This window comes from Yersinia sp. 2540 StPb PI (assembly GCF_052217165.1).
Taxonomy (GTDB): domain Bacteria; phylum Pseudomonadota; class Gammaproteobacteria; order Enterobacterales; family Enterobacteriaceae; genus Yersinia; species Yersinia enterocolitica_E.
Map to the genome: position 1 here is coordinate 3,632,670 of NZ_JAZGQC010000001.1, position 57,235 is coordinate 3,689,904.

Sequence of the window (57,235 nt, forward strand, 5' to 3'; positions counted from 1 at the left end):
GGCCACTTGAACAAAAACACTCAGACTGCTTAGGCTATCCATCACGGCTCCGATTGCGGACATTTATATCCTCTAATACTGGAAATCTACCCCACTTTTTCCTGATTGCGTAGTTATCTATTGTTAGATTGCCATCTATGGTTAAGTCTTCATTCATTCAGATTAAGGAATTACTATGTCTGCGAGTTCGTTAGTGCCAATACAGCCAGTGCATCTGGCAGCCAGAATTAATGCAGTGATTGATAAGGCGCTCACCGAACAGCGCTTGGTGGGTACCGTGGTCATGGTGGCGCTTAACGGCGAGACACATTTCAGCCGGGCAGCAGGATGGGCGGATCGCGAAACCAAACAACCGATGACCTCCAATACCCTGTTTCGTTTGGCATCCATCAGTAAGCCGATTGTTTCTACAGCAGCAATGGTATTAGTCGCACAGGGTAAGCTCGACCTTGATGGCGATATCCGGCGCTGGTTACCTGACTTTCAACCCCGGCTGGCAAATGAGGAATTACCAACCATTACGATACGCCAATTACTCAGCCATACCGCCGGTTTGAGCTATCGCTTTTGTGAAGCTGATGAGGATGGGCCCTATGCTCGCGCGGGGATCTCCGATGGCATGGATCGTTCAGCAATCACACTCAACGAGAACTTACGTCGATTAGCCGATGTGCCGCTATATTATGCCCCAGGAACTGCATGGGCTTATTCATTGGCAATTGATGTCTTAGGTGCAGTTGTCGAGCAAGTTTGTGGTCAGCCATTAGATCAGGCAGTAAGGGCATTGGTCACCGAGCCACTACATATGCAGGACACGGATTTTTTCACCCATGATGTCAGTCGGCTAGCTACGCCTTATGTCAGTGATACACCTGCACCACACCCCTTGCAGGAAGATGAACTTGTCGCCGCGTTCCCCGGTACCATCGGTATTCGATTTTCTCCTGCCCGTGCACTCAATCGCCATGCTTTCCCTTCTGGCGGTGCGGGGATGATAGGCAGTGCCAACGACCTGTTGCGCTTGCTGGAAACGCTACGTCGGGGTGGCTCACCACTGCTTCCAGCGGCTTTAGTCGATGAGATGGGACGAGACCAAACTCAGGGTCTTATCTTACCTGACTCTCCCGGTTTGGGCTTCGGGTTAGGCTTTTCGGTCTTGCGTGATCCACACCTGGCTGATTCACCTGAGTCCGTTGGTACATGGCGTTGGGGAGGTGCATATGGCCACTCATGGTTTGTTGATAGGATTCAAGGGATATCCGCAGTCGCATTAACTAATACCCTATACGAAGGTATGTCCGGGCAATTTGTCAACGATCTGCGGGACGCCATCTATGGCGTCGGGAAACAATAATGAAAACAGCACCCTTTCCTCTCTCGGCATTATTGGCTCTCGCGATGACGGGCTTTATTGCCATCATGACCGAGACATTACCTGCTGGATTATTGCCGCAGATCGGCCAAGGGTTGGGGGTTTCACAAGCATTGGCCGGCCAATTGGTGACACTCTATGCTCTGGGTTCGTTACTGGCTGCGATCCCCTTAATTACTTTGACCCGTAGTTGGGGGCGGCGTAAAGCCTTACTCAGCGCCATTGTCGGTTTTTTCATATTCAATACTTTAACCACTATTTCGCCTTGGTTCACTTTAACCTTACTGGCCCGTTTTATGGCCGGTGCTGCCGCTGGACTGGCATGGGGGCTTATCGCCGGTTACGCACGACGTATGGTACAACCTCATCAACAAGGGCGCGCGATGGCGATCGCCATGACCGGCACCCCTATCGCCCTGGCACTAGGGGTACCATTGGGGGCATGGCTGGGCATGGTGCTCAGTTGGCGCAATGCATTTGCCATTATGTCGGGATTAACTTTGCTGCTGATTGTCTGGGTTATCGTGAAAATACCTGATTATCCAGGACAATCGGCCAAACAGCAGCAACCGGTACGCAAAGTGTTCACCACCCCTGGCGTACGCCCCATTTTGTCGGTTATTGTCCTTTGGATGCTGGCACATAATATTCTTTATACCTATATTGCCCCTTTTATCACCCCTGCCGGGTTGGAAAATCAGCTCGATAAAGTGCTGTTGGTATTTGGTGTCAGTGCACTAGCGGGAACTTGGTTCACCGGATTAGTCGTGGATCGATGGTTACGTGGCGCGGTATTACTGAGTCTTGGTACCTTTATTCTGGCTGCATTAATATTGGTAATCGCCGGGGGATCCCCCACCGCGATTTATGGCAGCATGTTGCTCTGGGGCCTCAGTTTTGGTGGCGCATCCACACTATTGCAAACCGCGTCGGCGGATGCCGCAGGACAAAATGCCGATGTGGCGCAGTCAATGATTGTGGTGGCTTGGAATTTAGCCATTGCCGGGGGCGGGGTCATCGGTGGCCTGTTGTTACAAAGCGCCGGAGCAGTAAGTTTCCCGTGGACAGTGTTGGGGTTATTACTCCTTGGGTTGATTATTGTCTGGCAGGCTCAACAATACGGGTTCAAACCGGGTATTCGTACTGCAATGCACGCTGAAAAATGCTGAGGTAATACACATAAAGACACCCGCTATTGGGTGGGTGTTGTAAAATAATATTAATTGGCGTAGATGATTTTATCTGAATAGATAGCTTCAATTGCTTGTTTATGAATATTCTTCTTTTTATCGGTGACAATAATATCAATATCATTGATGTCACTTATTTTCATTAACCCACTTTGGCCAAATTTACTGGTGTCACATAAAATAACTTTCTGTCTGCCCATCGCCAACATTTTCTTGGCAATACGCCCTTCATCTAAATTTTTTACCATCACGCCAAAATCACTGTCTATTCCGCCAACTCCGACGAAAGTGAAATCAGTATGAATATCGTTCATTTGCTCAATGGTCTGAATGCCTAAGTTAGCTTTGTAGGTATGATTATATTCACCACCTAATACATGCACGACAGCCATATTATTTTTACTTTTAATTTGATCAGCAATTAATGATGAATTCGTAAAAACAGTAAACTTCACTAATGGTAAGAATGAAGCAAAAATAAGTGTGGTGGTACAAGAATCAATAAATAAAGTATCGTTTTCAGTCACCAATGATGCAGCATATTGACCAATTAGCATTTTTTCCTGGCGATTTAAATCCATTCGTTGGGCAAAACTGCCCTCTTGTATATTCTGAACTTTTATCGCACCGCCATGGACTTTGGTGACCTCACCGCTCTTTTCCAAATAGGAAAGATCCCGGCGGATGGTTTCAGACGTCACACCCAACTCTTCGGAAAGACCAATAACCGAAACCTCACCAAGACTATCCAGCTTTTCTAAAATAAACTGTTTACGTTTGATCTGATTCATAAGAATAGCGGCCCGAAGCTGTGCGATACATAGTGTCATTCTACTGAATAATTTTATGAAACAAAAGGCGATTCAATCACACCGGCCAGAGTTGATTAACGGTAAAAGCGACCCGGTGTTGGTTATTATCCTGACTTACCCTACCCACACAAGATTTGACAAAATCACTGATATTACCCATTGCCACACCCACAGCAGAAAACTGAAACATACTGATATCATGCTGCTGATCACCAATACTGACCACGGCTTGAGCACTAATATTTAAGTGCTGAGATAAATAATGCAATCCTTACCCCTTACTGATGCCATGTTTCATTATTTCATAATAATGATTGCTGGTTTTACTGAGTGAGTAACGTGCCATCAAGAGCAAGCGCTAATAACTTATACATACGTTGACTCCAATAAAAAAGGGAGAATAGATTATTGCTAATATACTCTCCCTCCTTGCTCACATTATACTATCAGTGGGTAATAAAGCGCGATACCACATCCTTTGCCGCGTTGCAGACAACATTATCAATGGCGGTGCCCACCACCAAAATATTTACACCGGTATCTTTAAATGCTTTGGCATTTTCCAGATTGATCCCCCCTTCTGCTAATGTTGGTACCGAAACCGCACCGACCAAAGCCAGAAGCCGCTGTTTGATAGCATCAGGAATATCACCCGCACTGACACCTTCGTAGCTCATGCCAGTCATTAAACCAATCATATCAACACCCAGTGCCTCCATCGTTTTAGCCACTTGCGCAACGTCAGCGGGGGTTTCAGCGGCAATACCGAAGGTATGCAAGTCACTCGGGTGACCAATATAAGCATCCACCGTCAGACCATATTTATGGGCTAAATCCACCAGTTCCTTTAAATCTTCAAAACTTGACTTATGGGTATGTAAACCATCAGCCCCTGATTGAGCTATCAATAAAATATCTTGTTCTGTCACGGGGGTAGGTACAGTTTCAGTAAAGCCCCCGGCGATGCCGACGGTAATAAAAATATCGTCAGCCACCACATTACGCACCCCCCGCACGGCTTGTGCCATTTGGCCGATGGTTATCTCATGACGAATACGCTCCGCAGCATGCATATTCGTCACGCCATTATGGCCGCGAGCCAGTGCCAACGCCGGGTGATTAGGTTCCAATAATTTAACACCTGAATCGCATACTGCTTTCGCTAAGCGAGCATCATCTCCGGTTATTCCAGTACTGAGAATAGTTTGACCGCCATGTAATGAAATTGCATTTCGTACTTTATCCATAGCGACGGAACGTTTCTTACTCATATCAGCGTTGAACATATTTACCTCTACTTGATTTATATAAAACGGCTTTTTTAATTGTTAACTCTTAGCCCGAGATCCCTGGTGTTGGTGATTCGGGTACTGCTTTTTTAATTGCGACAAACTTGTTGGCTAATAGGGTGATTACACAGGTCAACACCAGTGTTACCGCCATGACTATCGCCATATAAAAAGCGTTATTCGACAAGAATGGGGAGGCGAATGCAGGTACATATGCCACGCCTTTAATATTTAATAATCCCAGCAACATGCCGCCAACGCCGGCGGAGAATATTGCTCCAGCAAAGACGACTTTATTAGAGAACATGAACGGGTAAGCAGATTCGACGAACGTCCCAAAACCGAGGTTAATTAACAACCCAGGGGCAGCTACTGCGGCTTCACTTTTCTCGCGCGGAGCAATCACGTTTGCCAGATTAATACCGGCTGCCACCATCACCAGCCCGACCATATCGACCGCGCCGAGGAAGCTGACACCGGATTTTTCCATTTCCAGTAATACCAGTGGCAATATAACTGCGTGATAAACCCCACCCAGAATAGCTGGCCAAATAACCAGACCGGCCAGTAATCCGGCTAAAATCGGGCTAAAGGCCAGAGTGGCTTCGATAGCCAATTTGATATAGTCACCAGCGGCTAATGCCAATGGGCTAAGCAGGTAATACATCACTAAACCGGAGAATAAACCGGACAAACCACCCGCTACGATATTGATGGTGGTCATTGGGAATTGCCATCTTAGACAGAGCCCGAACAGGTAACGCACCATAATACCGGCGCCGATCCCTCCCAAAATACCGCCAATTAAGCCACCTTCTACCGACAGCACCCCGGCGACAACCCCCGCCACAATCGACACTTCATCTAGCTCAGAAACCTGTTTAGCCGCAATAACCGCGACAATAACCGGCAACCCCTTCAACAGCAGTTCAAAAATGGCATTGAGTGATTGCAACCCTGGGATATGGCTTAGCGCCAATACAATGGCCATGGCAATAAAACCAGGCAGAGCTGGGATCATGATGCTACGGATATTGATTCTTTTTAGCAGGCTCTTGTCACTGCCCGGCATGTTGGCCTCGCTACTGCCCAGCACTGGGGTATATTTTATCTGCCAATGTTTGCATAGCGAGGCGGTAAAAGAGATAGCCCGTGTGCGGCTATTGGTCCCGGTGGTGCCAGAGGTGGCAATCACATTGGCACCTTTGGAGGTGATAATTGCCATCGAGGTGCCGCCAGTGCCCACAATAGGGATTTTCTTTTCTATCGCCGCCAAAATAGCGTCTTTATTACTGCGATCAGGGTCGGCACTCATGATAATGATGCCATCAATATCACCGGCTCGGATTTGTGCCGCAATGGCCGCGTCCGATGATTTTACCGCGTCATTCACCTCGGAGAGTTTCCCCTGGAAGCTAATCCGTGGTTTATCCCCTTCCTCCGCGATTATTGAATAAACGGCGGCGGCGGTGGTCGGCTTTGCCACATCCATCGATTCTTCCGCTGCAATAAATTGCACCGCACTAACACCTAACCCAGCAGAGTGGAGTTGGGTATAGATTTCTTGTAGAAGTCTTTCGGGGTAGGCACCACCGAGATTGAACAGATTTCCCCCGCTGCTTCCGAGTATTGCTACATTTTTCATGTCGGGCCTCAAAAGATAAGAAATATTAGAAAGTGTTATTATGTTTTTAACTGCAATTCACCATCACAGAAATAATCATTCAAAGCAACATTAAACAACATAAATCCATCTATTAATCCCACTAACATGACAGTGATTAATACCAATAATTTAATTAAAAAATCACATAATCAAACTAATATTCTATTAAATTAAGATAATGAAAAACTAAAAATCACAAACTGGCATTTTGTTGTTTTATTTTGTTTTGTTGTTTTCGTGATGAAGGTCAAATTGTTGCCGTTGGCTATTTCTGGCGAAGAAAGAAATGTGGGAAAAATGATTGGCATCGGACCCTCTCCGCACCGGATTATGCCAAGGGGAGCGGTGAGTGATGAAGAATTAGAGCAACCCGCTTAGGAAACTAAGCAAGTTTTTGGTGATTTGAATGCTATCAGGGCTGTTCAATCACTCGCGCCAATTCAGCCAAAGCACTTGTGCTGATTGCCAGCCCGACACTGGGATTAACCCAGCTTGATGATTTAACCACGGTGACACTCTTTCACGTCGAGAACCGACATATTCCGCAGCCCTCACCAAACTGGGAACATTGGCGTGATCAATATGGTCCGAAAACGCTGGATATTGAGGCCAGCCTGCGTTTTACCGATGAAACCCACGCGATTCAAACCGCCATCGCCGGGCAAGGTGTGGCCATTGTCAGCAGTTTGCTGGCGAAGGATTTTATCGATAAACAGATCTTCACCGTCCCATTTGATATGGCGCTACCGGGCGGGAAATACTTCTTTGTCACCACCCAGGAAAAAGCACCGCGGGAAGATGTGCGAGAGTTAAAATTGTGGGTAGAGGGAAGTATCGCGGGTCGTTAAATAGCACAGTGCCATAACGGTTTTAGGCAAGAGTGATCAGTCGGCCCGTTCCTGCTCATGTGAGCATGCAGGAAAAGGCCGCAGGTATCATGGTGGTTACGCGTTTATCGCTTTCTTTGAATCCAGAGCGCTATGGATGGCGGCTTCCAATTCGTTGACTTCGAATTTTGCCACATAAGCATCTGCCCCAACTTTGCGGACATGGTCTTCATTGGCACTACCCGATAATGACGAATGGATTATCACCGGAATATTTTTCAAGAACTCATCGCGTTTTATATTCAGCGTCAAGGTAAAACCATCCATCTCCGGCATTTCTAAATCGGTTAACACAAAGGCGATTTTATCCGAGATAGGTACCCCTTCGGCCCGCGCTTCATCGGCCATCTTCTTGATCTTATTCCACGCTTCCAGACCAGTGATATGCATCACGGCAGGGATATTCATCATCTTCAGACCCTGTTCAAGCATCGAACGCGCCACCTTAGAATCTTCAGCCACAATCGCGACTGAGCCTGGCTTAAGTTCAAATGCCTTGGTCTTCTCACTGTCGATTTGAACATTGCGATTAGCAGGAATAATGTCATATAGAATCTGTTCAACATCCAGCACCAGTGCCAATCGGTTGCTGGTAGGATCGTTATCCAAGCGCGCGATACTGGTAATATTGCGGCTCTTAACACCCGCGTCGGCAGCCAGTACCTGGCTCCATTCAAGGCGCACGATATCGTCAACGGATTCCACGGCAAAAGCCTGTGTGCTCCGGGCGTACTCAGTCACCAGCAGAATATTTAGTCCAGTTTTTGGCACGCAACCGACGATAGACGGGAGGTCAATCACCGGAATGATTTCTCCGCGAATATTCGCAATACCCATCATCGGAGATGCCATACCCGCGGCTTTGGTCAGCGTAGGCATGGGTACAATTTCACGCAGTTTGAACACGTTGATACCGAATAACTCGGATTTCTCTTCTTCTTGAGATACCCCCAGTCGGAACAACAAAAGTTCAAATCGGTTTGATGAGGTGAGATTTGTTCTCTCTTCAATCTCTTTTTGAAAATTATCCATACTTTCCCCAATGCAAATAATTGTTGATGTGCAATAACAAGGCGATATCAGCCATTCGGAAAATAAGGAATAACATTCTGCTCAGCGGCAACTAATGCTTCACCCTTTCATTCGGGAACAGGAAAATACAGCACGCACGGTGCTCTCTCGTCCCACGTCTGTCCATTGCCTTTTCTCATTCTCACCATGGTGGAACTTATAGTGTTATCGGCACGTGGGAGAAAATGCTTAATAATTCGACTTAAGAGAAAAACGCGACACCGAGCACTGCCTGACGTCGCCGCTGCACATACTTAACGACCATCTGCGTCGATTGGAAAATGCGATAAAAGTCGCCAGGCGCTGGCCCGCAAACGGGCGCAAATGAACTTTAGTGGTCAGGCTATGGGCCGATAGCGCCATAGCCAACGGCCAGAGGACATTCGCCGATAAAACAGCACACCACGCACTATCCAATCGAGGAACATGCCCATCCACACGCCAATGACGCCAAATCCTAGCGTCACCCCCAGAATGTAACCGGCGATAATCCGGCAACCCCACATCCCGGCCAGTGCCACCCACATAGTGTAACTGGCATCCTTCGCCCCTTTTAGGCCGGATGGTAACACCCAAGAGGCGGCCCAAATCGGCATAAACAGTGCATTTATCCAGATCAGGTGTTTAACGACAGTAATAACGCCCGGCTCGTTGGTATACAACGAAGCCAAAAAACCGGCGCTGGGGATCGATAATAGCGCGATAAAACACACACCAACCGTCGATAACCAGAAGATATGCTTGAGTTGGCGGATCGGTTGCAAGATCTGCCCTTTCCCTAACCGCGTGCCGATAATAATCGTCGAGGTATAGCCCAGCGCATTGCCCGGCAAGTTAATCAGCCCGACAATTGAAAATGCGATGAAATTACCGGCGATCACTTCGGTCCCCATCCCCGCCACAAAACGCTGAGTAATCAGCTTACCAATGCTAAACATCACTGATTCAACACTCGCGGGAATACCAATACTCAACACCTCAAACATAATCGCCGAGGTAAACGGCATAAAATACGCTTTGAACGGGATGCGCAGAGTGTGATTGGCACCAAAAATCAGCATTAGCACCACCACCAGCGCGCCGATATAACGAGAAAGCGTGATACCGATACCGGCACCAATAAAGCCTAAGCCCTGCCAGCTAAATAAGCCGTAAATCAATATGCTACTGATAGCAATATTGAGAATGTTCATCATAATATTGATGAACATGGGTAATCGGGTATTACCGGCTCCGCGCAGTGCACCACAACCCACCAAGGTGATGGCCATTGCGGGATAATTCCAGACGGTCAGGTGCAGATAGGTCAGCGCCATCGCCTTAACGGAGGGATCGGCTTGACTGGCCATCAGATTAATAATCGTCTCACCGGTAAAATGCACCAGTAGCACCAAAAATAATGAGATGAGCACCAGTAGAGAGATCGATTGACGCGCTGCCGTTTGTGCTTGTTTGCGTTTACGCTGACCAAGGCTAAATGACACCACAACCGATGTTCCCAGCGCAACAGAGGCAAAAAAGGCCACAATCAACATATTGAAGCTATCCGCCAGCCCCACCGCCGCCATGGCCTCTTTACCCAACCAACTCACCAGCAGTGTGCTAAACACCCCCATCAGCAGCACACAAAGCCCTTCAATAAACAGTGGGATAGCCAGTGGCGTTATCTCACGCCAAAACAGTACCCGATAGGATTTTCGCTTTTTATACCACGCGCTTGCGTGAAAGATTTTCAACTTAACAGTCCCTGGAATCACGTCCATTTGCATACATCAACGCTTTCCACCACTATGGTGAAACATCCCGATGCGCTGATTTACCATGGTGATTGCCCGCGTTAAATTTTAACGTTTTGTCCGCGGTAAAAAACCCTTGCAGATCTCATAATAGAACATGCGATAAATTTTAGTGAAACATCATTTCACCATGGTGGTGATGAAATACTTATGCAATGAAACATACATAAATATGCAAAATGTCTTTGACTAGAATAGGGGTTTTGCGATATCAATGTAGGCATTGAAACCTTTGCCAGACAGACCTAATTCATACAGGATTTAATTGATGACAACTATTCTCAAACACCTTCCTATTAATCAGCGTGTTGGTATTGCTTTTTCTGGTGGCCTGGACACCAGTGCAGCACTGTTATGGATGCAGAAAAAGGGTGCAATTCCTTATGCATATACCGCCAATTTGGGTCAGCCTGACGAAGAAGATTACGATGCAATTCCGCGTAAGGCAATGGAGTATGGCGCAGAGAAAGCCCGTCTGGTTGATTGCCGCAAACAACTGGTTGCTGAGGGTATCGCAGCCATTCAATGTGGTGCATTCCATAACACCACCGCCGGTGTGACCTACTTTAACACCACCCCGCTGGGCCGTGCTGTCACCGGTACCATGCTGGTTGCCGCCATGAAAGAAGATGGTGTCAATATCTGGGGTGATGGCAGTACCTATAAAGGTAACGATATCGAGCGTTTCTATCGTTATGGTCTGTTGACCAATGCTGAGTTGAAAATTTACAAACCGTGGCTGGATACTGATTTCATTGATGAATTGGGCGGCCGTCATGAAATGTCCGAGTTTATGATTCAGTCCGGTTTCGACTATAAAATGTCGACCGAGAAAGCCTATTCCACTGACTCTAATATGCTTGGAGCCACTCACGAAGCCAAAGACTTGGAATTCCTTAATTCCAGTGTCAAAATCGTTAACCCGATTATGGGCGTGAAGTTCTGGGATGAAAACGTAGTAGTGAAAGCGGAAGAAGTCTCTATCCGTTTTGAACGTGGGTATCCGGTTGCTCTAAATGGCGTAGTGTTTGACGACAGTGTTGAGCTGATGATGGAAGCTAACCGTATTGGTGGCCGTCATGGTTTGGGGATGAGCGACCAAATTGAGAACCGTATTATCGAAGCCAAGAGCCGTGGCATTTATGAAGCCCCAGGGATGGCGTTGTTGCATATCGCTTATGAGCGTCTGCTAACCGGTATTCATAACGAAGATACTATCGAGCAATATCATGCCAATGGCCGGGTGTTGGGTCGTCTGCTGTATCAAGGCCGTTGGTTTGATCCACAAGCATTGATGCTGCGCGATTCTGCGCAACGTTGGGTTGCGAGCGAGATTACCGGTGAAGTGACACTGGAACTGCGTCGTGGCAATGACTATTCGATTCTCAATACGGTATCTGACAATCTGACCTACAAACCAGAGCGCCTGACCATGGAGAAAGGGGATTCCGTATTCTCACCTGACGATCGTATTGGTCAGTTGACTATGCGTAATCTGGATATCACCGACACCCGTGAGAAGCTGTTTAACTATGTTGAAACCGGTTTATTATCCTCTTCAGCAACCACTGGGCTGCCACAAGTTGATAATAACAACTTAGGCGCACGCGGGATTCAGGATAAGAGTAAGTAATTATTCTCTTGAACTAAAATTTTTAGGCCGTAAAGGAAAGCCGTCCGAGTTTGTACACCAATACGTGCCCGCTAAATACTTGACAGTGAGTAGCAATAAGACCGAAATATCAACACTAGATCGCCCTTGCGTTACGTTGGTAACAAAGCCCTGCTGGAAAGGCCGCTTACCTGACCAGCACAAAAAAACCGCCTACCTGGCGGTTTTTTTGTTTCTATTTGATTATTCAACGACTAAAAACTCCCTTAGCAATTCAAAGCCATTCGAGTTGCAGGTAGGCAGCAAGAGAATGAACTCCGATGAGCTTACTCATGTAAGTGATTCGGGTGAATGAACGTAGCTAACACCCCTGTAATTTCAAGGACGAAGGGGAGTAGGTAACTCAATATTACTTTCAGCCAACAACCCCATATTGTTATACATGGCACAGGCGGCATCCACTAAATGCATGGCAATTGCGGCGCCACTGCCCTCACCTAGCCGCATGCCCATTTGCAAGTATGGCTCGAGTTGCAGATGGCTTAACGCAATGACCGCACCTTTTTCTGCTGATAGATGAGAGGGGATCAAATAGTCACGGACCCCCGGTGCGATACGGCAAGCCGCTAACGCAGAAGCATATGAGAGGAAACCATCCAACACCACCGGTAACCCCGCCGCCGCCGCACCAAGCATCACGCCGGTCATGCCTACCAAATCAAAACCACCCACTTTCGCCAACACATCAATACCATCACTGGCATCTGGATGATTGGTTTCGATAGCACGGCGCACTACCGCCACTTTATGATGCAACTGCGCGCTAGGAAAATTAGCCCCAATCCCCACCACCAATTCAGGATCGCTGTCAGTAAACACGCTGACCATCGCCGCTGCTGGCGTAGTATTCGCCATACCCAACTCACCAACACCAAACACTTTCACGCCTTCAGCCGCCTGCCGTAATGTCAGCAGTGCACTGGCACAAAGTAAATCCTCTGCCTGCTGGCGAGTCATTGCCGCTTCACGGGCGATATTGCCACTGCCACGCGCCACTTTCATATCCACCACACCGGGTAGCGTCTCGCTATCAATACCCACATCGACAATTTTTACTTCAACACCGGCATTAGCCGCTAGCACGCAAACACCCGTTACCCCTTTCACCATGTTCAACGCCTGAACCAGCGTGACCACTCGAGGTGAAATAGCCACGCCTTCATCGTAGACGCCATGATCTGCTGCCATCACAATAATTTGTTTGCGCTCAACCTGATGCCCGTATAACCCCCGCATTCCAGCCAGTTGAACCGCCAGTTGTTCCAGGCGACCTAAGCTACCTGGTGGTTTCAGTAAACCATCCAACCGCACCTGTGCTCGGGCCATCGCCTTGCTATCCAGCGGCGCAATCGTGCGCAGAATCGATGAAAGTGTTTGCATGTACTTAACCTCGTATTGCAGGCTGCCAAACAGCCCGACTGTTAAACGCACGCAGCGTGACAAATCCATCATGGATCTCTAATACGCTGTATGCCCCCTGATCAAAATGAAAATGCCACATAGCCGCCGCTGGCATGGCCAGCAAACGAGCCAACATCAGGCTTAATACCCCCTGATGAGCAACCAGTAGCCGATTGTTATCATTACTTTGTGGTGAAGTGCCCGATGCTAACAACAGTGGCTGGATAACCTCTTCAACCCGGGCAGAAAACTGAGGGAATGACTCTCCTCCGGTGGGACTTGCCTGTTGCCAATCGGCCACCCATTGTGCCCATGCATCCGGGTCTTCCCGCTGTAAATCATGATGATGGCGCATTTCCCAGTCGCCAAAATTCATTTCATTTAATTGCCCGTCGCTATCGGCGCTCACCCGGTGCCCAGCAAGTATGATGTCGGCGGTATGGCGGGCGCGCAGCAACTGGCTGCTGACGCCCTGACAAAAATTCACATCCGCTAACCAATCGGCCACCCATCCGGCCTGCTCCACACCCTGTGGTGTCAGTGCCAAATCGGTCAGGCCGCAAAAAACGCCACGCAAATTGGCCTCGGTTTGCCCGTGGCGTACCAGAAAAAGTCGCATAGAATGGCTCAATCTTGAGATTATTCAGGAAATAACGCTGTTATTGCAGGGCAGCTACAACAGCGCCAGCAAAAACACCAACTCACCTATTTCAGCAGCCGCGCCCAATGTATCACCGGTTTGCCCGCCTAAACGGCGACGCAGATAGGTTGCCAACAGCAGCACTACCGCCATGGTAATCACCAGTGCCAACAGCGCAGTCCCTTTCCCCAGTAACAGGGTAAGTATTGCGCCACCCACTAATGTAACGGCAGTTTGCCGGCCGGTAACTTTACCGATGTAAATATTGCCCAAGCCATTGCCTGCGCGGGCATAACGCTGGCGGTACATCAACAACACAATCACCGTGCGCCCCGCCACTGAAGCTGCCATTAGCATCAATAGCATCGGCACATCGCGCAGTGCCAGTTCACTCACCACCAGCACTTTCGCCACCACGATAAAGATCAAGGCTAAACCGCCGTTAGTACCAAGGCGGCTATCACGCATGATCTCCAACATCTGCTCGCGTTTACGAGCGGAAAACACGCCATCGCAGGTATCTGCCAAACCATCAAGGTGGAAAGCACCAGTGACCAGCGCCAGTGCCAGCACATAACCCAGTGCCGCTAACGGAATGCCACACCAGGGGGCCAGCAGGGTAAAGACCAGCGCGCCGATGATACCGACAATCAGCCCAATCAGCGGGAAACCGATAATACCGCGTTCGTACTGATCCATCGCCAACCCTTGCGTCCAGCGCTCTGGCACCGGAATCCGGGTCATAAACTGCAAGGTGGCGAGAAATAGACGCAGGCTCATTTAATTTTTACCTCAATGCCGGAAACCACCAGAAACACCTGGTCAGCGGCAGCAGCCAGGCGCTGATTGACCCGACCGGCGATATCGCGAAAATGTCGCGCTAAACGATTTTCCGGCACAATGCCCATCCCCAGTTCATTCGTCACCAAATAAATCGGTGCTGAACTTCGGGCACAGGCGGCCAGCAGATCGGTAATTTGTTGCTGAATCCCCGCTTCAAGTAACATGAAATCCATCTGCTCCGGCGGCGTATCACCGGCCTGTTCAAACAGCAGATTAGTGATAAGGGTGGTAATACACTCCAACATCACCGCTTCGCCGGGTTCCACTTGCTGATCCAACACTGCCCCCAGATCCCGATAACCTTCCCAGGTACGCCAGTGTGCCGGGCGACTGGCGCGATGTAACTCAACCCGCGCGGCCATTTCCACATCTGTTACCACTGAGGTGGCAATGTAAAACACCCGCTCAGCCGCCTGTGCCGCCAACCGTTCAGCCAGCGAACTTTTGCCGCTGCGCGCACCTCCGGTAATCAAAATCACTGCGCGCTCTCCTGTCGATGTGTTTTCATTATTTTATAAATACTTTCAATATCAATATTTTGTCGCATATGTGCTGCCAGAATATCAAACTGTTGCTGCTTATGTTCGGCGTAATTCACCGTCACACCGTCAAACGCCGCCAGCCCTTTACGTTGGCGCAAATTGTCCAGCAGTGGGCGAGTGAAGTTGTGGCTGTCAAACAGGCCATGAATATAGCTGCCCAGCACACTGCCGTCGGCGTTCACCGCCCCTTCCAGCCATTGCTCCAATTGCCCGTTACGCAATGTCAATTGCGCGAAAGGCTTGGCTGCCGCTCCAAGCAGGGATGCACCCATATGAATTTCATAACCTTCCAGTTGCTGCTCGCCGCAGCTTTCCAGCATCCCCGGCAGGCCCGTCAGACAATAGCCACTGACCCGCGTGGTCACTTTGTCCTGTGCAAACTGCGTTTCCACATCCAGCAAACCAAGGCCTGCCATCTGTTCCAGCCCAGACTCCACACCATCAATAATACGTTTTCCCAACATCTGATAACCGCCACAGATACCCAGCACCGGTACCTGATGTTGATGTTGTGCCAATAACGCGGCGGCCAGCCCACTGTGATGCAACCACTGTAAATCGCCCAAGGTATTTTTGCTGCCAGGCAGAATAATCAGATCCGGTTGCCCCAAGGCTGAGGGCTGCGAAACATAGCGCAGGCGCACATCTGGCTGGGCCGCCAACGCATTAAAATCAGTAAAGTTGGCAATGTGTGGCAAGTGAATGACAGCGATATCCAGCGCTTTTTCCGCCGCATCCTGATATTTGCCATTTTGTAATGCCACACCATCTTCATCTTCCAAATCAATATCCAGCCACGGCATTACCCCTAATACCGGCACATCCGTCAGCGCTTCAATCTGTTCCAACCCGGGTTTAAGCAGCGCAATGTCACCCCGAAACTTATTGATTATCACCCCTTTGACCCGGGCTTTTTCATGAGGATGCAACAGGGCTAAGGTGCCATAAATAGCCGCAAACACCCCACCGCGATCGATATCAGCCACCAGTATCACCGGTGCATCGGCCATTGCCGCCATCCCCATATTGACGATATCGCGGTCACGCAGGTTAATTTCTGCCGGGCTACCCGCCCCTTCCAGCACCATGACGTCATATTCACGGGCTAAACTTTGGTAAACCTCGCTGATTTGTTGCTGCAATTGCGGCTTATATTGATGATATTCCACCGCATCCATATTGCAGGCAACTTTGCCCATCAGTACCACCTGCGCCTTACGGTCACTGGTGGGTTTGAGTAGTACCGGATTCATGCGCACATCAGGGGTGATGCCTGCGGCTTCCGCCTGAAAAATCTGTGCCCGCCCCATCTCCTCACCCTGCGGCGTAATACCTGAGTTGAGCGCCATATTCTGCGATTTAAACGGTGCACAACGATAGCCATCCTGCATAAAAATACGGCATAGCCCAGCCACCAATACACTCTTACCTACATCAGATGCGGTACCTTGCACCATCACCGATAAACTCATTGCGCCTCCTCGGTTTCACGCTGACGCATCAACGCAAAAAGTTGTTCTTCCGTTTTGCATAACGGTAACCCTAGCTCGCAGTGCATTTTGACCAACCATGGCTGGATAAGCCCGGCAGCGCGCAGTTTATCCTGTTGCAGAAACACCTCAGTCGTTTCACCGGCCATCATTAAGCGACCATGAGATAAGACATACAGATAGTCACAAACCTTGTAGACCAAATCGATATCATGGCTGGAGAGAATAACCCGTTTCCCTTCTGCCACAATGCGTTCAATGATGGTAATCATGTGCTGACGCCCGGCCGGATCCAGCCCAGCGGTCGGCTCATCGAGTAACAGATACTCTGCTTCCATCACCAGTGCTCCGGCAATTGCCACCCGTTTTTTCTGACCGTGACTGAGGTGCTGAATAGATTTATGGCGAAAACCCTGCGCATCAACCAGTGTCAGCGCCCGATCCACTCGCGCGGCGATCACCGTTTCCTCCACGCCGAGATTACGCAGGCTGAACGCGATATCACTGTCGATATCGGTATAAAAAATCTGCTGTTCCGGGTCTTGGAATACCGTTGTCACCCGTTGGCGTAGCTCACGCAGGCTGGCCTTTTTATAACTCAGCGGCTCTCCTTGCCACAGCACAGTCCCGTGTTGGGGTTGCAAAATACCGGTCAGATTCATAAATAAGGTGGATTTGCCACAGCCATTGGCGCCCAAGACACCAGTGACCGCGTGCTGACTGAAATCCAGCGTCAGATCGTGCAATACCTGCTCATCCTGATAGCTGAAACCTAACTGCCTGGTGGCTAACATCAAATCCTGCCTTACAGGTGGAAATCACCCTGATAAAGTTTCATATCCAGCGAGATAACCATCTGTTGATAGCGAATCATCACGCGGGTAAATAGCATACTCACCAACATAGCCAGCGAATGGTAGCCAGTACGCAATGAGATATAACCAAACCGCAGGGACTGCGCATGATGGATAGCAGCAGCCTCTTCAGCCAAAATAAAAATAAAGCGCCAGGTCAGCAAAATTTGCTCAGTCAGCAAACGGGGGGCATGGCAGCGTTTAAGTATCTGAATAAGCTGTGGGAATGGCGTATTCAGCACAAACCAGAAAGTCGCGGCCAATGCAGCCAGGCTACGCCACAAGGTCTGATTGGCAGTGGTTAGACCGACTTTATCGATACCGAACCACCAATTGCCGATTTGTATACTCCACCACATGCTCTCCGGTTGACGGGCGAGGGATAACACAATAGTCACCAACCCCACCAACAGGAATGACAGCGGGATAGCCAGCCAGCGCAGATAACGGCGCGGGCCAATGCGTAACAAGTAGCAGGTCAGCGCGGCGATAAATATCAGCAGTAGCGCCTGATAGAGCGGCGGGCTGAGCATCGCCAACAACAGGAAAACCCCATACAGCACCAGTTTTCCTATTGGGTCAACCTGCCGCCAGCGGCTTTGATAACTTAGTTTATCAATCCCCAGCATGCTCACCGCGTTTCCCCCGGTAGTAACCCAAGATATAGAAAATCACCGCTGCGCCAATGGAGCCTTGCAGGGTGAACAACAGACTCTCAATTTCACCACTGGCAGGTTCATATAATGGCTGGAACCAAGGCTCATAGTGCGGTGCTGTTTGCTGGATCAGCGCTTCAGCCTCACCATCCGAGCCACCGTATTCGCCACCGTGATTAATAAAGAACGGCATAATAACCAGTGCAATCACCATTGCCAGCAGGATCAGGGTCTTTTTCATGTTAATGGCTCTCCGCGTGAATTAAGCGCCGTTTGGTTAATTGGTCGTAAATCATGACCGTCAGCAACCCTTCGGCAATCGCAATTGGGATCTGGGTAATACAGAACACCCCCATAAACTTGATAACTGAACCACTGATACCAAATTGTGGATCGGGGAATGCCAAGCCAAGTTGCACAGAGGTGACAAAGTAAGTGGTTAAATCCGCTAACATGGCACAGAGGAAGACCCCAACATCACGGCGTAATCCCGCTTTACAGGCCAATTTCCACACCAAATAACCCACTACCGGCCCGATCACCGCCATCGACATACCGTTAGCACCGAGCGTTGTCAGCCCGCCGTGTGCCAGCAATAGCGCCTGGAACAGCAGTACAATCGCCCCCAGCACTGCCACCACCACCGGCCCAAACAAGATGACAGCCAGCCCTACCCCTGTAGGGTGCGAGCAACTGCCGGTCACCGACGGAATTTTCAGTGCTGAGAGCACGAAAATAAACGCACCACACAGCGCCAGTAACACTTTCTGATTGCTGTCTTCAGCCACAATCTGCTTTAAGCGCACCAACCCCATAAACAGACATGGCAGAAACAATACCCACCAAGCCAGCGCCCACATCGGCGGCAGAAAACCTTCCATAATGTGCATGGCAAAAACGTCATTCGGTGCCAGCGTGAGCAAGATTGCCATTGCCACTCCGCTATAAGACAGTTTCTTTAACTCTTTTTCCATTTCCATTAGTTGCTCCAATCACTTTGGGGAGTAATTTAAAATTAATTAACCCTCTATTTAACTAACCTGTTATCCATTAACTCGTTGCTGTTTATTCACTAAAATGGTCGAGAAATAGGGCAATGGCTGGTCAGCGGCGATGCTATCAAGCTGACGCCAGCACACTTCGCCGGGCAATGAGGCTTCCGACATCAACAGCGCATGTGGGAACAGCTCCAACCGTGCCAGCAGCGCCTGGATCCGAGCAAAACGGCCGTAGACTTTCATTAGCACCACACAGTCGTGATCCCGCAGTGCGCGCTCCAATTCGGCCTCCGGCGCGGTACAGGACATGATGGCCAGTGACTGCTGCTCCATCGCCAGTGGTAGCGCCGCACGCGAGGCAATGGCGGCAAATGAGGTTACGCCCGGTACGATTTCCAACCAATCAGGCCGCCCGATACGTTCCAATAAAAACACCCATGTGCTGAATAACATGGCATCGCCGAGGGTGATAAATCCCACCTGGCGGCCATTGGCCACTTCCGATTGCAACTGCTGCGCCACCTCATCCCATACCGCTTGCTTCTCACTATCATCAGCGCTCATAGGGAAATGACAGGTGCGGATTTCGGTATGTGGTGAAAGGTATTCGCGCACGATAGAGAGCGCCAGACTGTCGCCACCTTTGCGCCCGGCAGGCGCATACAGCACATCGAGTTTGGCTATCAGCCGTGCTGCGCGCACCGTAATTAAATCACTGGCACCTGGGCCAACACCCAATGCATAAAGTCTGCCGCTCATTACGCTGCCTCCTGCTGTTTTTGTTGTAAGGCTTGGTCCAGATGTTCGACAAACATTTGACGTATCAATGGGTTCTCACCCAATCCTTGTAACCAGGAGTGAGCACAGATACCGGCGGCCTCCAATTGCGATTGCCATGAGTCCGGCTCATCAGAGGCCATATCGTTGATGGCATGGCAGCCTGCCACCAACATCAGCGGCATTAAGTGCACTTTACGTACCCCCTGCTGTTGCAGCCGGGTAATGATATGGCTGATTTCTGGATAACTTTCTACCGCGCCCACCAATGCCGGGAAATGCAGCGAGGTCATCAGATGATCAAGGCAGGCATAGGCTGAAAAGGCATAATGGCTGGCGCCGTGGCCCATAAAAACCACCCGCTCATCGGCGGCCAGCACCGGCATTTGAGCCTGTAACGCCACCAGCAATTGTTGGTAATCGGCAAAACTGCTTAACAACGGCGTACCCAATACCAGACGATGGAAACAGTCGCTAAAGGTGCGCACTTCATTAGCAATTTTTTCGTATTCATCGCCGTTTATCACATGCAGCGATTGGATGGCGACATCCTGATAGCCCTGTTCAGCCAGGTGTTTTAGCGCCTCCCGTGGGTTGTTGATCAGCAAACCATCGCGTTTGCGCAATTTGCGGATGATCATCTCCGAGGTAAACGCGCGAAAGACATCACGATCGCTGTAAGCTGCCGCCAGTTGCTGCTCGCAAGCATCAATATTCTTTTGGCGGGTTTGTTCATAACTGGTGCCAAAACTGATCACCAACAGTGCCTTTTTCATTTTATTGTCCTCGTTGTTCTTGCCTGTGGGCCAAATTGTTGCCAGTGGTTCAGATGTTGACTAAATTCATCTAATGACGTCACTTGCTGACCAATACCGCCCAATACCACGCTGGCGGGGCGACACACCACAATGCAGGGGATATTCAGTGCCAGACAGGGGGCGACTTTTTCCTGATATCCCCCCTGGGCACCGGACTCTTTAGTGATAACCACATCCGGCTGGCAAAACTCATACAGTGCCTGATTGAACGACGCGCTGAATGGCCCGCGCAGCGCAATAATGTGGTCTACCCCCAGCCCCAGCGCCTCACATTGGTTCAGCACTTGCGCCGTGGGCAGCACCCGAACCAGTAAGGTTTTACCCACCAGCCCACGTTGATATTCAGCCAACTGCTTGCTGCCAGTCGTGAGTAACACCCGCGGCCCCAGCCGTTTGGCCACCTCACAGGCCGCAGCGACACTATCGACCTTGTGCAGTAGAGGGTGGCTCAGAACATCAATTTCACTTGGTCGTTGGTAACGGGTCAGCGTGACATTTGACTGTTCGCAGGCCGCCACCACATTGTCACTGAGCATGCAGGCATAAGGATGCGAGGCATCAATCACCCACTGGACCTGTCTGGTCGCCAAAAAATCAGCCATCTGCCCTGCATCCATCCGCCCAACCATGACCTCACCGCCAATATCCCCCGCCAGTTGTTTACCGGCGTCCGTGGCGACCGACAGGCTATAGCGTTGCTCTGCGACATCCAGCAATTGGCAAATCAGCCGCGCATCACTGGTACCGCCAAACACATGAATCGGTGGATAAGGGTGATGGCCCATCACAATGAATAACCCCGTGGCGTGATCATCAGCCCATCACGGCAATAGGTCGCCTGATTACCGACGATAACCAGACTGGTCATATCCACCGGTTCGAAATCCATCTCACCCAGCGTGGTTAGCCATTTCTCCTGTTTTTTACGCCCGGCGGCTTTCACTACCCCGACCGGCGTTTCAGGCCGCTTCCACGGCTGCATTAGCTCAAACGCGCGGGCCAGATGCCCTTCACGGCCACGGCTGCGTGGGTTATAGAAACAGATAACAAAATCAGCCTGCGCTGCCGCGATAATGCGCTTTTCGATCACCGCCCACGGCGTCATCAAATCACTCAGGCTGATATGACAAAAATCATGCATTAGCGGCGCACCGAGTAACGAGGCGGCAGCAATACTGGCGGTGATCCCCGCCACCAACCGCACCTCCAACTCCAATTTTTGTTGCGTTACCAGCTCCAGCACCAAGCCCGCCATACCATAGATCCCGGCATCACCACTGCTGATAAGCGCCACGTTATGGCCCGCCAGCGCCAGATCAATGGCGGTTTGGCAGCGCTCTATCTCTTTACACATGCCGGTTTTGATCACCTGCTTATCCCCAGTCAAGGGTTTCACCAGATGGGTATAGGTTTTATAACCAACGATAATTTCCGCCTCGCGGATTGCGGCGATGGCTTCCTGCGTCATCATCGATTCACTGCCCGGCCCAATGCCAATTACGGTTAACATTAATGCGATACTCCCAGAGTGATGGTGACACCCTGCTGACGCAGAGTATTGCCAACCAATTTACCGTCGCTCATCAGCCAGGCGACCGGTTGTGAAACGCTGCCGACACCCACCGTTTGGCGGACAAAATCAGAAGCAGGGAAACGTTGCTCATGGCGGCTCAGTTCGCCGACACTGAACAGTTCGAACGGTACTCGCCAGCACTGAGCCAATTGATGTAACGCGGGTTCATCTTTTTTGATAGTGACACTGCCAATAGCCCGCAGCGCCATGAGGTCAAAGTGATTCTCGGCCATTTGCTGTTGTAACAATTCAACCAAGGTTTGCAGCGAGGTGGCCCGGCGGCAACCGATACCCGCGACTACCCGGCGTGGCACCAGTTTGTAAACCGGTAATGGTAATGGGGGCAGGCTGTCGCGTAACGTGACGCAAACTAGTGCATCCAGTTTTGGCAATTGATCCAACGAATCGACCGCTACAAAACCACGGGTGTCACAGCGTTCACGCTCAGCTAACAGGGGTGCATCCCACCACAACCCCACTTTTTGTTCGCTGACCAACATTTGATTGACCACTTTGACGGCGTGACGAAAATCCTGCATTTCACCGTCCAGTTGGGTCGCCAGCGTATCCAATGCCGCCATCTGGTTAACGTCGGTTGCAGTAGTTATCACCGGATCGGCCCCGAGAATGCCCGCCAGATAACGGGTTAACGTATTGGCACCACCCACGTGACCAGACAACAGACTAATAACATGTTGCCCACGCTCATCAATCACCACCACCGCCGGATCACTCATTTTGTCATTCACCAACGGGGCGATAACCCGCACTGTCAGGCCGATAGCCCCGACCACCACCAGTGCCGAGTACTGTTTAAATGCCTCGCGGATGGTGTCGCCAAAACTGCCATTGAACGGCAGAAAACCCGGTTCCAACAGTTTTTCACTGGTAAAGCAGGTCAGCGGCAAGTGGGTCTGCAAACGCCGCGCCAACCGCACCCCGCCCGGAGTCAGGCAAAATACCGCTATGGATTCAGGCTTGACGATATTCATGGCTAAACCCCGCATCATAGAGTTTGGAATAGTGGTATTCATCGCCGAGGAACGCCCCCACCAAAATCAGTGCAGTTTTATGAATAGCGGCGGCGCGGACCAATTCGGCGATATCAGCCAGCGTACCGCGCACAGTAAGGCTTTCAGCCCATGTCGCTTTGTACACCACCGCAACAGGAGTCGTCGCCGGGTATCCGCCAGCAATCAAACGTTCAGCTACGCGGTCCATCTCTTGCACTGACAAGAAAATCGCCATCGACGTTTGGTGCGCGGCAAACGCCTCCAGTTGCTCCAACGGCGGCATCGGGGTTCGCCCTTCGATTCGGGTAATAATCAAGCTCTGCGCCACTTCTGGCACGGTGTATTCCACCCCCAGTTGCGCTGCTGCGCCAAGAAAAGCACTGACACCCGGTACCGACACAAAACCAATACCGTGCTCACTCAACACCTCCCCCTGCTCACGGATCGAACCATATAAAGAGAGGTCACCGGTTTGTAATCGCACCACCAACTTGCCAGCCCGCACACCATCAACCATCAGTGTGATGATCTGTTCCAAATTCAAACCCGCGCTATCGTGGCATTGCGCCTCTGGCGAACAATATTCCAGCAGTTCGGTATTGATCAGCGAGCCGGCGTAGATAACCACCTCTGCTTGCTGTAACAACCGGTAGCCTTTCAGGGTGATCAACTCTTTGTCGCCCGGCCCTGCACCGACAAACCAGATTTTTTGTGTATCCCAGGGTTGTATTACCGCTGTTGATACAGCATCAGGATGCTCAGACATTGCGCGCCTCCTTGTGGCAGGAAATAAGATAAGTAGGATTATTAGGTTTAAAATAGTGTCCGCTGCCCAAAGGGGTCAGGGTGGAGAGTTGCAACTGCACGCAATCTAACTGGCTGACAGCGCAGTGCTGTAAGTGAGCCAACGCGTCATTAAGGTTATTGAGCAAAATAAAGGTCAGTACCAAACGGCCATCGGGCTTTAGTGTCATCAGCGCCCAATCAATCAGATCGGTTAAATGCCCGCCGCTGCCACCAATAAAAATGGCATCGGCTGCGGCCGTATTAGGCAAGGGGGCAACGCCTGCAATAATCGCCACATTGTGGCAACCCAGCCGCTGGCGGTTTTCGCTAATCAGTTCCAGTGCTGCTGGATTGCGCTCAATCGCGGTGACCTGCAAATCGGGGAAGCGCAGTGCCGCTTCCAACGCCACACTGCCCGTCCCGGCGCCCACATCAATCAGATGGCCATAACAAGGTAACTCCAACCGTTCCAGTGCTAATGCGCGCACCGCTTCTTTGGTCATCGGGACTTTTTGCCCACGTAAGAACAGATCATCTCTCATTGAGGATCACCACCACATTCATGTCATAACGCGCCGCCACCTGTTGTTGCGACAGACGGTGAATACGTTCATTGGGTTGTGACAGGTTTTCACCGATAATCAAGGTGCGGGACAGACCACGCTGATGTAATGCATCGGCGATGGCACGCGGGCCGATAATACTGTCAGTCACCATCGCCACCTTGTCATGCTGGAAAATCCAGTCAAAATCGGGTACCCGCCCGTGGCTGCTGGTAAGAAAAAGGTCATTCATATCCAGCGCCACTTTGGCACACAGATATTGAATAGCGCTGATGCCGGGCACGATATGTAACTCGTCAGTGCCGAAGTTCGCCGCCAGCAGTTTGCCAATGCCATACAGCAGAGGATCACCGGAAGCCAGTACCACAATGGCGCGAGTTTTGTTGCTATCCAGCCACTCCAGTAACCCCAGCAGATCCGCATCTAACCAGCGGGACTCACGGACATTGCTGCTAAATGTTGCCAGATGGCGCTTCCCGCCCACCAATACCTCAGCCTGGCTGATAGCCCGCCGGGCTTCAGGGGTCAGATAGTCGATATCACCTGGGCCGATGCCAACAACCGTAATCATCGCAATGCCTCCACAATCTCATCCAGAGGCCGGCTGCTGCCTAACACCTGATTATCGAAAGAGAATAAAATCGCATCGCACTGCGGCGGATTAACGGAGAAACGCATCATTTCAGCAATTCGCTCACAGATACGTTCGGCAATACGGCTGTAGACCGCCTGCCACCCCTGCTCAGCAATCAATTCCATCGCCGCTTCAGTGGTATCGCACTGGTTCACTTCAAGCAGTAGCGCATGCGGCGCCCCCATCAGCGCCAGATGGGCAACCAATGTTTCCATACGCCCATCCGCGATATGGCTGTGGGTATGGAAGATACCGGCGGCCACTTTCACTAATTTGCCGGGATGCCCTACCAGCAGCACCTGACGAAAGCCCAGTCGCACGGTTTCCTGCAACATATAGCCGACGAAATTACTCATGGTCACCACCCGCTGGCTGTCGAGGCCCAGATGGTCGCGAACAAAGCGCTCGCCATGATTGCCCGGTACCAGAATGACGCGATCTTCACCCGCCGCGCACTTCATCTCCAATTCCAGTGCCAGCGAGCGTTTCCAGCTCTCTTCCGACATCGGTGTCACAATGCCGGTAGTGCCGATGATGGAAATGCCACCGAGGATCCCCAACCGCCCGTTGTAGGTTTTTTTCGCCCGCTGTTGCCCTTCGGGAGCAAAGATCTCTATTTCAGCACCGCGTAACGGGCCGATGACCTCGCGCACTGCTGCCTCGATGGTCTGGCGTGGTGTACGATTAATGGCTGAGCTGCCTACGGGGAGGCCAATACCTTTACGGGTTACTGTCCCGACCCCTTCGCCACCGCGCAGAGTAATTTCCGTCTGTTCACGCAGCGTGACGCGAGCAAAAATCAGCATGCCGTGGGTCGCATCAACATCATCACCACCATCTTTGCGGATGGCCGCCGTAGCTTGCTGGCCCTCAATGAGGGGTTGTTCTACATTCAGGCATAACGTGACACCGGAAGGCGTCACAATTGAAATCTGGTCAATCACTTGTTGGCGCAACACCATTAGCGCCGCCACTTTAGCCGCCGCCGTCGCACAAGAACCGGTGGTGTAGCCTTTGCGATATTGTTTGCCGTTATGCCAAATGCTGTCTAATTGCTGGTTTTGCAGCATCTGACTGTCATTGACAGTAGCCTCACTCATAGCGCCCCCCGTAACTGATAGAGGATGGCGTTGATGATGGCGGCTGCCACATTGCTGCCCCCTTTGCGCCCAAGTGCTGCAATGCACGGCAGGTCACTGGCAACCAAGGCATCTTTGGATTCAGCCGCCCCGACAAACCCCACCGGTACACCAATGACCGCGATCGGTGTGGCGTGGCGTTCCAACAAGCGGAATAACGCAGTCGGGGCATTACCAAAGACAAACAGCTTTTCTCCTGACTCTGCCAGAGCAACATCCACTGCGGCCATCGAGCGAGTAATACCCTGTAGCGGCGCACTCTCCACCACCCGTGGGTCACTGATGTAGCAACGGCATTCACATCCCATCTGCTTTAACAGCACTTTGTTGATACCGGACATCGCCATCGTGGTATCGGTATAAAGGGTGCAGCCCCGGCGGATACCCTCGGCAATATGGGTCAGTACCTGCGGTGAGAAATGCAGAATATCCAGCCAATCAAAATCCGCCGTGGTATGGATAACCCGCTTGATCACCGCTTCTTGCATCTCACTGACAAAGCGAAAGTCCGGCCACTCATCGGCAATAATGTCACCGATGATGGCAAAACTGTTTTGCTCTATTTCCTGCGGGTTCTTTATATAGTTCATCAGGTTATCCTTGTTAAATGCCGACCAGCAGCAGACGAATCAGGGCAAACAGTAATAGCGCTAATAACGATGCCACCAGCATCAAATGGATAGTGCGCGGGATATCGCCCAGATCCACCTCGCGCCGTTCATCACCGATCCAGGGTTTTTCAACCCGCACGCCAAAGTAATCATTCGGCCCCCCCAACCGCACGCCCAGTGCACCGGCAACCGTGGCCTCAGACCAGGCGCAGTTAGGACTGGCGTGCTGATAACGATCACGCCAGCCGATGCGCAATGCCTGACGATAATCGGCCCGTAGTAACCATGCGGCTGCGCTGAGTAATAGCCAGCTCAGACGGGCTGGGATCCAGTTCGCCAGATCATCCATCCGTGCCGACACATAACCAATTGCGCGGTATTTTGGCGTTTTGTAACCCACCATCGAATCAAGGGTATTGACTGCTTTGTAAGCCATTGCCAACGGAGCGCCGCCTAACATCAGAAAGAACAGCGGTGCAATCACGCCATCAACGCTGTTTTCGGCCACTGTCTCTACCACCGCACGGGTGATTTGTGGCTTCTCCAGTTGTGAGGTGTCACGCCCGACAATCCATGACAGCTTCTCGCGGCTTTGTGCCAGCGAACCGTGTTTCAGGGCATCAAACACCAGCAGCGCTGCGTCACTCAGGCAACGTCCCGCTAATAAGGTGTAAATCATCCACACTTGCGCCAACCAGCCGAGCCACGGATTGATGTGTGTCATCAGTGATAAGAATCCCCAACTCAGCAGCCATGTCACACCGACCACCACCAACCACAACACTGCGCCCCCCCACTTCAATGCCCATTCACTTTGGCAAACCGCACGAATCGCACGCTGCATGACAGAGATCAGGTTACCCATCCAGCGCACCGGATGCGGCCAGTGCGGCGGGTCGCCGAGCCAGCTATCAAGCAAGAAAGCGACAAACCATGCGCTCAGGGTCATAGCACGCTCCGGGCAGCGGTCAGCCAGCCATCCAGTAAACCGGGGCGCTGAGCAAAATGGATATGCAGATAGCTGGCCTGAGTGCGCTGGAGTTGATAGCCACTGTGCCAGCGCTGAATAGCGACGCCATCACGCCATTTGCTGCTATCAAATACCGGCGTCAATGGGCTGGTAAAATCGGAATAATGGAATTCATGACCACGTAGAATTTCACCTTGTGCAGCCAATAAGGTGTCACTGCGGGCCTGTGCCTGACAGTAACCAAAGCGAGTCAGCCGTTTCCCCATCTGGCTCTCACCGGCCAAAATACCAACCATCGGGTGGCGCTGCCCCCCCTCATCCGTTAAGCCATCACCGAGGTACATCAGGCCACCGCATTCGGCATACAGCGGAATCTGTTGGCGGTGCGCTTGCTGTAACGCTGCATGCATCGCTGTATTTGCGGCTAAGCGAGCAGCGTGAATTTCGGGATAACCGCCCCCGAGATAAATCATCTGACAATCAGGTAACCGGCGGTCATGAAGTGGGCTGAAACGTTGGATGCGCACGCCTGCCTGCTCTAGCAGGTCTAGGTTATCGGGGTAATAGAAATTGAATGCTTCATCTTCGGCCAAGGCCAGTGTCAGGCCGTTAGCCAGTGTGGATGAAGGTAAGGAAGGGGGGGTGCCGACAGGCTGTGCCGCACAATGCGTCAGTGCCAGTAATCGGTCAAGATCGATAAAGGCTTCAACCTGCTGTGCCAGCCGTTGCCAGCGGGGCGAGCTGTCGGGCTGATGGGTTTTACCCGCCACGCCCTCACGCTGTTCTTGCACCGGTATCAACCCTAAATGGCGTGATGGCAGCGCGATATCATCCATCACCGGCAAACGGCCCAGCACGGGAATACCGCAGTAATGCTCGATGGCGTGGCGGATTAGCTGATAATGGTTTTCTGAATTAACACGGTTAACAATCACGCCTGCAATGGTGAGATTCCGGTCAAACTGGCAGAACCCTAGCACGGTAGCTGCAACCGAGGTGGATACCGCCTTGCCATCCACCAGTAAGATAACCGGACAGCCCAGTTGCTTGGCCATCGCCGCACTACTGCAATAATCAGGATCAGTGCCGTAGCCGTCATACAAGCCCATCACACCTTCGATCACCGCCACATCAGCATGGCGCATATGCTGATTATACAGCCCATTCAAGGTCGCAGGCGGTAGCATAAAAGCATCGAGGTTACGCGAGGTAACACCGCTGACGGCGCTATGCCAGCCGGTATCCAGGTAATCTGGCCCGACCTTAAACGGCTGCACAGACAACCCGCGCGCCATCAGCGCCCGCAGAATACCCAACGTCACGGTTGTTTTACCGCATCCACTGCCGGTACCTGCGATAATAAATGCTTGTTTGCCAGACCGTTGCATAAAAAATCCCGCCATTTCGAGCGGGATATGCAGTGTCAAAAAGGTGCGTCTGCGCAACGTCACCGCAGCGCGCATCTGATGACAACCCGCTTCCCACCGAAGGAGTTGAATATATTTTACCGATCTGGCTGGTCTTCTGGCTTAGCGTCATCCTCCCCCGCACCTTCCCAATCCAGTGGATCAGTGGTTTCAGCGGGTTCGTCGGCATCACAGCAGCGGGGGCTGCGGGGGATTTTCACCCCCTTCCCTGTCGTGTATTAAGTATCAATGCATACACGACATAACCATTTCAGTAACTTCCCCCTCGTATTGATAGCTACAGCGTTGTTAGCAACTCTCACGCACCTGCATCACTGACCTTAGTCAGCTCCACGGGTTTGTTCGTTTGCTACCTTGCTGCAACGCCAACTACGTTGAGGTATGTATTTATCTAATACAGTAGATTATTTTATTTCTATTTCGTTATAGAATTTATCTCTTTATTTACACAGTTGTAACGTCAACTGATTTATTAAATCCGGTTAACGTTAATATACTCTTTTCCACAAATAAAAAATGGTTAATTTCATTTTTTGGGGATTATTTTTTAGTGTCAACACAGCAAATAATTGCCACCACATTATTAAAAATAACTTAAAAACAATCACTTACAACGATAACGACATTTAAGAACATAACAAAAAATTGTCATTATTTATTTAATATATTAATACCCATCACAGTTCTTAAATATATAAACGTGAGCATAGAGCATGACTAATTGTTATTAGATCAATAACTGTCATTCCATTTCACTGCGTTCAGAAGAAAGTGAACGAAATACCTGCGGTGTCACATTATAGGTCTGGCGGAACACCTTGCAAAAATAGCTGGTTTGGGAAAATCCAAGATTTTTGGCAATGCTGGCAATGCTCCAATCACTGTGCTGCAACATCTCTCTGGCATTGGCCATGCGTTGTTGGTTGACCCAGGCATTGAAGCCGATCCCCTGATATTTTTTAAATAATTTACTGAAATAGTAAGGGCTGAGATACACCTTGCCAGCCACTTCTTCCAACCGCAGCTCTTCTGACAAATGCGTGTCTATATAGCGTAGTGCTTTCTTCATTTTGCTGTCATGCGGGTGGACCGGCCGTACCCTGCCCGGCTCTTTGCTCCCCATATTGTCATTGATTACAACGAAATTGAGGTGTTTTTTCAGGCAGTTCTCAACAATCAGCTTCAGCAAATCAGCCGAGGCTATTACCCGAGAAAAATCCATTATCGGTACATTATGGAACTCATCCATTAGCGCCGGATTCTGCTGCCAGTTATTATCGACATTCAGAATATCAATAAGGTAAACATCTGCATGCAGCCGGACCTGCCCACATAACACAAAACCCACCAGATGGCCGGCAATCACCAAAGGAATAGAAAAATCAGTTAATCCGGCATGGCAGCGGTAGATGCAGGGCTCATTGGATTTGGACGCTTCAAGGCCACCACAACGATCACTCATCCGACAACGCAGATGGTTAACCGGATCTTGACGCATTAATTGACAAAATGGAGTGAAATTAAACAGGTCAGAGATTTCCTCACCGTGAATATTCACCACCACCACCGCCAATCCGGTAGCTTGGGCAAAATCCTGGGCGATTTTATTTATGAGCTCTGAGTTAAGAGAACTGGCAGAAATCATGATAAAACCTCTCAGTTAATTTATTGTTATTAAATTTTATTTTATTGTTATAAAGCATCCCTGTAATAAGTAATATGTTAGAACATTGTTATTTAGTCATTCCTATTCACCAGGTTAAAATCTATTTCCCTGAAAAGGTAAAGTAACAATTTACTCTACCAGAGTCATAAACGTCAGGGGACAATTAATGAGCCATTAACCAGAATGGATCACGAAATTTCCTCACCCAGTGTCAGATGAGGAAATCCATGTTGCTTTATAAATTAACTTTCTCATCCTCTAACTTACAGGTATTACAAGGTAGATTTTTGCCAATGAGGAAGCGATAAACTGCGGCCCCGAGGCAAGCACCAATAATCGGCGCCACAATCGGAATAATGAAATAAGGGATATCACGGCCGCCGGTCATTGAGATTTTTCCCCAACCAGCAAAGAAGGTAAATAATTTAGGACCAAAATCACGTGCTGGATTCATGGCAAAACCAGTTAATGGAGCGGTAGAAGCCCCAATAACCGCCACCAGAATACCGATCAATAGTGGACCTAATGCACCGCGTGGCACACCGTTACCATCATCAGTTAGTGCCATAATCAGCCCCATAAGAATCGAGGTGATAATAATTTCAACAAATGCAGCCTGCCATACGCTGATTGCCGGTGATGGGAAGGTGCTGAAGATACTGGCTAATTGCAGACTTTCCATGCTGCCACGCACCATCTGGTGTGCGGCTTCGAAATCAGTAAATAAATTATGATAGAGCATATAGGCCAGTGCCGCGCCACCAAAAGCACCGGCAACTTGAGCAATGCTGTACGGGATGACTTTCCGTGCGGGGAAACAGGCAAATAGCCATAACGCGATAGTAATGGCCGGGTTGAGGTGAGCACCGGAAATTCCTGCCGTCAGGTAGACCGCCAGTGAAATACCCAGCCCCCACACGATACAGATTTCCCACAAACCAAAACTGGCACCTGCTACTTTCAATGCAGCTAAACAACTAATACCAAAAAACAAAAACAGCCCGGTACCGAGAAATTCCGCAATACACTGCGCTTTTAGTGAGTCGTTCATAGGGTTACCCTGCTTGTTATTAAATTAATACGTTATATACCCTAAATAATTCAAGTTTCAGGAAAGCGGCAACTGAGTAAATCCCCAGGAGCTTACATCAGTAAGTGACTGGGGTGAGCGAAGGCAGCCAACGCACATGCAGCTCGAAGTATGACGGGTATGGAAATGCACGGCCCATGACCCAGCCACTATAAAGAGAGCAAAAATGAAAGTGTTGTCGTGATGTGCCATTAATTAAATAAAAAATAGACCTTGAATAACAAATTATTGTCATTTCCGTAGAAAAGTTAGCGCCAACACCGTGTTAACAGGCACTTTTATGCTTTATTCCGCTATATGACTTTCTTGCCATTTATTCTTTCCGTTATTGTTATCAAGCTCGCACTTTTGTGGCTGCTCCCCCCTCAGGTGTATCATTATATTTATGCGCGCGATCACGCGAACTATTTAATCGGGCAGGCGCGCAATTAGCAAATTTAATAGCTACTGTCACCTAATAAATTGTAATTCTGAATATGCAATAGCCAGTTATTACCACCCAACATCAACGAAATAACGTTTTAAAACATAATATTAAGTTATAGCCATGACAATAATTTGTTATTTCCTCACTAACCATTCCCGTCAGTAAATTCAACACAGCCATTCTTTTTCATTGCTTGTTTGTATATTCGTTCTCAGCACGAACCTGACAACTTTATTTTTAAACTTACCGAATTTGTTTTTTTAAATTTACTGAATGGCCCCAACACGACAATTTTTATTTTAGAACCTGAAGCGCGTTTGAAACCGTAATAGCTGTATTTCCAACGCACAAACATCAGGTCCCTGACATCCCCGTCGAGGTATTTATGCAACAAGAAGCACTAGGAATGGTGGAAACCAAAGGGTTGACTGCGGCCATTGAGGCTGCGGACACCATGGTGAAATCGGCCAATGTGACATTAGTCGGCTATGAAAAAATTGGCTCTGGTCTGGTCACCGTCATCGTACGTGGTGATGTGGGCGCAGTTAAAGCAGCCACTGATGCCGGTGCAAGTGCGGCTGCGAAAGTGGGTGAAGTGAAATCGACCCATGTCATCCCACGGCCACACACCGATGTCGAGAAGTTCTTGCCAAAGGGAAATAGCTAATGAAAAGCAATGACCTGGTCGACCAAATCATGGCGCAGGTGATAGCAAAAGTCAGCGAACACGCTCCGGCGTCTTCTAAACAACCCTCCTATAAACAACGAGATACGGCTATGGCTGAGAAGACTTGCAGTTTAACGGAATTTGTTGGTACCGCGATCGGTGACACGGTCGGACTGGTGATCGCCAACGTCGACAGCGCCCTACTGGACGCAATGAAGCTGGAAAAACGCTATCGCTCCATCGGTATTTTGGGCGCACGTACCGGCGCAGGCCCGCACATCATGGCGGCCGATGAAGCTGTCAAAGCCACCAATACTGAAGTGGTCAGTATTGAGTTACCCCGCGATACCAAGGGCGGTGCCGGTCATGGCTCGCTGATCATCTTCGGTGGTGATGATGTTTCTGATGTGAAACGTGCCGTCGAAGTGGCACTGAAAGAGCTGGATCGGACCTTCGGCGATGTTTACGCCAATGAAGCCGGTCACATTGAATTGCAGTACAGCGCACGTGCCAGCCACGCATTGGAAAAAGCATTTGGCGCGCCATTGGGCCGTTCTTGCGGTGTGATAGTCGGTGCACCGGCGTCGATTGGTGTTTTGATGGCGGATACCGCCGTGAAATCTGCCAACGTTGACGTGGTGGCTTACAGCTCCCCCGCACATGGCACCAGCTTCAGTAACGAAGTGATTCTGGTTATCTCCGGTGATTCTGGCGCAGTTCGTCAGGCAGTAATTTCTGCCCGTGAGATTGGCAAAACGGTATTAGCGACCTTGGGTTCTGAACCGAAAAACGACCGCCCTTCTTATATCTGACGCCACAGTGAGGCTGTTTCATGAAATCGAAAAGATTTGAAGCGTTGGCGAAACGCCCGGTTAATCAGGACGGCTTTGTCAAAGAGTGGATCGAGGAAGGCTTTATTGCCATGGAAAGCCCGAATGATCCAAAACCTTCCATCAAGATTGTTAACGGTGTGGTGACCGAATTAGACGGTAAGCCACAAAGCAGTTTCGACCTGATAGACCACTTTATCGCCCGCTACGGTATCAATCTGGCGCATGCGGAAGAAGTGATGAAGATGGATTCCATCAAGTTGGCCAACATGCTGTGTGATCCTAACGTATCGCGCCGCACCATTGTGCCACTCACTACAGCAATGACCCCGGCCAAAATTGTCGAGGTGGTTTCTCATATGAACGTGGTGGAAATGATGATGTCGATGCAGAAAATGCGCGCACGTCGTACCCCATCACAACAGGCTCACGTCACTAACGTTAAAGATAACCCGGTGCAGATTGCCGCCGATGCCGCCGAAGGCGCATACCGTGGCTTTGATGAGCAGGAAACTACCGTGGCCGTGGCCCGCTATGCGCCATTCAATGCCATCGCGCTGTTGGTCGGTTCGCAAGTGGGTCGCCCTGGTGTGCTGACGCAATGTTCGTTGGAAGAAGCCACCGAGTTGAAGCTGGGGATGCTGGGCCATACCTGTTATGCCGAAACTATTTCGGTTTACGGTACTGAGCCGGTATTTACCGACGGTGATGACACGCCATGGTCCAAAGGCTTCCTCGCCTCGTCCTATGCATCACGCGGTTTGAAAATGCGTTTTACCTCTGGTTCAGGCTCCGAGGTGCAAATGGGTTATGCCGAAGGCAAATCCATGCTGTATCTGGAAGCTCGCTGTATCTATATCACCAAAGCTGCCGGGGTTCAGGGGCTGCAAAATGGTTCAGTGAGTTGTGTCGGCGTGCCGTCCGCGGTGCCATCAGGCATCCGGGCCATCCTGGCAGAAAACCTGATTTGCTCTGCACTGGATTTGGAATGTGCTTCCAGTAACGACCAGACCTTTACCCACTCCGATATGCGCCGTACCGCCCGTCTGCTGATGCAGTTCCTGCCGGGTACTGACTTTATCTCCTCTGGTTTTTCTGCGGTGCCTAACTACGACAACATGTTCGCCGGTTCCAACGAAGATGCCGAAGACTTTGACGATTACAACGTATTGCAGCGCGACTTGAAAGTTGATGGTGGCTTGCGTCCGGTGCTGGAAGCTGACGTGGTGGCGATTCGTAATAAAGCTGCCCGTGCGCTGCAAGCGGTATTTGCCGGTATGGGCCTGCCACCAATTACTGACGAAGAAGTGATTGCGGCGACATATGCACACGGCTCGAAAGATATGCCGGAACGTAACATCGTTGAAGACATCAAGTTCGCTCAGGAAATCATCAGCAAAAACCGTACCGGTTTGGAAGTGGTAAAAGCATTGGCTCAAGGCGGTTTCGAAGATGTAGCGCAAGACATGCTCAACATCCAGAAAGCCAAAATTGCCGGTGACTACCTGCATACCTCGGCGATCATTAAAGGTGACAACCAAGTGCTGTCAGCGGTGAATGACGTCAATGACTACGCGGGTCCAGCTACCGGTTACCGGCTGGAAGGTGCACGTTGGGAAGAGATCAAAAATATTCCAAACGCGCTTGATCCGAATGAGCTTGGTTAAGGGGTTCACGAGATGGTGGATATTAACGAAAAACTGTTACGTCAAATTATCGAAGGCGTATTGCAGGAAATGCAGGGAGACAAAAATACCGTCTCCTTTAAGCAGGATACCCAACCCGCAGCGGCTACGGCCACTGTTGCTGAAGGAAATTTCCTGACCGAAGTGGGTGAAGCCCGCCCTGGCAGCAATCAGGATGAAGTGATCATTGCCGTCGGCCCGGCATTTGGCCTGTCGCAAACGGCAAACATCGTCGGTATCCCGCACAAAAATATTCTGCGCGAATTGATTGCCGGTATTGAAGAAGAAGGCATTAAAGCACGGGTTATCCGCTGCTTTAAATCCTCCGACGTGGCGTTTGTTGCCGTCGAGGGTAACCGCCTGAGTGGTTCCGGTATCTCTATCGGCATTCAATCCAAAGGCACTACGGTGATTCATCAGCAAGGCTTACCGCCGCTCTCCAACCTGGAGTTGTTCCCGCAGGCCCCACTGTTGACGCTGGAAACTTATCGCCAAATTGGTAAAAACGCCGCGCGTTATGCCAAACGGGAATCACCACAACCGGTTCCTACCCTGAACGACCAAATGGCACGGCCAAAATATCAGGCCAAATCAGCGATTCTGCATATTAAAGAAACCAAATATGTGGTGACCGGCAAGAATCCTCAGGAACTCCGGGTGGCGCTTTAACAAAGGAAAACACAATGAATTCCGAAGCTATTGAATCCATGGTTCGCGATGTGCTGAGCAAGATGAACAGCTTGCAAGGCCAGACACCTGCGGCTGCTTGTGCGGCACCAACAGCCAGTTCGCGCAATGATGCCAAAGTCTCTGATTATCCGTTGGCAAATAAACACCCTGATTGGGTCAAAACAGCCACTAACAAAACGCTGGATGACCTCACGCTGGCTAACGTTTTGAACGGCAGTGTCACTTCGCAAGATTTGCGGATTACACCGGAAATCCTGCGTATTCAGGCATCCATTGCCCGTGATGCGGGTCGTCCACTGTTGGCAATTAACTTCGAGCGTGCGGCCGAGCTGACCGCGGTACCGGATGACAAAGTATTGGATATCTACAACGCCCTGCGGCCATTCCGCTCCAGCAAAGAGGAGCTGAACGCTATCGCCGACGACCTGGAACAGACCTACCAAGCGACCATCTGTGCGGCATTCGTCCGTGAAGCTGCCGTTTTGTATGTCCAGCGTAAGAAGCTAAAAGGCGACGATTAACGCAGTGATATCAATCAAGGGGAAGCGCGCCATGGGGGCCGTAGCGGCGTAAGCCGCCGGAGCGCCCCTAGGTACGATAGCCCCGTTGATCACGACATCCAGTTATTAGTCATTTAAGGATCGGATATGGATTACATCGTCGGTGTGGATATTGGTAACTCATCAACAGAAGTGGCATTAGCACAATGCACGGCTGATGGTCAGTTGCACTTTATTACCAGTACCCTGACCGAAACGACGGGTATCAAAGGGACTCAACGCAATATTTTCGGCATCAACAAGGCGCTGAATATGTTGGTGGAAAAGGCCGGTATTGCGCTAAGCGATATCAGCCTGATCCGCATTAACGAGGCCACACCGGTGATCGGTGATGTGGCGATGGAGACAATTACCGAAACCATCATCACCGAATCCACCATGATCGGTCATAACCCGAAAACCCCCGGTGGACTGGGATTGGGGGTTGGGCTAACCATTACTATTGATGAGTTAGTTACCCGTGACCCTGCCCAACCTTACATTCTGGTGGTGCCATCAGCGGTGGATTTCGCCGATGTCGCGGCGGTGGTAAATGCCGCTAACGGCGCTGGCTACCGCATCACTGCGGTTATCTTGCAACGGGACGATGGCGTGCTGGTCAGTAATCGGCTGGCGTATCCGCTACCGATCGTTGATGAGGTGCTACATATCGACCGCATCCCGATGGGCATGCTGGCGGCGGTAGAAGTTGCGATGCCGGGTCAGGTGATTGAAACCCTCTCTAACCCCTATGGCATTGCCACCGTATTTGAACTGAGTGCCGAAGAAACCAAAAACATTGTGCCGGTGGCACGAGCGTTGATTGGTACCCGCTCGGCGGTGGTAGTGAAAACCCCAGAAGGGGATGTTAAAGCTCGCTCGATACCGGCCGGTCATCTGGAGTTATTTGCCGACGGTCGCACGGTGCGGGTGGATGTGGCGACCGGAAGTGAAGCCATTATGACCGCGGTCAACAGCTTTCGCCATTTGGACAATGTCAGTGGTGAAGCAGGAACCAATATCGGCGGCATGCTCGAACACGTTCGCCAAACCATGGCGGAACTGACCAATAAACCAACCAATGAGATCTTCATTCAAGACTTGCTGGCAGTAGACACTGCCGTGCCGGTCAATGTCACCGGCGGTCTGGCGGGCGAATTCTCGCTTGAACAAGCGGTGGGCATCGCCTCCATGGTGAAGTCTGATCGCCTGCAAATGGCGCATATCGCCAGAGAAATCGAAAAGACTCTGAATATTGATGTTCAGGTTGGGGGGGCGGAAGCCGAAGCGGCGATACTCGGCGCGCTGACCACACCAGGGACGCAACGGCCACTCGCCATCCTCGATTTGGGGGCGGGATCTACCGACGCCTCCATCATCAATGCTCAGGGCCAAATCGTCGCCACCCATCTGGCGGGAGCCGGCGATATGGTCACGATGATCATCGCCTCTGAATTAGATTTACAAGACCGCTATCTGGCAGAGGACATCAAAAAGTATCCGCTGGCAAAAGTGGAAAGCTTATTCCACCTGCGCCATGAAGATGGCAGCGTTCAGTTCTTCCCACAACCGCTGCCGCCAGAGGTCTTTGCCCGACTGGTGGTGGTCAAGCCGGAAGGTTTGGTGCCACTGCCGGGGGATTACGCGCTGGAAAAAGTACGCAATATCCGCCGCTCCGCTAAAGAGCGGGTGTTTGTTACCAATGCGCTTCGCGCCCTGCGTCAAGTCAGCCCGACCGGCAATATCCGCGATATCCCCTTCGTGGTGTTGGTTGGCGGCTCGTCGCTGGACTTTGAAATCCCGCAATTGGTCACCGATGCCCTCTCTCACTACAAATTGGTGGCGGGGCGCGGCAACATTCGCGCCAGCGAGGGGCCGCGTAATGCGGTAGCCACCGGGCTGATTCTGGCCTATCAACGGGAGAATCACGGATGAATTTCACCCATGACACCCCCGCAATAGTAATCAGTCTGACCACACCGACACCCGAAGCCGTCTGGCATCAGGTGCTGCTAGGTATTGAGGAGGAAGGTATTCCCTGGCGCTGGCAACAAGACGACGACGGCGATGTAGCACAACGCGCCTGGCAGGCCGCAACCCGCTCCCCGCTATTGGTCGGGCTGGCCTGTTCCGGCGACGAAGTGGTCGTGCATTTCCGTAACTTACCGCCCGCCAACCCGCTATTTCGCCAGCGGCGCGGGCAGAACGAGGACCAACTACGGCGGCTTGGCAATAACGCAGCCCGGTTAGTCAAAGGATTACCATTTAAATAACCCCATACAAATCTCAGGGCGTTGTCGGTGCAGGCAGTTTGGACTTGGCCAGCGCACAGCCACCGGAGCGTACACCTGGTGTTGTAAAAGCCAAGGTTCGTGAGGATGGCGAGCACTGCCCTGGTTCAAAATGGCAAACAAGATAGCCCTTACTTGATAACAAGGATAAATGAAACATGAATAACGCATTAGGTTTAGTCGAAACCAAAGGTCTGGTCGCTGCTATCGAAGCGGCTGATGCCATGGTCAAATCCGCCAACGTACAACTGGTGGGCTACGAAAAAATCGGCTCCGGTCTGGTCACCGTAATGGTACGTGGCGATGTCGGCGCAGTAAAAGCCGCTGTTGATGCCGGTTCTGCGGCTGCCAGCGCGGTGGGTGAAGTGAAATCCTGCCATGTGATCCCACGCCCACACAGCGATGTAGAAGCCATTTTACCGACCTCTGCCTAAGGGTAAGAAGAGGAGCACAGCGTGAAAACGTCACTGGGTTTACTTGAAGTTAGCGGTCTAGCGCTGGCGATCAGTGCGGCGGATGCGATGGCAAAATCAGCATCTATCAACCTGATAGGTATAGAAAAAACCAATGGTTCTGGCTGGATGTTAATTCGTCTGACCGGTGATGTGGCCTCGGTGCAGGCGGCAATCAGTACCGGTGCCGCCTTTGCCGAACTGCATCACGGATTGGTGTCGCGCGCGGTACTGGCCCGTCCGACAAAAGCCCTGTTGGCCTATTGGCTGACAGAGACTGTTGAGGTCACGGCCCCCGAAATCGCTGTGGCGATAGAGCCAGTTGTCGCTACAGCGCCCATTAACGAAGAGACGGAAGCAGCAGAGACTCAGCCCGCTGCGGCTACCGCCACAGATGATGTACCTGAACCTGTCTTTAGTGCTGAAAAAATCAGCACCGAAGAAAGTAGTGTGGAAAGTGAGGCTCTAATCGCTCCCCGGGTGAGCTGTAATCTCTGCCTCGATCCGGCTTGCCGACGCCATAAAGGCGAGCCTCGCTTTCGCTGTATCCACTTGGGTAAACGAGGAAAAGTCTGATGGAAAAAGCGTTACTGGAACCCGTTGTCAATAAGATCCTCGACGAAATGCGTCTTCGTCCGATCCCACTTGGGGTTTCCAACCGACACCTGCATCTTTCGGTGCAGGACTACCAACGGCTGTTCCCGCAGCAGCCGATTACTGAAAAGAAAGCGCTGCTCCAGCCCGGCCAGTACGCCGCCGAACAGACGGTAACGCTGGTCGGGCCGAAAGGCAGCCTGAAAAATGTGCGTATTCTTGGCCCGTTGCGTAGCCACAGCCAGGTGGAGATCTCCCGTACCGATGCACGCACGCTGGGTATCAATGCCCCCCTGCGGATGTCTGGCAATCTGGACGATACCCCTGCCATCACGTTAGTCAGCCCGTTCGCGGAGCTGACGTTACCCCATGGGGTGATTGTGGCACTGCGCCATATTCATATGTCGCCGCTGGATGCCCTTATCTATCGGGTAAAACACGGTGACCGGGTACAAGTTGCCATTCAGGGCAGTGGCCGTCGCCTGATACTGGATGATGTGGCGATCCGCGTTTCACCCCAAATGAAACTGGAAATGCATATCGATACCGACGAGGCCAATGCGGCGGGTGCCGACGACCCTGCGGCATTTGCCACGATATTAACCTCATCAGGGACAACGCGGCCATGAATCTGACTCAGGCGCAAACCGAACAACTGGTCAGCCAGATTGTCACGCGGTTAGTTGAGCGCGAACGCCGGGTTCACGCCCTGCTACTGCCTCAATTGCGCGCCGGGCTTGATCCATCGGTATTCGTACACCATGCCACGCTGCATCTGATGTTGCCAGACCTGGCATTTATCCACCGACTGGCGCAGTTCGATACCACCTGCCCTGCGGTGGCGGCACTAAACGAGGCGTGGTCGTGGGGCATGAAAGTGCATATCAGCTTACATCGCCAACTACTGGCTGCTCTGCCCTGTGCCGCGCTGCACTCATTGCCGCTCAGTTTCAGCGACAGTCAGGGCGTTGCTATACGGTTGCACGCGGGCAAGGTTCTAAGTTATCGCGATATCGCCACTCTCGACTCCGGCTGGCTACTCATTGCAAGCCACACGCTGGTTACACCGCTGGCGCAGGACACCGTGTCAGCCCGTCACATTCAACTGTTAAGGCAGGAGTAAATCATGCAACTGGCCAGAGTGGTAGGTTCCGTGGTCTCAACGCAAAAATCACCCACGTTGATCGGTAGGAAGCTGCTGCTGGTGCGCCGTGTTGCCGGTGATGGCTCACTGCCACCCGACAGCAAAACGCCGGACGAAGTGGCCGTCGATTCGGTCGGTGCCGGTCAGGGCGATTTGGTCTTGCTGTCAGGCGGTTCCAGTGCCAGACGGGTATTTTCCGAGCCGAATGATGCCATCGATTTGGCGATTGTCGCCATCGTCGATGAATGTTCTTACTGATTGAACGGGGACCTTATGAGCATTTATACCAAAACCGGCGATGCGGGCACCACCGCCCTGTTCACCGGACAACGTGTGAAAAAGAGCCATCCCCGGGTGGAAACTTACGGCACGCTGGATGAACTCAATGCAGCACTGAGCTTGTGTGCCCGCGTGACGCAGGGCGAGGAAAACCGTCAATTACTCGATGCCATACAACATCAGTTGTTTTATTTCAGCGCTGAATTGGCAAGCGAAGGTATCGAAACACCGCCTGCCGGGCGCAAAAGCATTAATAAACCCGAGATCCAAGCGCTGGAGCAAGCCGTAGACCGCTGTATGGCGGGGCTGCCACCGGTACAGGGTTTTATTCTGCCGGGTAGCAGTGAAGCCGGTAGCCGATTGCATTTTGCCCGCACTCTGGCACGGCGCTGTGAACGGCGGCTGATTGAACTGGCTGAACAAGTCCCGGTGCGCCCGGTGTTATTGCAATACCTAAACCGTTTATCGGATTGCCTGTATGCACTGGCTCGTGATGAAGACCAGCGCCAACAGTTACAACACACCACGCAAACCGTGGTGGCCCGTTATCTGGCGGCAACAGCACTCCCTCCAGCCACAAGTCAGCCACAAACAGCGGCCTCTCTGGGATTTTCTGATGTTCATCAGTTAGTTAAATTGGCGGTCGATGCCGCTATGAAATTACAAATTGCCGTGGTCGTGGCACTGACTGACCGCCACGGCAACATGATTATGACCTACCGCATGCCAGACACCTTGCTGGTCAGCAGCGAACTGGCACCGAAAAAAGCCTGGACCGCTGTGGCGATGAAAACGGCAACTCACCAACTTAGCGACGCCGTACAACCGGGGGCCGACCTGTTCCAGCTTGAGGCCAGTACCGGTGGCAAAGTGGTGAGCTTTGGTGGTGGCTACCCGCTATGGCGTAACGGCCAATTGGTGGGGGGCTTAGGCATCAGCGGCGGTAGCGTCGAACAAGATATGCACATAGCAGAAGCGGCCATATCGGCTTTACATCTGAGGAATGAATAATGAATACCAATGACCTTGAATCTCTCATTCGCACTATCCTCATTGAGCAACTGACGCCCACACCCGCGTCTGCCTCCAGCGCCATTTTTGCCAGCGTGGATGAAGCTGTCAATGCCGCTCATAACGCATTTTTGCGTTATCAACAAAGCCCGATGAAAACCCGCAGCGCGATTATCCGCGCCCTGCGTGAACAGCTAAAAGCACAGTTGCCTTCACTATCAGAACGCGGTGCCAGTGAAACCGGCATGGGGAATAAAGAAGATAAATTGCTGAAAAACAAAGCCGCGTTAGAAAACACCCCAGGTATTGAAGATTTGTCCACCACGGCGCTGACCGGCGATGGCGGCATGGTGTTATTCGAATACTCGCCTTTTGGCGTGATAGGTTCCGTTGCCCCTAGCACTAACCCAACCGAAACCATTATTAATAACAGCATCAGTATGTTAGCTGCCGGTAATGCCATCTATTTTAGCCCACACCCAGGCGCTAAATCGGTATCACTGGATTTAATCGCCCAAATTGAAGAGATAATCTTCAACAGTTGCGGCATTCGCAATCTGGTAGTGACAGTGAAAGAGCCAAGCTTTGAAGCCACTCAGCAGATGATGGCGCACGACAAAATCGCCTTGCTGGCTATCACTGGCGGGCCTGCCATTGTGGCGATGGGCATGAAGAGCGGCAAAAAAGTGATTGGGGCGGGGGCCGGTAACCCACCTTGTCTGGTGGATGAAACGGCTGAATTGGTAAAAGCGGCGCAGGATATCGTGGCAGGAGCCTCATTCGATAATAACCTGCCCTGTATCGCTGAAAAGAGCCTGATCGTGGTGGAGAGTGTTGCCGACCGGCTGTTGCAACAGATGCAAGCCTTCGATGCATTACTTATCAGTAATCCGCAAGAGGTCGACAGCCTGCGCAAAGCCTGCCTGACCCCTCAAGGCCACGCCAATAAGAATCTGGTCGGCAAAAGCCCGCTTGAACTGCTGAAAGCGGCGGGTATCGCTTGTCCGGCCAAAGCACCGCGCTTGCTGCTGGTTGAAGTAGCCGGTGACGATCCTCTGGTCACTACCGAACAACTGATGCCGCTGTTACCGGTGGTCCGGGTAAAGGATTTTGATGCCGGCCTGACGCTGGCACTGCAAGTGGAAGGCGGCCTGCACCATACCGCCACCATGCACTCACAAAATGTCTCACGCCTGAATCTGGCCGCCCGACTGTTACAAACCTCTATTTTTGTTAAAAACGGCCCGTCCTATGCCGGGATAGGCGTCGGCGGTGAAGGCTTTACCACCTTTACCATCGCCACCCCGACCGGAGAAGGCACCACCTCGGCTCGCACCTTTGCGCGCCAGCGTCGCTGTGTGCTGACTAACGGTTTTTCCATTCGCTGAGCGAGGACGTATGAAGACTTTTTTCCTGCAAACACGTATTTACAGCGGGGAAGGCAGCCTTAAGGTGCTGCAACGCTTCCATCAGCGCAAAATCTGGATTGTCTGCGATGGCTTTCTGGCCACCTCGCCGTTACTGGATCGCTTAAAACAGTCGCTGGCAGAGGATAACCAAATCAGTCTGTTCAGCGACATTACGCCGGACCCGAACATTAACACCGTGGTTAAGGGCATTGAGCAGATGCATGCCTTGCGCCCCGATGTGGTGATTGGTTTTGGTGGTGGCTCCGCGCTAGATGCAGCAAAAGCTATTGTCTGGTTCAGTCGTAAACAGGGGATAGAGATCGAGACCTGTATTGCTATCCCGACCACCAGCGGCACGGGTTCAGAAGTGACCAGTGCCTGTGTAATCAGCGACCCGGAAAAGAGTATTAAATACCCGCTGTTTGACGATGAGATTTACCCGGACATCGCCATTCTGGACCCGGCTCTGGTGGTTACCGTGCCGCCAGTTATCACCGCCAATACCGGGTTGGATGTGTTGACTCACGCACTGGAAGCCTATGTTTCACCACGTGCCAGTGACTTTACTGATGCGCTGGCAGAAAAAGCGGTGCAGTTGGTGTTCCGCCATCTGCCCACCGCTTGCCGCAAAGGCGATTGCCTGATTACCCGAGGCAAGATGCACAATGCTTCCACGCTGGCTGGCATGGCATTCAGCCAGGCTGGTCTGGGCATCAATCATGCTATCGCGCACCAGCTGGGGGGGCAATTTCATATCGCGCACGGTTTGGCGAATGCCTTGCTATTGGTGCCGGTGATTCGCTTTAACGCGCTTGATGCACGGGCATGTAAACGCTATGCGCGATTGGCAAAACTGTGCCATTTCAGTGCGGCAAATAGCGATGAGCGCAGTGCAGTTAACCAATTGGTCCATCAGATTGAACAACTCAAACGTCAATGCGGATTACCTCAGCCGCTGGCCGCGATGAAAATCAATGAAGGCCAGTTAGAGCAACGCATTCCCGACATAATTACCGCCGCACTTGCCGACGTGACACTGCGCACTAACCCGCGTGCGGCTGACGGCAATGATATCCGTGGGATTATCGAGGCGCTTTATGAGTGACCTACACATTGCGGATACCTGCTTGCTACCCGCCTACGGTGAACTGGCTGATTGTGATGCCGTGACTATTCAGCAACGGGTTCAGCACGCTGGCGTGGTCGGTGCCGGAGGTGCTGGTTTCCCAACGGCGGTGAAGCTACAAGCGCAGGCCGAGATTTTTCTGGTCAATGCGGCTGAGTGCGAACCAATGCTGAAAGTGGATCAGCAGTTGATGCCGCGCCAGGCAGCCCGACTGGTGCGCGGTGTGCTGTATGGCATGAGAGCCACCGGCGCGCGGGAAGGCATCATCGCCTTGAAAGCCAAATATAGTGAGGCGATTGCCGCACTAACCCCCTTGCTACCATCACAAATCCGGCTGCACATTCTGCCCGATGTCTATCCCGCCGGTGATGAGGTTATCACTATCTGGCTGACAACCGGTCGCCGGGTGCCACCTGCGGCGCTGCCGGTCAGCATCGGTGTGGTGGTGAACAATGTGCAAACACTACTCAATGTGGCGCGGGCGGTGGAACAGCAGTGGCCGGTGACTCGCCGCACCCTGACCGTAAATGGTGCGGTGGCGAAACCCTTAACCCTGACGGTACCGCTGGGTACCCCGCTGCGCGAAGTTCTGGCGCTGGCAGGAGGGGCTACCATCAACAATCCGGCCTATATCAATGGCGGGCCGATGATGGGCCATGCCCTGCATGACCTTGACCAACCGGTAACCAAAACTACCGGCGGCCTACTGGTACTGCCCGCTGATCACTTACTGATTACCCGCCGCGCCCGCAGCGACCAGGATGTGTTAGCCATTGCTCGTGCCGTATGTGAGCAGTGCCGCATGTGTACCGAGTTATGCCCGCGCCACTTGATTGGCCATGAGCTACCCCCGCATCTGCTGGTGCGCGCGATAACCTACCAACAAGTTGCCACACCAGACATTTTACTCAGCGCTCTGACCTGCTCGGAATGCGGGCTATGTGAAAGCTACGCCTGCCCGGTAGATATCTCACCGATGCGCATTAACCGCCTGCTGAAAACGCAGTTGCGGGCGCAAGGTGCCCGCTATCAAGGGGCGCTACGTGAGGCCGATCCGATGGCTAATTACCGCATGGTACCGATATCAAGGCTGATTGCCCGTCTGGATCTCACCGACTGGTATCAAGCTGCGCCATTCAGCGAACAAGGCTACCGACCACAACAGGTGGTACTGCCATTGCGCCAGCATATCGGGGCTGCCGCCGAACCCGTGGTCACGGTCGGCGAACGGGTCGATCACGGTCAACTTATTGGCCAAATTCCGAATAACGCGTTAGGCGCACCGGTGCATGCCAGTATCAGCGGCACGGTCACGGCCATCAGCGCAAATGCCATCACCATTAAACGGGCTGACGTTTATTAAAAGGAAGGGCTATGTCACAAGCCATTGGAATTGTTGAATTAAGCAGTATCGCCAAGGGCATGGAGGTCTGCGACTTGATGCTGAAAAGCGCTAACGTCAGCCTATTGGTGAGCAAAACCCTGTGCCCCGGTAAATATCTGTTGATGGTCGGTGGCGATATCGGTGCCGTCACCCAGTCGGTACAAAACGGCGAGCGGCACAGCGGGCATCTGTTGGTCGATAGCATCGTCCTGCCCAACCTTCATCCATCCGTATTACCGGCGATCAGCGGCCTGAATACGGTGGAAAATCGTCAAGCGGCGGGTGTGGTGGAAACCTGGAGTGTGGCGGCCTGTATTACTGCCGCCGACCGTGCGGTTAAAGCGGCCAATGTCACGCTGGTGCGCATCCATATGGCGTTTGGCATCGGCGGCAAATGTTATCAAGTGCTCAGCGGCGATATTGCTGATGTACAAACTGCCGTGGACGTTGCCAGCCAGTGTGCCGGTGAGAAGGGATTATTGGTTTACAGCTCAGTGATCCCACGGCCCCATGAGGCGCTATGGCGTCAGTTAGTTCAGGAGGCATGATGGAAAAGAGCAGCACCCCCGAGCGCGTAATTCAGGAATATGTTCCCGGTAAACAGATAACCCTGGCGCATCTGATAGCCAATCCTAATAAGGCACTTTACAAAAAACTGGGGCTGAATGATGTCAGTAGCGCCATTGGCATTCTGACCATTACCCCTAGCGAAGCCTCGATTATTGCCAGTGATATCGCTACCAAATCCGGTGCGGTTGAGATTGGTTTTATCGACCGTTTCACCGGTGCGGTGGTGTTTACCGGTGATGTGTCAGCGGTGGAATATGCGCTGAAACAGGTGATCCACACCCTCGGCGACATGATGAAATTTACCGCCTGCCCAATGACCCGGACCTGATGCCATGCAACGCATCATGTTGATTGGCCCTAGCCAGTGCGGCAAAACCTCGCTTATCCAGCGTTTGCAGGGTGAGGCGCTTAATTACCAGAAAACCCAAGCCATTATCTGGCAGGACAATGCCATTGATACTCCCGGTGAATACCTGGAAAACCGCTGTTTATACAGTGCGTTACTGGCAAGCGCCTGTGAAGCGGATGTGGTGGGGCTGGTACAAAATGCGGATGCGACCCAAAGCTGGTTTGCCCCGATGTTGGCGCAGGTTTTCAACCAGCCGGTCATTGGCATTATCAGTAAAGCCGACACCGTTAACCACCCAGACCAATTGCGTTGGGCTGCTGACAGCCTCACGCAGGCGGGCGCACAACACCTATTTGTGACCTCGGCGCTGAGCGGTGAGGGATTAACCGACCTTATTACTTATTTGAATCATTCTGGAGAGTCGCATGCCCGGTAAGATTATGGCGATTAACGCCGGCAGTTCTTCGTTGAAGTTTCAGTTGTTTTCCTTACCTGATGAAAAAGTGATCTGTCAGGGATTAATCGAACGTATCGGTATGGATGATGCGATATTTAACCTCCGCGCCACAGATGTGAAATGGCGCGAGATTCTGCCTATCGCCGATTGCCGCCAAGGTGCTGAACACCTACTTCACGCGCTGATTGAACACAATATTATTGATTCGCTGGATGAAATTACCGGTGTCGGCCATCGTGTCGCGCACGGCGGTGAAGCATTCGCCGATTCGGTCGTGATAACCCCCGAGGTGCTGGATAAGATAGAGCAGCTTGGCGCACTGGCCCCCCTGCATAATCCGGTTAATGCGCTCGGTATCCGGGTGTTCCAACATGCCCTGCCCCATGCCAGCGCGGTGGCGGTATTTGATACTGCATTCCACCAAACGCTGAGCCAGACCGCCTATTTGTATCCATTACCGTGGCGTTACTATGAAGAGCTGGGTATTCGCCGTTATGGTTTCCATGGCACCAGTCATAAATATGTCAGTGCCGTTTGCGCCGAACGAATGGGGCGGCCCTTAGAAGAACTGCGCATTGTCTCCTGCCATCTTGGCAACGGCTCCAGCATTTGTGCTATCGGCAACGGCCAGTCGGTGAATACCTCGATGGGCTTCACCCCGCAGGCCGGTATCATGATGGGCACCCGCAGCGGTGATATTGACCCCTCCATCCTACCGTTTATTCAGCAAGCGGAAGGAAAAAGCGCCAGTGAAATCAACCATTTGATTAATAACCAATCCGGCTTGCTGGGTGTCTCCGGCATCTCACACGATTATCGCGATGTCGAACATGCCGCCGCCAATGGCAACCCGCGCGCTAAAGTGGCGCTCGACCTGTTTGCCGAACGTATCCGCGCGGTGATTGGCAGCTATATCGTGCAACTGGGCGGAATTGATGCACTGATATTTACCGGCGGTATCGGTGAAAATGCCCGCACAGCCCGCCAGCAGATCTGCCGTGGTTTAGCCTTTCTCGGTATCGAGTTGGACGAAGAGAAAAATATCAACAATCAGCCATTTATCCAACATGACTCGGCGCCGGTACAGATTGCTATCGTCAATACCAATGAAGAATTAATGATTGCCCGTGATGTCATTCGCGTGGCCCTGAATCTGCCGGTACAACCGGCCCTCGCCGCACAATGAGAGGCAATATGAAAAGTGGGAAAGTTTGGTTGGTAGGCGCCGGGCCTGGGGATGCCGCGCTGATTACGGTGAAGGGATTACATGTTATTCGTCGCGCTGACGCGTTGGTCTATGACCGTTTGGTGTGTGCTGAGTTACTGGCAGAAGCCCCTGATGGTTGTGAAATGATCAATGTGGGCAAAAACCCCAATCACCATTTGGTGCCACAAACAGAAATCAATCAAATTCTGGTTGATTGCGCCCAACGTGGGCTAAATGTGGTGCGACTCAAAGGTGGTGATCCTTATGTCTTTGGACGCGGCGGTGAAGAGGCTGAAACACTGGCGTTGGCGGGTATTCCGTTTGAGGTAGTTCCAGGGATAAGCTCCGCCATTGGCGGGTTGGCTTATGCCGGTATTCCGGTAACACATCGTGATTATGCCTCAGGCTTTCATGTGATAACCGGCCATTTGCGCCAAGGCAACGAGCCGCAGGACTGGGCAACATTAGCCAAGCTGGAAGGTACGCTGATTATCCTGATGGGAATGACACAACTGGCAACCATTTGCCAGCAATTAGTCGCCGGGGGGAAAGCCCCCACGACCCCTGCCGCCGTGGTGATGTACGCCAGCCACCAGCAGCAACAAGTTGCCAGCGGCACATTGCTTACATTAGCCGATCAAGTTGCCGCGCAGGGTTTATCGGCACCGGCGCTGATTGTTATTGGCGACGTGGTTCGCCTACGAGATATGCTCGCCTTCACGCCGGAGCTATTGTCGCTAAACGCCATTCCCTCGCTGATATACCCAAAGTCATTGGCGTTGTAGGTAGGCTGCAAGTAAACGCATCCCTATGAGCTTATTCATATAGGGTCAACTACAAGTAAGTGATTCGGGTGCGTGAGTGTAGCGAACAACCCTACAGCATCAAGGACGAAGGGTATGGTACTCTAAACGCACAAGCTATATAGGGGAATAGAGTAGCAATGAGTGAGCATGGTGGGAATGTGCTGGAAATGGCACTGAAAATCGGCACAGATGCAGCCAATATCGTTGACTTCAGTGCCAATATTAATCCGCTGGGCATGCCGGGATCCTTGAAAACGGCGATTATCGAACAATTGGCCCGTGCCGAACACTATCCTGATGTTGAGTATCGCCAATTACACGCAGCGCTGGCCCGCGCTCACCACTGCCTGCCAGAGAATATTATGGCAGGCAATGGTGCCACTGAGCTGATTTACGCAGTGGTGCAGCATCTGCAACCCCGCACTGCGGTACTGTTGACTCCGGGCTTTGCTGAGTACCGCCGCGCCCTGCAACGGGTCGGCTGCCAGATTCATGATTATCAGATGAGTGAGTCAGATGGCTATCAGCCCGATGAACGCCTACTGGCGCTATTAGCCCAACAGCGCCCAGACTGCCTATTTCTGGCGACACCCAATAACCCGACCGGCCTGATGCCTGATGCCAAATTGCTGCAAGCCATTGTGCAGTGTTGCCATCAGCACCATATTGCTTTAATTATCGATGAAGCTTTTATCGATTTCTTGCCAGATGCGCTGGGGCTTACCCCTCAATTAGCGGATTTCCCACACTTATACTTGTTACGCTCACTGACCAAGTTCTTTGCCATTCCCGGGTTGCGCCTCGGTTATCTGCTCAGTGGCGACCTGACGGCGCTGGCGCAAATGAAACAGCAACGCGAGCCTTGGACTATCAATGCTTTTGCCGCACTGGCGGGTGAGATTATTCTCGATGACCAACCTTATATTCAAGCCACACATCAATGGTTGGCGCAGCAGCGACCTTGGTTATATCAGCATTTAGCCGCCCTGCCCGCGTTGCAGGTGTGGCAAGGGTGCGCCAATTATATTTTCCTGCGCTGCCTTAAACCTGAACTTAATCTGCAACACGCGCTATTAAAGCACCATATTCTGATCCGCCATTGTGCTAATTACCCCGGTCTAACCCGCGACCACTATCGTGTAGCCATTAAAAGCGCGGCAGATAACCAACGGCTGATCAATGCCTTACAGCAGGTCTTTGGTCATGGCTGAAGCCCGTTGCCCGGCCTCTTGTGGTGAGCTGATTCAGGGCTGGATACTGGGGGGGGAGAAGCTTATCTCCTGCCCGGTCAACTGGTTTAGTACGGTTTCGGTGACCGATGGCGTACCGGGCAAGAATGAACGCCCACGGATGCGCCAGATGTTGGCGGCGGTACTGGCCTATTTTGGCCAACCGGCACAGATGGCTAATGGCCTGCACATCAGTTTTGATTCCACCATTCCGGTAGCAAAAGGACTTGCCAGCAGTACCGCCGATATCGCCGCCACCGCACTGGCAACCGCCCGCCATCTCGGTGAAACACTCAATGAAGCCGCACTGGCAGCACTGTGCGTCAGGCTGGAACCCACTGACAGCACCCTGTTTCAACAACTGACACTGTTTGACCACCAAACTGCCGCAACACAAATCTCTTATAACTGGCAGCCAGCGATAGATATTTTGTTACTGGAAAGCCCACAGATTCTCAAAACCGAGGATTACCACCGCCGTGATCGTCAACCGGCGCTGTTAGCCAGTGCCATCTCACTGGAACGGGCATGGCAACTGTTTACCCAAGCCGCCGAGCGCCGCGATTGTTCACTGCTGGGCCAGGCCACCACATTGAGTGCGCAAGCCAGCCAGCGTTTACTGGTAAAACCTGACTTTAGCGCCCTGCTGAGGCTAGTGGAGGAGTTGGATTTATACGGGTTGAACGTAGCCCACAGTGGCAGCGTGGTTGGATTATTGCTTGACCGTCAACGGCATGACGTGGAGCAGGTGTTCTGGCAATTGCAGCAGCGCAATATCAACCGCCACTACCCCCGCCAACACCTGTTAACCATGGTGCCCGGTGGCGTGCGTTAGCCCGTAATTCAGCATCAAGCCATGATAGCGAAAAATTGAGAATCATCTGAACCAGAATATCCATGTAAACCTCACTGTTATTAACCTGCCGCTTACCATTTTTATGTAATTCTGTTTGTCTTGCCCCTCAAAATCATGACTTCAGTCACAAACAGGGAATGCAGCTATTTTGTCCATGTAAATAGCATTCATGTATATGGGGGAAACTGCTATCAAGGTATTAGATCCCACCAGCAGGAAATGTAGTGTAGATGTAAAATCTGTTTCCTGTTAAATCTTCATTTTTTTAAAAACATAAATAAAATTCATGTAATACAGCATGCTGATTATTGCACCAATACCTTAAATAACAATTACCTCAACCTACATGAGTTCCGGGAGCCTTAAATGAAAAAATTGAGTGTGAAAACCCTGTTGGCAGCCAGTCTGTTCAGCATGATGGTGTGCTCGGGCAGTGCACTGGCGCAGGAGGTCGAAGTGGTTAATATCTCAAAAATCGCCGGTATGCCGTGGTTTAACCGCATGGGCGAAGGTGTGGATCGCGCTGGTAAAGATCTGGCTATCAAAGCCTATCAAATCGGCCCTTCCAGTACCGATGCCCCGCAGCAGGTTAAAATTATCGAAGACTTAATCGCGAAAAAAGTCAGTGCTATCAGTATTGTGCCCAACGATGCCGATGTACTGGAACCGGTATTCAAGAAAGCCCGTGAAGCCGGTATTGTGGTGTTAACCAACGAATCTCCAGGGCAACCCAGCGCCAACTGGGATATCGAAATCATCGATAACGCCAAATTTGCCGCAGATAACGTAGAAGAGATGGCAAAAGCCATGGGTGGTAAAGGTGGCTATGTGATTTATGTCGGCAGCCTGACGGTGCCACAGCATAACCTATGGGCCGATCTGTTTGTTAAATATCAGAAAGAGCACTACCCCGATATGTTTGAGGTGACCAGCCGCATGCCTGTTGCCGAGAGTATTGATGATTCACGCCGTACCACGCTCGATTTAATGAAAGCGCACAGTGACCTGAAAGGTATTGTCGCCTTCGGTTCGCAAGGTCCGATCGGTGCTGGCCGTGCCGTGAAAGAGAAACGTGCGAAAAACAACGTCCATGTGTTCGGTATGATGATCCCTTCACAGGCGGCATCCCTGATTAAAAGCGGTGATATCGCAATGGGCGTGACCTATGACCCAGGTTCTGCCGGTTATGCACTGACCGCAGTGGCGGACAAAGTGCTGAAAGGTGAAAAAATTGAGTCAGGTATGGAAATTCCTGGCGTGGGTAAAGCTGAAGTTGACCAAGATAAGCATCTGATCCAGTTCCACAATGTATTACGGGTAACCAAAGACAACGTGGATTCGCTGTATTGATTCACTAAGTTATTGCGGAGCCGGACGCCCTGTCTGGTTCCGCAATTAATTAATTAAGAATCAAAAGGACACAGGATATATGCAGCCATTTATTACCCTGGAAAATGTTAGTAAGACCTTTTATGGCGTCAAAGCGCTAAATAAAGTGGCTATGACCCTGTTACCCGGTGAAGTACATTGTCTTGCAGGGCAAAACGGATGTGGCAAATCGACCCTCATCAAGATTATTTCCGGCGTCTATCAGCCCGATGCTGATGCCACGATTACCATTGATGGCAAAACTTACTCAAGCCTGACCCCGATTGAATCCGTTCGCTTAGGGATTCAGGTAATTTATCAGGATTTGTCGTTATTCCCGAACCTGACTGTGGCCGAGAATATCGCCATGAACCATTATCACCATCACCTGTGGGTGGACAAACGCCAGATGCGCGCCACGGCTGAGCAGGTGATCAGCAGCATTGATGCGCATCTCAATCTGGATGAACTGGTTGAGAATTTGCCCATCGCCCAGAAGCAACTGGTGGCTATTTGCCGTGCCTTGGCACAGGATGCCCGGTTGATTGTGATGGATGAGCCTACCGCCTCCCTCACCCGACAAGAAGTTAATGGCTTGCTGCGGGTGGTACATGAACTGAAATCACGCAATATCTGCGTAGTCTTTGTCAGCCACCGATTAAGTGAAGTGTTGGAGATTTCAGACCGCATCACGGTGCTAAAGGATGGTGATTGGGTTGGCACTTACCCGGCCACCGAAGTGGACAACCAGCGGCTGGCGTGGCTGATGACCGGCATGAAATTTGATTTTCAGGTGCTACCGCCCTACAGTGCCGCCCGCCCGCCGGTGCTGGCCGTGGAGGAGCTTTGCCGTAGTAATGAATATCACAACATCTCATTGACGCTGCATCCGGGGGAAATTGTCTCGTTGGTGGGCCTGCTCGGTTCTGGCCGCACTGAACTGTGTCTTAGTTTATTCGGTTTGACCTCACCGGAGTCAGGCACCATCCGAATTAACGATAAACCGATGTATTTCAGCAGTAACCGTGATGCTATTGCGGCGGGGGTCGGTTATGTGTCAGAAGACCGAATGAGCACCGGGCTGATTATGGAACAATCCATTCGTGACAATATCAGTGCCACTGTTCTGCATCGCCTGAAAAACGTGTTCCATCTGATGCGTAGTGAGCGGGTCGATACGCTGGTCGAGGATATGGTGAAACACCTGTCGATCAAAATCGGCAACAGCGACCTTCCGGTCAATACGCTGTCTGGCGGCAATGCGCAGCGCATTGCTATCGCTAAATGGCTGGCAACCGATCCGCAAATTTTGATCCTTGACTCCCCCACTGTAGGTGTGGATATCGCTAACAAAGCCGGTATCTATAATATTATCAATGCATTGGCAGCTCGCGGTATCGCTGTGTTAATGGTCTGCGATGAAATTGATGAAGCTTATTTCAATAGCCACCGTATTTTAGTGATGCGGGCCGGGCGACTGGTACAAGAGTTTTTACCGGGTAACAGTAGCGAAGCAGCCATTGCGGAGGTAGTAAATGGCTAACCCCCATGCAGTTAATAAATCTGCGGTAGGTAAAACAGGTTTATTCAATAAAGAACAACTAAAACGCCATGAAGTGATGCTGGCATTCACTATTTTGCTTATTTCGACTTATCTTGCGTTCACCAGCCCGGATTTTCTGACCCTTGCTAATATTTATGATCTGATAAATAACTACGCCATGTTAACCATTTTGGCCTGTGGCTTATTTATCGTATTGATTTCTGGCGGTATTGATATTTCATTCCCAGCGATGACCATTATTTCGCAATATGTCATGGTGACACTAATTGTGAAGTTTGGTGGCAACTTCCCGGTAGCTTTTGCGCTGGCTGGTGGTATCGGCCTACTTTTGGGCTTGGTTAATGCCCTGCTGGTTAACCGCTTACGCGTACCGTCGATCATTATCACCATTTCCACACTGAATATTTTCTACGGTTTACTGTTGTATCTCAGCCGTGGTGTTTGGCTGTATAGCTACCCTGAATGGTTTGAACACGGGCCAATGCTGTTCGCCTTTACCGCTGCCGATGGTTATGACTACGGCCTGTCGCTCCCTATTCTAACGCTGCTAATTACCATTATTGTTACCGCTCTACTGATGACCCGCACCAGTATTGGCAGGCAAATCTATGCCTTAGGGGGCAATCAGGAAGCGGCGTCACGCATGGGGTTCAGTATTCTCAAACTGCAACTGTTCGTGTATGGCTATATGGGCTTTCTGTCCGGTATCGCCGGCGTAGTACAGTCTTATACCGTATTAACTGTAGCGCCTGATTCATTACTGGGCTATGAGCTTACAGTGCTGGCAGCCGTGGTGCTCGGCGGTACCAGTATTGTGGGTGGCCGTGGAACACTTACCGGTACCTTGCTGGGGGTGATTTTGCTGGCAATATTACAAAATGGTTTGAATTTACTGAGCATTTCGTCGTACTGGCATACCGTGGTTATCGGGCTGGTAATTGTCATCAGTATCAGTGTGACGGCCTGGGGCCAACGCCATAAGGTAGGGATATAACTATGTCGAAAACAACGCAACGTGATCATACCGAACGCTGGCTGGTTGCCCTGCTGGTGCTGGTCGGCGTAGGATTCAGCCTATTTATTCCACAGGTATTTTGGTCGGCGGCTAACTTCCAATCCATCGCCTCGCAAATCCCTGTCGCGGGGGTATTAACTCTGGCCATGGCGATTACTATGCTGACCGGTGGGATTAACTTATCGATTATTGCTACCGCGAATGCCAGCGCCCTGGTGATGGCATGGGTTTGTACCCATCTTGCGCCAACCTTTAGTTCAATGATGTTGATGTTACTGGCGGGTGCCTCGGTGGCATTGGTTGTGGGGCTTATCAACGGGATACTTATCTCGGTGGTACGAGTATCCCCTATTCTGGCCACTCTGGGCATCATGACCTTGCTCAAAGGCGTGAATGTACTTATCTCCAAAGGTTCGGCTATCTCAAACTTCCCGAACTATGTACTGGCACTGGATCGCAGCAACTTTCTCGGTGTGCCAGTGCCACTTTATCTGTTCGTCGCGGTAGCACTGACCATCTGGCTGATTCTGGCTAAAACGCCACTGGGCCGCCAAATCTATTTGTCCGGTTCTAATGAGAAGGCCACCTTCTTCTCTGGGATTAACACGCGCCGCACACTGGTTTGGGTGTATGTAATTTCATCTTTACTGTGTGCGGTAGCGGCCTTATTAATGATGTCGAAACTGAACTCAGCCAAAGCATCCTACGGTGAGTCGCTGTTACTTATCACTATTTTGGCAACCGTACTGGGTGGGGTAAATCCCGATGGTGGATTTGGCAAAGTTTTCGGCATTGTACTGGCGCTGTTCCTGCTGCAAATGCTGGAAAGCGGGCTGAATATCATGGGTGTCAGTAGTTATATCACTATGGCGCTGTGGGGCTCGTTACTGCTGGCGTTTATCTTTGTCAAAGGTGCGAAAATCCCAGCGTTTAGTTTCTTGCGGCAGAACAAACCGTCAAGTTAGAGCCATTTTAGCCAAAAAAAAGGCTGGCAATTGATGCCAGCCTTTCTCTTAATAGTGTTAAAACAAGCTATCAAA

Annotated in this window: 61 protein-coding genes and 1 riboswitch (1 of these 62 running past the window's edge); of the genes, 31 read left to right on the forward strand and 30 right to left on the reverse strand. The window is 51.3% G+C overall.

Features of this window, described 5'->3' with window-relative positions:
* On the reverse strand, positions 1-42 hold the beginning of the coding sequence (locus V1956_RS16740) for a LysR family transcriptional regulator (RefSeq protein WP_442825824.1). It extends 840 nt beyond the left edge of the window; the window shows 42 of its 882 coding nt (coding positions 1-42); it begins with the start codon at positions 40-42; the stop codon falls past the left edge of the window.
* A gap of 133 nt (positions 43-175) precedes the next feature.
* Here V1956_RS16740 and V1956_RS16745 point away from each other — a divergent pair, with 133 nt between their 5' ends.
* Both V1956_RS16745 and V1956_RS16750 read left to right on the forward strand, forming a co-directional pair.
* Entirely contained in the window at positions 176-1,354 is a 1,179-nt protein-coding gene (locus V1956_RS16745) for a serine hydrolase domain-containing protein (protein WP_442825360.1), read from the forward strand.
* Entirely contained in the window at positions 1,354-2,541 is a 1,188-nt protein-coding gene (locus tag V1956_RS16750) for an MFS transporter (protein WP_372558514.1), read from the forward strand. Before V1956_RS16745 ends, V1956_RS16750 begins: the two co-directional genes overlap by 1 nt.
* Positions 2,542-2,591: 50 nt before the next feature.
* On the opposite strand, the gene V1956_RS16755 is transcribed toward V1956_RS16750, so the two are convergent.
* The 4 genes from V1956_RS16755 to V1956_RS16770 form a co-directional block, all read right to left on the reverse strand.
* Complete coding sequence (locus tag V1956_RS16755) at positions 2,592-3,353, reverse strand: DeoR/GlpR family DNA-binding transcription regulator (protein WP_083163745.1); 762 nt, start codon at positions 3,351-3,353, stop codon at positions 2,592-2,594.
* Positions 3,354-3,429: 76 nt separating this feature from the next.
* The gene (locus V1956_RS16760; protein ID WP_442825361.1) at positions 3,430-3,642 is read right to left on the reverse strand and encodes an HAD hydrolase family protein; all 213 of its coding nucleotides are present in this window, start codon (positions 3,640-3,642) and stop codon (positions 3,430-3,432) included.
* Between the two features lie 178 nt (positions 3,643-3,820).
* Positions 3,821-4,660 (reverse strand): histidine biosynthesis protein, encoded by an 840-nt coding sequence (locus V1956_RS16765; protein WP_372558512.1) that lies wholly within the window; start codon positions 4,658-4,660, stop codon positions 3,821-3,823.
* A gap of 49 nt (positions 4,661-4,709) precedes the next feature.
* On the reverse strand, positions 4,710-6,308 hold the full coding sequence (locus V1956_RS16770; protein WP_083159248.1) for a PTS sugar transporter: 1,599 nt from the start codon (positions 6,306-6,308) through the stop codon (positions 4,710-4,712).
* 476 nt (positions 6,309-6,784) lie between these two features.
* Here V1956_RS16770 and V1956_RS16775 point away from each other — a divergent pair, with 476 nt between their 5' ends.
* Complete coding sequence (locus tag V1956_RS16775) at positions 6,785-7,177, forward strand: LysR substrate-binding domain-containing protein (RefSeq protein ID WP_442825362.1); 393 nt, start codon at positions 6,785-6,787, stop codon at positions 7,175-7,177.
* Positions 7,178-7,273: 96 nt separating this feature from the next.
* Here V1956_RS16775 and V1956_RS16780 read toward each other — a convergent pair whose 3' ends face one another.
* Positions 7,274-8,248, reverse strand: coding sequence for a chemotaxis protein (locus tag V1956_RS16780; protein ID WP_083159249.1), 975 nt, complete (start codon positions 8,246-8,248; stop codon positions 7,274-7,276).
* A gap of 377 nt (positions 8,249-8,625) precedes the next feature.
* A complete protein-coding gene (locus tag V1956_RS16785; RefSeq protein ID WP_420072356.1) occupies positions 8,626-10,023 on the reverse strand; it encodes an EmmdR/YeeO family multidrug/toxin efflux MATE transporter in 1,398 nt (465 codons plus the stop codon).
* Positions 10,024-10,351: 328 nt separating this feature from the next.
* On the opposite strand from V1956_RS16785, the gene argG reads away from it, so the two are divergent.
* On the forward strand, positions 10,352-11,716 hold the full coding sequence (argG, locus tag V1956_RS16790) for an argininosuccinate synthase (RefSeq protein ID WP_442825363.1): 1,365 nt from the start codon (positions 10,352-10,354) through the stop codon (positions 11,714-11,716).
* 357 nt (positions 11,717-12,073) lie between these two features.
* On the opposite strand, the gene cobT is transcribed toward argG, so the two are convergent.
* The 23 genes from cobT to pduF form a co-directional block, all read right to left on the reverse strand.
* Complete coding sequence (gene cobT, locus V1956_RS16795; protein ID WP_372558508.1) at positions 12,074-13,135, reverse strand: nicotinate-nucleotide--dimethylbenzimidazole phosphoribosyltransferase; 1,062 nt, start codon at positions 13,133-13,135, stop codon at positions 12,074-12,076.
* A 4-nt stretch (positions 13,136-13,139) separates the two neighbouring features.
* Positions 13,140-13,775, reverse strand: a complete 636-nt coding sequence (locus V1956_RS16800; protein WP_372558507.1) for an adenosylcobalamin/alpha-ribazole phosphatase — start codon at positions 13,773-13,775, stop codon at positions 13,140-13,142.
* A 54-nt stretch (positions 13,776-13,829) separates the two neighbouring features.
* Positions 13,830-14,576, reverse strand: a complete 747-nt coding sequence (gene cobS, locus V1956_RS16805) for an adenosylcobinamide-GDP ribazoletransferase (RefSeq protein WP_372558506.1) — start codon at positions 14,574-14,576, stop codon at positions 13,830-13,832.
* Positions 14,573-15,118 (reverse strand): bifunctional adenosylcobinamide kinase/adenosylcobinamide-phosphate guanylyltransferase, encoded by a 546-nt coding sequence (gene cobU, locus V1956_RS16810; RefSeq protein ID WP_372558505.1) that lies wholly within the window; start codon positions 15,116-15,118, stop codon positions 14,573-14,575. Before cobU ends, cobS begins: the two co-directional genes overlap by 4 nt.
* On the reverse strand, positions 15,115-16,653 hold the full coding sequence (locus tag V1956_RS16815; RefSeq protein ID WP_420071657.1) for a cobyric acid synthase: 1,539 nt from the start codon (positions 16,651-16,653) through the stop codon (positions 15,115-15,117). The genes cobU and V1956_RS16815 overlap by 4 nt, the downstream gene beginning before the upstream one ends.
* The gene (locus tag V1956_RS16820) at positions 16,650-17,465 is read right to left on the reverse strand and encodes an ATP-binding cassette domain-containing protein (RefSeq protein WP_083159258.1); all 816 of its coding nucleotides are present in this window, start codon (positions 17,463-17,465) and stop codon (positions 16,650-16,652) included. The genes V1956_RS16815 and V1956_RS16820 overlap by 4 nt, the downstream gene beginning before the upstream one ends.
* Positions 17,466-17,476: 11 nt before the next feature.
* Entirely contained in the window at positions 17,477-18,154 is a 678-nt protein-coding gene (locus V1956_RS16825) for an energy-coupling factor ABC transporter transmembrane protein (RefSeq protein ID WP_372558503.1), read from the reverse strand.
* On the reverse strand, positions 18,141-18,422 hold the full coding sequence (locus tag V1956_RS16830; protein ID WP_005185363.1) for an energy-coupling factor ABC transporter substrate-binding protein: 282 nt from the start codon (positions 18,420-18,422) through the stop codon (positions 18,141-18,143). The genes V1956_RS16825 and V1956_RS16830 overlap by 14 nt, the downstream gene beginning before the upstream one ends.
* Before the next feature lies 1 nt (position 18,423).
* A complete protein-coding gene (cbiM, locus tag V1956_RS16835) occupies positions 18,424-19,161 on the reverse strand; it encodes a cobalt ECF transporter S component CbiM (protein WP_005185360.1) in 738 nt (245 codons plus the stop codon).
* Positions 19,162-19,224: 63 nt separating this feature from the next.
* Positions 19,225-19,938, reverse strand: a complete 714-nt coding sequence (locus tag V1956_RS16840; protein WP_372558502.1) for a cobalt-factor II C(20)-methyltransferase — start codon at positions 19,936-19,938, stop codon at positions 19,225-19,227.
* On the reverse strand, positions 19,938-20,732 hold the full coding sequence (gene cbiK, locus V1956_RS16845; protein WP_372558501.1) for a sirohydrochlorin cobaltochelatase: 795 nt from the start codon (positions 20,730-20,732) through the stop codon (positions 19,938-19,940). The genes V1956_RS16840 and cbiK overlap by 1 nt, the downstream gene beginning before the upstream one ends.
* Positions 20,729-21,559 (reverse strand): cobalt-precorrin-6A reductase, encoded by an 831-nt coding sequence (locus V1956_RS16850; RefSeq protein WP_420071662.1) that lies wholly within the window; start codon positions 21,557-21,559, stop codon positions 20,729-20,731. Before V1956_RS16850 ends, cbiK begins: the two co-directional genes overlap by 4 nt.
* A complete protein-coding gene (locus tag V1956_RS16855; protein WP_372558500.1) occupies positions 21,559-22,284 on the reverse strand; it encodes a precorrin-3B C(17)-methyltransferase in 726 nt (241 codons plus the stop codon). Before V1956_RS16855 ends, V1956_RS16850 begins: the two co-directional genes overlap by 1 nt.
* On the reverse strand, positions 22,284-23,339 hold the full coding sequence (cbiG, locus tag V1956_RS16860; protein WP_372558499.1) for a cobalt-precorrin 5A hydrolase: 1,056 nt from the start codon (positions 23,337-23,339) through the stop codon (positions 22,284-22,286). The genes V1956_RS16855 and cbiG overlap by 1 nt, the downstream gene beginning before the upstream one ends.
* Positions 23,320-24,126, reverse strand: coding sequence for a cobalt-precorrin-4 methyltransferase (locus tag V1956_RS16865; RefSeq protein ID WP_372558498.1), 807 nt, complete (start codon positions 24,124-24,126; stop codon positions 23,320-23,322). The genes cbiG and V1956_RS16865 overlap by 20 nt, the downstream gene beginning before the upstream one ends.
* Entirely contained in the window at positions 24,119-24,688 is a 570-nt protein-coding gene (locus tag V1956_RS16870; protein WP_083159262.1) for a decarboxylating cobalt-precorrin-6B (C(15))-methyltransferase, read from the reverse strand. Before V1956_RS16870 ends, V1956_RS16865 begins: the two co-directional genes overlap by 8 nt.
* The gene (locus V1956_RS16875) at positions 24,678-25,280 is read right to left on the reverse strand and encodes a cobalt-precorrin-7 (C(5))-methyltransferase (RefSeq protein WP_372558497.1); all 603 of its coding nucleotides are present in this window, start codon (positions 25,278-25,280) and stop codon (positions 24,678-24,680) included. The genes V1956_RS16870 and V1956_RS16875 overlap by 11 nt, the downstream gene beginning before the upstream one ends.
* The gene (gene cbiD / locus V1956_RS16880) at positions 25,277-26,443 is read right to left on the reverse strand and encodes a cobalt-precorrin-5B (C(1))-methyltransferase CbiD (protein WP_442825364.1); all 1,167 of its coding nucleotides are present in this window, start codon (positions 26,441-26,443) and stop codon (positions 25,277-25,279) included. Before cbiD ends, V1956_RS16875 begins: the two co-directional genes overlap by 4 nt.
* On the reverse strand, positions 26,440-27,072 hold the full coding sequence (locus tag V1956_RS16885) for a cobalt-precorrin-8 methylmutase (protein ID WP_420071660.1): 633 nt from the start codon (positions 27,070-27,072) through the stop codon (positions 26,440-26,442). The genes cbiD and V1956_RS16885 overlap by 4 nt, the downstream gene beginning before the upstream one ends.
* Positions 27,073-27,085: 13 nt before the next feature.
* The gene (cbiB, locus tag V1956_RS16890; RefSeq protein WP_442825365.1) at positions 27,086-28,042 is read right to left on the reverse strand and encodes an adenosylcobinamide-phosphate synthase CbiB; all 957 of its coding nucleotides are present in this window, start codon (positions 28,040-28,042) and stop codon (positions 27,086-27,088) included.
* Positions 28,039-29,451 (reverse strand): cobyrinate a,c-diamide synthase, encoded by a 1,413-nt coding sequence (locus tag V1956_RS16895; protein WP_442825366.1) that lies wholly within the window; start codon positions 29,449-29,451, stop codon positions 28,039-28,041. The genes cbiB and V1956_RS16895 overlap by 4 nt, the downstream gene beginning before the upstream one ends.
* 109 nt (positions 29,452-29,560) lie before the next feature.
* Positions 29,561-29,755, reverse strand: a riboswitch (cobalamin riboswitch).
* Between the two features lie 477 nt (positions 29,756-30,232).
* Entirely contained in the window at positions 30,233-31,135 is a 903-nt protein-coding gene (gene pocR, locus V1956_RS16900) for a transcriptional regulator PocR (protein WP_372558492.1), read from the reverse strand.
* A gap of 256 nt (positions 31,136-31,391) precedes the next feature.
* Entirely contained in the window at positions 31,392-32,207 is an 816-nt protein-coding gene (gene pduF / locus V1956_RS16905; protein WP_083159268.1) for a propanediol diffusion facilitator PduF, read from the reverse strand.
* 851 nt (positions 32,208-33,058) lie between these two features.
* On the opposite strand from pduF, the gene pduA reads away from it, so the two are divergent.
* From pduA to V1956_RS17040, 27 genes are all read left to right on the forward strand, one after another.
* On the forward strand, positions 33,059-33,340 hold the full coding sequence (gene pduA, locus V1956_RS16910; protein ID WP_032906380.1) for a propanediol utilization microcompartment protein PduA: 282 nt from the start codon (positions 33,059-33,061) through the stop codon (positions 33,338-33,340).
* The gene (gene pduB, locus V1956_RS16915) at positions 33,340-34,152 is read left to right on the forward strand and encodes a propanediol utilization microcompartment protein PduB (protein WP_004699354.1); all 813 of its coding nucleotides are present in this window, start codon (positions 33,340-33,342) and stop codon (positions 34,150-34,152) included. Before pduA ends, pduB begins: the two co-directional genes overlap by 1 nt.
* A 20-nt stretch (positions 34,153-34,172) precedes the next feature.
* The gene (pduC, locus tag V1956_RS16920) at positions 34,173-35,837 is read left to right on the forward strand and encodes a propanediol dehydratase large subunit PduC (protein WP_005185311.1); all 1,665 of its coding nucleotides are present in this window, start codon (positions 34,173-34,175) and stop codon (positions 35,835-35,837) included.
* A gap of 15 nt (positions 35,838-35,852) precedes the next feature.
* Complete coding sequence (locus V1956_RS16925; RefSeq protein WP_372559863.1) at positions 35,853-36,524, forward strand: propanediol/glycerol family dehydratase medium subunit; 672 nt, start codon at positions 35,853-35,855, stop codon at positions 36,522-36,524.
* Positions 36,525-36,538: 14 nt separating this feature from the next.
* Positions 36,539-37,066 carry a propanediol dehydratase small subunit PduE gene (pduE, locus tag V1956_RS16930; protein WP_372558491.1) on the forward strand — a complete coding sequence of 176 codons (528 nt, stop codon included), beginning with the start codon at positions 36,539-36,541 and terminating at the stop codon, positions 37,064-37,066.
* A 126-nt stretch (positions 37,067-37,192) separates the two neighbouring features.
* Entirely contained in the window at positions 37,193-39,019 is a 1,827-nt protein-coding gene (locus V1956_RS16935) for a diol dehydratase reactivase subunit alpha (RefSeq protein ID WP_420070914.1), read from the forward strand.
* The gene (locus V1956_RS16940; protein WP_372558489.1) at positions 39,016-39,357 is read left to right on the forward strand and encodes a glycerol dehydratase reactivase beta/small subunit family protein; all 342 of its coding nucleotides are present in this window, start codon (positions 39,016-39,018) and stop codon (positions 39,355-39,357) included. The genes V1956_RS16935 and V1956_RS16940 overlap by 4 nt, the downstream gene beginning before the upstream one ends.
* A gap of 176 nt (positions 39,358-39,533) precedes the next feature.
* Positions 39,534-39,809: a propanediol utilization microcompartment protein PduJ gene (gene pduJ / locus V1956_RS16945; RefSeq protein ID WP_004090424.1), complete on the forward strand. Its 276-nt coding sequence runs from the start codon at positions 39,534-39,536 to the stop codon at positions 39,807-39,809.
* A 21-nt stretch (positions 39,810-39,830) separates the two neighbouring features.
* Entirely contained in the window at positions 39,831-40,403 is a 573-nt protein-coding gene (locus V1956_RS16950) for a BMC domain-containing protein (protein WP_420070915.1), read from the forward strand.
* Positions 40,403-41,050: a phosphate propanoyltransferase gene (locus V1956_RS16955; protein WP_050084484.1), complete on the forward strand. Its 648-nt coding sequence runs from the start codon at positions 40,403-40,405 to the stop codon at positions 41,048-41,050. The genes V1956_RS16950 and V1956_RS16955 overlap by 1 nt, the downstream gene beginning before the upstream one ends.
* The gene (pduM, locus tag V1956_RS16960; RefSeq protein ID WP_083159274.1) at positions 41,047-41,544 is read left to right on the forward strand and encodes a microcompartment protein PduM; all 498 of its coding nucleotides are present in this window, start codon (positions 41,047-41,049) and stop codon (positions 41,542-41,544) included. Before V1956_RS16955 ends, pduM begins: the two co-directional genes overlap by 4 nt.
* Before the next feature lie 3 nt (positions 41,545-41,547).
* On the forward strand, positions 41,548-41,823 hold the full coding sequence (locus V1956_RS16965) for a EutN/CcmL family microcompartment protein (protein ID WP_005185294.1): 276 nt from the start codon (positions 41,548-41,550) through the stop codon (positions 41,821-41,823).
* Positions 41,824-41,838: 15 nt separating this feature from the next.
* A complete protein-coding gene (locus V1956_RS16970) occupies positions 41,839-42,855 on the forward strand; it encodes a cob(I)yrinic acid a,c-diamide adenosyltransferase (RefSeq protein WP_442825367.1) in 1,017 nt (338 codons plus the stop codon).
* Positions 42,855-44,243, forward strand: a complete 1,389-nt coding sequence (locus V1956_RS16975; protein WP_083159276.1) for an aldehyde dehydrogenase family protein — start codon at positions 42,855-42,857, stop codon at positions 44,241-44,243. The genes V1956_RS16970 and V1956_RS16975 overlap by 1 nt, the downstream gene beginning before the upstream one ends.
* Before the next feature lie 10 nt (positions 44,244-44,253).
* Positions 44,254-45,369, forward strand: coding sequence for a 1-propanol dehydrogenase PduQ (locus V1956_RS16980; protein ID WP_372558486.1), 1,116 nt, complete (start codon positions 44,254-44,256; stop codon positions 45,367-45,369).
* Positions 45,362-46,753 (forward strand): 4Fe-4S dicluster domain-containing protein, encoded by a 1,392-nt coding sequence (locus V1956_RS16985; protein ID WP_442825368.1) that lies wholly within the window; start codon positions 45,362-45,364, stop codon positions 46,751-46,753. Before V1956_RS16980 ends, V1956_RS16985 begins: the two co-directional genes overlap by 8 nt.
* Before the next feature lie 11 nt (positions 46,754-46,764).
* Positions 46,765-47,322 carry a BMC domain-containing protein gene (locus V1956_RS16990; RefSeq protein WP_005185285.1) on the forward strand — a complete coding sequence of 186 codons (558 nt, stop codon included), beginning with the start codon at positions 46,765-46,767 and terminating at the stop codon, positions 47,320-47,322.
* Entirely contained in the window at positions 47,322-47,672 is a 351-nt protein-coding gene (pduU, locus tag V1956_RS16995; RefSeq protein WP_032813079.1) for a propanediol utilization microcompartment protein PduU, read from the forward strand. The genes V1956_RS16990 and pduU overlap by 1 nt, the downstream gene beginning before the upstream one ends.
* A gap of 4 nt (positions 47,673-47,676) precedes the next feature.
* Positions 47,677-48,129 (forward strand): EutP/PduV family microcompartment system protein, encoded by a 453-nt coding sequence (locus tag V1956_RS17000; protein WP_372558484.1) that lies wholly within the window; start codon positions 47,677-47,679, stop codon positions 48,127-48,129.
* Positions 48,119-49,336 carry an acetate/propionate family kinase gene (locus V1956_RS17005; protein WP_420070917.1) on the forward strand — a complete coding sequence of 406 codons (1,218 nt, stop codon included), beginning with the start codon at positions 48,119-48,121 and terminating at the stop codon, positions 49,334-49,336. Before V1956_RS17000 ends, V1956_RS17005 begins: the two co-directional genes overlap by 11 nt.
* Positions 49,337-49,344: 8 nt before the next feature.
* Positions 49,345-50,142, forward strand: a complete 798-nt coding sequence (cobA, locus tag V1956_RS17010) for a uroporphyrinogen-III C-methyltransferase (protein ID WP_420074561.1) — start codon at positions 49,345-49,347, stop codon at positions 50,140-50,142.
* 158 nt (positions 50,143-50,300) lie between these two features.
* A complete protein-coding gene (cobD, locus tag V1956_RS17015) occupies positions 50,301-51,374 on the forward strand; it encodes a threonine-phosphate decarboxylase CobD (RefSeq protein WP_442825369.1) in 1,074 nt (357 codons plus the stop codon).
* Positions 51,367-52,227: a GHMP family kinase ATP-binding protein gene (locus V1956_RS17020; protein ID WP_442825370.1), complete on the forward strand. Its 861-nt coding sequence runs from the start codon at positions 51,367-51,369 to the stop codon at positions 52,225-52,227. Before cobD ends, V1956_RS17020 begins: the two co-directional genes overlap by 8 nt.
* A 435-nt stretch (positions 52,228-52,662) precedes the next feature.
* Complete coding sequence (locus tag V1956_RS17025) at positions 52,663-53,598, forward strand: autoinducer 2 ABC transporter substrate-binding protein (RefSeq protein WP_227746594.1); 936 nt, start codon at positions 52,663-52,665, stop codon at positions 53,596-53,598.
* A 79-nt stretch (positions 53,599-53,677) separates the two neighbouring features.
* A complete protein-coding gene (locus V1956_RS17030; RefSeq protein WP_372558479.1) occupies positions 53,678-55,159 on the forward strand; it encodes a sugar ABC transporter ATP-binding protein in 1,482 nt (493 codons plus the stop codon).
* Positions 55,152-56,174: an ABC transporter permease gene (locus V1956_RS17035; RefSeq protein WP_083159285.1), complete on the forward strand. Its 1,023-nt coding sequence runs from the start codon at positions 55,152-55,154 to the stop codon at positions 56,172-56,174. Before V1956_RS17030 ends, V1956_RS17035 begins: the two co-directional genes overlap by 8 nt.
* A 2-nt stretch (positions 56,175-56,176) precedes the next feature.
* Positions 56,177-57,160, forward strand: coding sequence for an ABC transporter permease (locus V1956_RS17040; RefSeq protein ID WP_372558478.1), 984 nt, complete (start codon positions 56,177-56,179; stop codon positions 57,158-57,160).
* The last annotated feature ends 75 nt before the right edge of the window (positions 57,161-57,235 follow it).

What these genes read in the sequence shown, in the direction of transcription:
- V1956_RS16745 (WP_442825360.1), top strand. Translation starts at nt 176, where the DNA reads ATGTCTGCGAGTTCGTTAGTGCCAATACAGCCAGTGCATCTGGCAGCC.
- V1956_RS16750 (WP_372558514.1), top strand. Translation starts at nt 1,354, where the DNA reads ATGAAAACAGCACCCTTTCCTCTCTCGGCATTATTGGCTCTCGCGATG.
- V1956_RS16755 (WP_083163745.1), bottom strand. Translation starts at nt 3,353, where the DNA reads ATGAATCAGATCAAACGTAAACAGTTTATTTTAGAAAAGCTGGATAGT.
- V1956_RS16765 (WP_372558512.1), bottom strand. Translation starts at nt 4,660, where the DNA reads ATGTTCAACGCTGATATGAGTAAGAAACGTTCCGTCGCTATGGATAAA.
- V1956_RS16770 (WP_083159248.1), bottom strand. Translation starts at nt 6,308, where the DNA reads ATGAAAAATGTAGCAATACTCGGAAGCAGCGGGGGAAATCTGTTCAAT.
- V1956_RS16780 (WP_083159249.1), bottom strand. Translation starts at nt 8,248, where the DNA reads ATGGATAATTTTCAAAAAGAGATTGAAGAGAGAACAAATCTCACCTCA.
- argG (WP_442825363.1), top strand. Translation starts at nt 10,352, where the DNA reads ATGACAACTATTCTCAAACACCTTCCTATTAATCAGCGTGTTGGTATT.
- cobT (WP_372558508.1), bottom strand. Translation starts at nt 13,135, where the DNA reads ATGCAAACACTTTCATCGATTCTGCGCACGATTGCGCCGCTGGATAGC.
- V1956_RS16800 (WP_372558507.1), bottom strand. Translation starts at nt 13,775, where the DNA reads ATGCGACTTTTTCTGGTACGCCACGGGCAAACCGAGGCCAATTTGCGT.
- cobS (WP_372558506.1), bottom strand. Translation starts at nt 14,576, where the DNA reads ATGAGCCTGCGTCTATTTCTCGCCACCTTGCAGTTTATGACCCGGATT.
- V1956_RS16815 (WP_420071657.1), bottom strand. Translation starts at nt 16,653, where the DNA reads ATGAGTTTATCGGTGATGGTGCAAGGTACCGCATCTGATGTAGGTAAG.
- V1956_RS16820 (WP_083159258.1), bottom strand. Translation starts at nt 17,465, where the DNA reads ATGTTAGCCACCAGGCAGTTAGGTTTCAGCTATCAGGATGAGCAGGTA.
- V1956_RS16825 (WP_372558503.1), bottom strand. Translation starts at nt 18,154, where the DNA reads ATGCTGGGGATTGATAAACTAAGTTATCAAAGCCGCTGGCGGCAGGTT.
- V1956_RS16830 (WP_005185363.1), bottom strand. Translation starts at nt 18,422, where the DNA reads ATGAAAAAGACCCTGATCCTGCTGGCAATGGTGATTGCACTGGTTATT.
- cbiM (WP_005185360.1), bottom strand. Translation starts at nt 19,161, where the DNA reads ATGGAAATGGAAAAAGAGTTAAAGAAACTGTCTTATAGCGGAGTGGCA.
- V1956_RS16840 (WP_372558502.1), bottom strand. Translation starts at nt 19,938, where the DNA reads ATGAGCGGCAGACTTTATGCATTGGGTGTTGGCCCAGGTGCCAGTGAT.
- cbiK (WP_372558501.1), bottom strand. Translation starts at nt 20,732, where the DNA reads ATGAAAAAGGCACTGTTGGTGATCAGTTTTGGCACCAGTTATGAACAA.
- V1956_RS16850 (WP_420071662.1), bottom strand. Translation starts at nt 21,559, where the DNA reads ATGGGCCATCACCCTTATCCACCGATTCATGTGTTTGGCGGTACCAGT.
- V1956_RS16855 (WP_372558500.1), bottom strand. Translation starts at nt 22,284, where the DNA reads ATGTTAACCGTAATTGGCATTGGGCCGGGCAGTGAATCGATGATGACG.
- cbiG (WP_372558499.1), bottom strand. Translation starts at nt 23,339, where the DNA reads ATGAATATCGTCAAGCCTGAATCCATAGCGGTATTTTGCCTGACTCCG.
- V1956_RS16865 (WP_372558498.1), bottom strand. Translation starts at nt 24,126, where the DNA reads ATGTCTGAGCATCCTGATGCTGTATCAACAGCGGTAATACAACCCTGG.
- V1956_RS16870 (WP_083159262.1), bottom strand. Translation starts at nt 24,688, where the DNA reads ATGAGAGATGATCTGTTCTTACGTGGGCAAAAAGTCCCGATGACCAAA.
- V1956_RS16875 (WP_372558497.1), bottom strand. Translation starts at nt 25,280, where the DNA reads ATGATTACGGTTGTTGGCATCGGCCCAGGTGATATCGACTATCTGACC.
- cbiD (WP_442825364.1), bottom strand. Translation starts at nt 26,443, where the DNA reads ATGAGTGAGGCTACTGTCAATGACAGTCAGATGCTGCAAAACCAGCAA.
- V1956_RS16885 (WP_420071660.1), bottom strand. Translation starts at nt 27,072, where the DNA reads ATGAACTATATAAAGAACCCGCAGGAAATAGAGCAAAACAGTTTTGCC.
- cbiB (WP_442825365.1), bottom strand. Translation starts at nt 28,042, where the DNA reads ATGACCCTGAGCGCATGGTTTGTCGCTTTCTTGCTTGATAGCTGGCTC.
- V1956_RS16895 (WP_442825366.1), bottom strand. Translation starts at nt 29,451, where the DNA reads ATGCAACGGTCTGGCAAACAAGCATTTATTATCGCAGGTACCGGCAGT.
- pocR (WP_372558492.1), bottom strand. Translation starts at nt 31,135, where the DNA reads ATGATTTCTGCCAGTTCTCTTAACTCAGAGCTCATAAATAAAATCGCC.
- pduF (WP_083159268.1), bottom strand. Translation starts at nt 32,207, where the DNA reads ATGAACGACTCACTAAAAGCGCAGTGTATTGCGGAATTTCTCGGTACC.
- pduA (WP_032906380.1), top strand. Translation starts at nt 33,059, where the DNA reads ATGCAACAAGAAGCACTAGGAATGGTGGAAACCAAAGGGTTGACTGCG.
- pduB (WP_004699354.1), top strand. Translation starts at nt 33,340, where the DNA reads ATGAAAAGCAATGACCTGGTCGACCAAATCATGGCGCAGGTGATAGCA.
- pduC (WP_005185311.1), top strand. Translation starts at nt 34,173, where the DNA reads ATGAAATCGAAAAGATTTGAAGCGTTGGCGAAACGCCCGGTTAATCAG.
- pduE (WP_372558491.1), top strand. Translation starts at nt 36,539, where the DNA reads ATGAATTCCGAAGCTATTGAATCCATGGTTCGCGATGTGCTGAGCAAG.
- V1956_RS16935 (WP_420070914.1), top strand. Translation starts at nt 37,193, where the DNA reads ATGGATTACATCGTCGGTGTGGATATTGGTAACTCATCAACAGAAGTG.
- V1956_RS16940 (WP_372558489.1), top strand. Translation starts at nt 39,016, where the DNA reads ATGAATTTCACCCATGACACCCCCGCAATAGTAATCAGTCTGACCACA.
- pduJ (WP_004090424.1), top strand. Translation starts at nt 39,534, where the DNA reads ATGAATAACGCATTAGGTTTAGTCGAAACCAAAGGTCTGGTCGCTGCT.
- V1956_RS16955 (WP_050084484.1), top strand. Translation starts at nt 40,403, where the DNA reads ATGGAAAAAGCGTTACTGGAACCCGTTGTCAATAAGATCCTCGACGAA.
- pduM (WP_083159274.1), top strand. Translation starts at nt 41,047, where the DNA reads ATGAATCTGACTCAGGCGCAAACCGAACAACTGGTCAGCCAGATTGTC.
- V1956_RS16965 (WP_005185294.1), top strand. Translation starts at nt 41,548, where the DNA reads ATGCAACTGGCCAGAGTGGTAGGTTCCGTGGTCTCAACGCAAAAATCA.
- V1956_RS16970 (WP_442825367.1), top strand. Translation starts at nt 41,839, where the DNA reads ATGAGCATTTATACCAAAACCGGCGATGCGGGCACCACCGCCCTGTTC.
- V1956_RS16975 (WP_083159276.1), top strand. Translation starts at nt 42,855, where the DNA reads ATGAATACCAATGACCTTGAATCTCTCATTCGCACTATCCTCATTGAG.
- V1956_RS16980 (WP_372558486.1), top strand. Translation starts at nt 44,254, where the DNA reads ATGAAGACTTTTTTCCTGCAAACACGTATTTACAGCGGGGAAGGCAGC.
- V1956_RS16985 (WP_442825368.1), top strand. Translation starts at nt 45,362, where the DNA reads ATGAGTGACCTACACATTGCGGATACCTGCTTGCTACCCGCCTACGGT.
- V1956_RS16990 (WP_005185285.1), top strand. Translation starts at nt 46,765, where the DNA reads ATGTCACAAGCCATTGGAATTGTTGAATTAAGCAGTATCGCCAAGGGC.
- pduU (WP_032813079.1), top strand. Translation starts at nt 47,322, where the DNA reads ATGGAAAAGAGCAGCACCCCCGAGCGCGTAATTCAGGAATATGTTCCC.
- V1956_RS17000 (WP_372558484.1), top strand. Translation starts at nt 47,677, where the DNA reads ATGCAACGCATCATGTTGATTGGCCCTAGCCAGTGCGGCAAAACCTCG.
- V1956_RS17005 (WP_420070917.1), top strand. Translation starts at nt 48,119, where the DNA reads ATGCCCGGTAAGATTATGGCGATTAACGCCGGCAGTTCTTCGTTGAAG.
- cobA (WP_420074561.1), top strand. Translation starts at nt 49,345, where the DNA reads ATGAAAAGTGGGAAAGTTTGGTTGGTAGGCGCCGGGCCTGGGGATGCC.
- cobD (WP_442825369.1), top strand. Translation starts at nt 50,301, where the DNA reads ATGAGTGAGCATGGTGGGAATGTGCTGGAAATGGCACTGAAAATCGGC.
- V1956_RS17020 (WP_442825370.1), top strand. Translation starts at nt 51,367, where the DNA reads ATGGCTGAAGCCCGTTGCCCGGCCTCTTGTGGTGAGCTGATTCAGGGC.
- V1956_RS17025 (WP_227746594.1), top strand. Translation starts at nt 52,663, where the DNA reads ATGATGGTGTGCTCGGGCAGTGCACTGGCGCAGGAGGTCGAAGTGGTT.
- V1956_RS17030 (WP_372558479.1), top strand. Translation starts at nt 53,678, where the DNA reads ATGCAGCCATTTATTACCCTGGAAAATGTTAGTAAGACCTTTTATGGC.
- V1956_RS17035 (WP_083159285.1), top strand. Translation starts at nt 55,152, where the DNA reads ATGGCTAACCCCCATGCAGTTAATAAATCTGCGGTAGGTAAAACAGGT.
- V1956_RS17040 (WP_372558478.1), top strand. Translation starts at nt 56,177, where the DNA reads ATGTCGAAAACAACGCAACGTGATCATACCGAACGCTGGCTGGTTGCC.